The 57,671-nt window shown below is 43.3% G+C and carries 58 protein-coding genes (2 of these 58 running past the window's edge); 48 read left to right on the top strand and 10 right to left on the bottom strand.

What is annotated here, in order from left to right:
• From ACLTWA_RS17920 to ACLTWA_RS17860, 13 genes are all read left to right on the top strand, one after another.
• Window positions 1-417, top strand: partial view of a hypothetical protein gene (locus ACLTWA_RS17920; RefSeq protein ID WP_412329268.1) — the 3' portion only. The gene continues 105 nt to the left of window position 1, outside the view; only the last 417 of its 522 coding nucleotides appear in the window; the start codon falls outside the window, past its left edge; the stop codon is at window positions 415-417.
• Between the two features lie 25 nt (window positions 418-442).
• Window positions 443-1,060, top strand: a complete 618-nt coding sequence (locus ACLTWA_RS17915; RefSeq protein ID WP_412329267.1) for a hypothetical protein — start codon at window positions 443-445, stop codon at window positions 1,058-1,060.
• Entirely contained in the window at window positions 1,047-2,444 is a 1,398-nt protein-coding gene (locus ACLTWA_RS17910; RefSeq protein ID WP_412329266.1) for a contractile injection system protein, VgrG/Pvc8 family, read from the top strand. The genes ACLTWA_RS17915 and ACLTWA_RS17910 overlap by 14 nt, the downstream gene beginning before the upstream one ends.
• Window positions 2,441-3,073 carry a hypothetical protein gene (locus ACLTWA_RS17905; RefSeq protein ID WP_412329265.1) on the top strand — a complete coding sequence of 211 codons (633 nt, stop codon included), beginning with the start codon at window positions 2,441-2,443 and terminating at the stop codon, window positions 3,071-3,073. The genes ACLTWA_RS17910 and ACLTWA_RS17905 overlap by 4 nt, the downstream gene beginning before the upstream one ends.
• Window positions 3,045-3,566, top strand: coding sequence for a hypothetical protein (locus ACLTWA_RS17900; protein ID WP_412329264.1), 522 nt, complete (start codon window positions 3,045-3,047; stop codon window positions 3,564-3,566). The genes ACLTWA_RS17905 and ACLTWA_RS17900 overlap by 29 nt, the downstream gene beginning before the upstream one ends.
• Window positions 3,567-3,579: 13 nt before the next feature.
• Window positions 3,580-4,926 (top strand): PAAR-like protein, encoded by a 1,347-nt coding sequence (locus tag ACLTWA_RS17895; RefSeq protein ID WP_412329263.1) that lies wholly within the window; start codon window positions 3,580-3,582, stop codon window positions 4,924-4,926.
• Window positions 4,926-5,276, top strand: coding sequence for a hypothetical protein (locus ACLTWA_RS17890; protein ID WP_412329262.1), 351 nt, complete (start codon window positions 4,926-4,928; stop codon window positions 5,274-5,276). Before ACLTWA_RS17895 ends, ACLTWA_RS17890 begins: the two co-directional genes overlap by 1 nt.
• Window positions 5,277-6,208: 932 nt before the next feature.
• The gene (locus ACLTWA_RS17885) at window positions 6,209-7,435 is read left to right on the top strand and encodes an IS110 family transposase (RefSeq protein WP_412329261.1); all 1,227 of its coding nucleotides are present in this window, start codon (window positions 6,209-6,211) and stop codon (window positions 7,433-7,435) included.
• 127 nt (window positions 7,436-7,562) lie between these two features.
• A complete protein-coding gene (locus ACLTWA_RS17880; RefSeq protein ID WP_412329260.1) occupies window positions 7,563-7,898 on the top strand; it encodes a hypothetical protein in 336 nt (111 codons plus the stop codon).
• A gap of 1 nt (window position 7,899) precedes the next feature.
• A complete protein-coding gene (locus ACLTWA_RS17875; RefSeq protein WP_412329259.1) occupies window positions 7,900-8,334 on the top strand; it encodes a hypothetical protein in 435 nt (144 codons plus the stop codon).
• A 153-nt stretch (window positions 8,335-8,487) separates the two neighbouring features.
• A complete protein-coding gene (locus ACLTWA_RS17870; RefSeq protein ID WP_412329258.1) occupies window positions 8,488-8,793 on the top strand; it encodes a hypothetical protein in 306 nt (101 codons plus the stop codon).
• Window positions 8,794-8,902: 109 nt separating this feature from the next.
• Entirely contained in the window at window positions 8,903-9,631 is a 729-nt protein-coding gene (locus tag ACLTWA_RS17865; protein ID WP_412329257.1) for a ribonuclease domain-containing protein, read from the top strand.
• Window positions 9,632-9,646: 15 nt separating this feature from the next.
• Window positions 9,647-10,192 carry a hypothetical protein gene (locus tag ACLTWA_RS17860; RefSeq protein ID WP_412329256.1) on the top strand — a complete coding sequence of 182 codons (546 nt, stop codon included), beginning with the start codon at window positions 9,647-9,649 and terminating at the stop codon, window positions 10,190-10,192.
• 232 nt (window positions 10,193-10,424) lie between these two features.
• Here the strand turns inward: ACLTWA_RS17860 and ACLTWA_RS17855 are convergent, their stop codons facing one another.
• Entirely contained in the window at window positions 10,425-12,224 is a 1,800-nt protein-coding gene (locus ACLTWA_RS17855) for a PrpR N-terminal domain-containing protein (RefSeq protein WP_412329255.1), read from the bottom strand.
• 219 nt (window positions 12,225-12,443) lie between these two features.
• On the opposite strand from ACLTWA_RS17855, the gene ACLTWA_RS17850 reads away from it, so the two are divergent.
• The 10 genes from ACLTWA_RS17850 (at window position 12,444) to namA (ending at window position 24,885) form a co-directional block, all read left to right on the top strand.
• Window positions 12,444-13,598 carry an iron-containing alcohol dehydrogenase gene (locus tag ACLTWA_RS17850; protein ID WP_412329254.1) on the top strand — a complete coding sequence of 385 codons (1,155 nt, stop codon included), beginning with the start codon at window positions 12,444-12,446 and terminating at the stop codon, window positions 13,596-13,598.
• Window positions 13,599-13,611: 13 nt separating this feature from the next.
• The gene (pdxA, locus tag ACLTWA_RS17845) at window positions 13,612-14,652 is read left to right on the top strand and encodes a 4-hydroxythreonine-4-phosphate dehydrogenase PdxA (protein WP_412329253.1); all 1,041 of its coding nucleotides are present in this window, start codon (window positions 13,612-13,614) and stop codon (window positions 14,650-14,652) included.
• A 17-nt stretch (window positions 14,653-14,669) separates the two neighbouring features.
• Window positions 14,670-15,923: a four-carbon acid sugar kinase family protein gene (locus ACLTWA_RS17840; RefSeq protein ID WP_412329252.1), complete on the top strand. Its 1,254-nt coding sequence runs from the start codon at window positions 14,670-14,672 to the stop codon at window positions 15,921-15,923.
• An 18-nt stretch (window positions 15,924-15,941) separates the two neighbouring features.
• Complete coding sequence (gene dapA, locus ACLTWA_RS17835) at window positions 15,942-16,850, top strand: 4-hydroxy-tetrahydrodipicolinate synthase (RefSeq protein ID WP_412329251.1); 909 nt, start codon at window positions 15,942-15,944, stop codon at window positions 16,848-16,850.
• Window positions 16,851-16,914: 64 nt separating this feature from the next.
• Window positions 16,915-19,569: a cation-translocating P-type ATPase gene (locus tag ACLTWA_RS17830; protein WP_412329250.1), complete on the top strand. Its 2,655-nt coding sequence runs from the start codon at window positions 16,915-16,917 to the stop codon at window positions 19,567-19,569.
• Between the two features lie 384 nt (window positions 19,570-19,953).
• A complete protein-coding gene (locus tag ACLTWA_RS17825; RefSeq protein WP_412329249.1) occupies window positions 19,954-21,114 on the top strand; it encodes a sialidase family protein in 1,161 nt (386 codons plus the stop codon).
• A gap of 92 nt (window positions 21,115-21,206) precedes the next feature.
• Window positions 21,207-22,484: an SLC13 family permease gene (locus ACLTWA_RS17820; RefSeq protein WP_412329248.1), complete on the top strand. Its 1,278-nt coding sequence runs from the start codon at window positions 21,207-21,209 to the stop codon at window positions 22,482-22,484.
• Window positions 22,485-22,533: 49 nt separating this feature from the next.
• Window positions 22,534-22,881, top strand: coding sequence for a 2-dehydro-3-deoxyphosphogluconate aldolase (locus ACLTWA_RS17815; RefSeq protein ID WP_412329247.1), 348 nt, complete (start codon window positions 22,534-22,536; stop codon window positions 22,879-22,881).
• A 145-nt stretch (window positions 22,882-23,026) separates the two neighbouring features.
• On the top strand, window positions 23,027-23,815 hold the full coding sequence (locus ACLTWA_RS17810) for an SDR family NAD(P)-dependent oxidoreductase (RefSeq protein WP_412329246.1): 789 nt from the start codon (window positions 23,027-23,029) through the stop codon (window positions 23,813-23,815).
• A gap of 41 nt (window positions 23,816-23,856) precedes the next feature.
• A complete protein-coding gene (namA, locus tag ACLTWA_RS17805) occupies window positions 23,857-24,885 on the top strand; it encodes an NADPH dehydrogenase NamA (RefSeq protein ID WP_412329245.1) in 1,029 nt (342 codons plus the stop codon).
• 108 nt (window positions 24,886-24,993) lie between these two features.
• On the opposite strand, the gene pcp is transcribed toward namA, so the two are convergent.
• The 4 genes from pcp to ACLTWA_RS17785 are packed head-to-tail and all read right to left on the bottom strand — an operon-like array spanning window position 24,994 to window position 28,292.
• A complete protein-coding gene (gene pcp / locus ACLTWA_RS17800) occupies window positions 24,994-25,638 on the bottom strand; it encodes a pyroglutamyl-peptidase I (protein WP_412329244.1) in 645 nt (214 codons plus the stop codon).
• Window positions 25,635-26,639 carry a peptidase gene (locus ACLTWA_RS17795; protein WP_412329243.1) on the bottom strand — a complete coding sequence of 335 codons (1,005 nt, stop codon included), beginning with the start codon at window positions 26,637-26,639 and terminating at the stop codon, window positions 25,635-25,637. The genes pcp and ACLTWA_RS17795 overlap by 4 nt, the downstream gene beginning before the upstream one ends.
• A gap of 13 nt (window positions 26,640-26,652) precedes the next feature.
• Window positions 26,653-27,600: a DUF979 domain-containing protein gene (locus tag ACLTWA_RS17790; RefSeq protein WP_412329242.1), complete on the bottom strand. Its 948-nt coding sequence runs from the start codon at window positions 27,598-27,600 to the stop codon at window positions 26,653-26,655.
• An 11-nt stretch (window positions 27,601-27,611) separates the two neighbouring features.
• On the bottom strand, window positions 27,612-28,292 hold the full coding sequence (locus tag ACLTWA_RS17785; RefSeq protein WP_412329241.1) for a 5-oxoproline transporter, DUF969 family subunit: 681 nt from the start codon (window positions 28,290-28,292) through the stop codon (window positions 27,612-27,614).
• A gap of 702 nt (window positions 28,293-28,994) precedes the next feature.
• On the opposite strand from ACLTWA_RS17785, the gene ACLTWA_RS17780 reads away from it, so the two are divergent.
• From ACLTWA_RS17780 to ACLTWA_RS17735, 10 genes are all read left to right on the top strand, one after another.
• The gene (locus ACLTWA_RS17780) at window positions 28,995-29,687 is read left to right on the top strand and encodes an AroM family protein (RefSeq protein WP_412329240.1); all 693 of its coding nucleotides are present in this window, start codon (window positions 28,995-28,997) and stop codon (window positions 29,685-29,687) included.
• A gap of 102 nt (window positions 29,688-29,789) precedes the next feature.
• The gene (locus ACLTWA_RS17775; protein WP_412329239.1) at window positions 29,790-30,959 is read left to right on the top strand and encodes a M20 metallopeptidase family protein; all 1,170 of its coding nucleotides are present in this window, start codon (window positions 29,790-29,792) and stop codon (window positions 30,957-30,959) included.
• A 100-nt stretch (window positions 30,960-31,059) separates the two neighbouring features.
• Window positions 31,060-32,688: an ABC transporter substrate-binding protein gene (locus ACLTWA_RS17770; RefSeq protein ID WP_412329238.1), complete on the top strand. Its 1,629-nt coding sequence runs from the start codon at window positions 31,060-31,062 to the stop codon at window positions 32,686-32,688.
• A 57-nt stretch (window positions 32,689-32,745) separates the two neighbouring features.
• Complete coding sequence (locus ACLTWA_RS17765; RefSeq protein ID WP_412329237.1) at window positions 32,746-33,699, top strand: ABC transporter permease; 954 nt, start codon at window positions 32,746-32,748, stop codon at window positions 33,697-33,699.
• Window positions 33,700-34,596, top strand: a complete 897-nt coding sequence (locus tag ACLTWA_RS17760; RefSeq protein WP_412329236.1) for an ABC transporter permease — start codon at window positions 33,700-33,702, stop codon at window positions 34,594-34,596. It begins immediately after the preceding gene.
• Window positions 34,597-34,605: 9 nt separating this feature from the next.
• A complete protein-coding gene (locus ACLTWA_RS17755; RefSeq protein WP_412329235.1) occupies window positions 34,606-35,793 on the top strand; it encodes a M20 family metallopeptidase in 1,188 nt (395 codons plus the stop codon).
• A complete protein-coding gene (locus tag ACLTWA_RS17750) occupies window positions 35,786-36,811 on the top strand; it encodes an ABC transporter ATP-binding protein (RefSeq protein ID WP_412329234.1) in 1,026 nt (341 codons plus the stop codon). The genes ACLTWA_RS17755 and ACLTWA_RS17750 overlap by 8 nt, the downstream gene beginning before the upstream one ends.
• On the top strand, window positions 36,808-37,800 hold the full coding sequence (locus ACLTWA_RS17745; protein ID WP_412329233.1) for an ABC transporter ATP-binding protein: 993 nt from the start codon (window positions 36,808-36,810) through the stop codon (window positions 37,798-37,800). Before ACLTWA_RS17750 ends, ACLTWA_RS17745 begins: the two co-directional genes overlap by 4 nt.
• 19 nt (window positions 37,801-37,819) lie before the next feature.
• On the top strand, window positions 37,820-39,073 hold the full coding sequence (locus ACLTWA_RS17740; RefSeq protein WP_412329232.1) for a M20 family metallopeptidase: 1,254 nt from the start codon (window positions 37,820-37,822) through the stop codon (window positions 39,071-39,073).
• Between the two features lie 18 nt (window positions 39,074-39,091).
• Window positions 39,092-40,051, top strand: coding sequence for a DUF1177 domain-containing protein (locus ACLTWA_RS17735; RefSeq protein WP_412329231.1), 960 nt, complete (start codon window positions 39,092-39,094; stop codon window positions 40,049-40,051).
• Here ACLTWA_RS17735 and ACLTWA_RS17730 read toward each other — a convergent pair whose 3' ends face one another.
• Window positions 40,052-41,683, bottom strand: coding sequence for a PucR family transcriptional regulator (locus ACLTWA_RS17730; protein ID WP_412329230.1), 1,632 nt, complete (start codon window positions 41,681-41,683; stop codon window positions 40,052-40,054). It lies immediately after the preceding gene.
• Window positions 41,684-41,878: 195 nt separating this feature from the next.
• Here ACLTWA_RS17730 and ACLTWA_RS17725 point away from each other — a divergent pair, with 195 nt between their 5' ends.
• On the top strand, window positions 41,879-42,421 hold the full coding sequence (locus ACLTWA_RS17725; RefSeq protein ID WP_412329229.1) for a hypothetical protein: 543 nt from the start codon (window positions 41,879-41,881) through the stop codon (window positions 42,419-42,421).
• 68 nt (window positions 42,422-42,489) lie between these two features.
• Here ACLTWA_RS17725 and ACLTWA_RS17720 read toward each other — a convergent pair whose 3' ends face one another.
• A complete protein-coding gene (locus ACLTWA_RS17720; RefSeq protein ID WP_412329228.1) occupies window positions 42,490-43,068 on the bottom strand; it encodes a dipicolinate synthase subunit B in 579 nt (192 codons plus the stop codon).
• Complete coding sequence (gene dpsA, locus ACLTWA_RS17715) at window positions 43,065-43,913, bottom strand: dipicolinate synthase subunit DpsA (protein WP_412329227.1); 849 nt, start codon at window positions 43,911-43,913, stop codon at window positions 43,065-43,067. Before dpsA ends, ACLTWA_RS17720 begins: the two co-directional genes overlap by 4 nt.
• 119 nt (window positions 43,914-44,032) lie before the next feature.
• On the opposite strand from dpsA, the gene dapA (ACLTWA_RS17710) reads away from it, so the two are divergent.
• Window positions 44,033-44,926 (top strand): 4-hydroxy-tetrahydrodipicolinate synthase, encoded by an 894-nt coding sequence (gene dapA, locus ACLTWA_RS17710; protein ID WP_412329226.1) that lies wholly within the window; start codon window positions 44,033-44,035, stop codon window positions 44,924-44,926.
• Window positions 44,927-45,179: 253 nt separating this feature from the next.
• Window positions 45,180-47,192, top strand: a complete 2,013-nt coding sequence (locus ACLTWA_RS17705; protein WP_412329225.1) for a methyl-accepting chemotaxis protein — start codon at window positions 45,180-45,182, stop codon at window positions 47,190-47,192.
• A 58-nt stretch (window positions 47,193-47,250) separates the two neighbouring features.
• Here ACLTWA_RS17705 and ACLTWA_RS17700 read toward each other — a convergent pair whose 3' ends face one another.
• Window positions 47,251-47,493 (bottom strand): HPr family phosphocarrier protein, encoded by a 243-nt coding sequence (locus tag ACLTWA_RS17700; RefSeq protein ID WP_412329224.1) that lies wholly within the window; start codon window positions 47,491-47,493, stop codon window positions 47,251-47,253.
• Window positions 47,494-47,678: 185 nt separating this feature from the next.
• Here ACLTWA_RS17700 and ACLTWA_RS17695 point away from each other — a divergent pair, with 185 nt between their 5' ends.
• The 10 genes from ACLTWA_RS17695 (at window position 47,679) to rpsR (ending at window position 54,412) form a co-directional block, all read left to right on the top strand.
• The gene (locus ACLTWA_RS17695; protein ID WP_412329223.1) at window positions 47,679-48,629 is read left to right on the top strand and encodes an AraC family transcriptional regulator; all 951 of its coding nucleotides are present in this window, start codon (window positions 47,679-47,681) and stop codon (window positions 48,627-48,629) included.
• A 90-nt stretch (window positions 48,630-48,719) separates the two neighbouring features.
• Window positions 48,720-49,124, top strand: coding sequence for a hypothetical protein (locus tag ACLTWA_RS17690; RefSeq protein ID WP_412329222.1), 405 nt, complete (start codon window positions 48,720-48,722; stop codon window positions 49,122-49,124).
• A 23-nt stretch (window positions 49,125-49,147) separates the two neighbouring features.
• Window positions 49,148-50,068 carry a DUF2156 domain-containing protein gene (locus tag ACLTWA_RS17685; RefSeq protein ID WP_412329221.1) on the top strand — a complete coding sequence of 307 codons (921 nt, stop codon included), beginning with the start codon at window positions 49,148-49,150 and terminating at the stop codon, window positions 50,066-50,068.
• A 2-nt stretch (window positions 50,069-50,070) separates the two neighbouring features.
• Window positions 50,071-51,120: a GNAT family N-acetyltransferase gene (locus tag ACLTWA_RS17680; RefSeq protein WP_412329220.1), complete on the top strand. Its 1,050-nt coding sequence runs from the start codon at window positions 50,071-50,073 to the stop codon at window positions 51,118-51,120.
• 111 nt (window positions 51,121-51,231) lie between these two features.
• Window positions 51,232-51,963 (top strand): NAD-dependent protein deacylase, encoded by a 732-nt coding sequence (locus ACLTWA_RS17675; protein ID WP_412329219.1) that lies wholly within the window; start codon window positions 51,232-51,234, stop codon window positions 51,961-51,963.
• A gap of 18 nt (window positions 51,964-51,981) precedes the next feature.
• Window positions 51,982-52,971, top strand: a complete 990-nt coding sequence (gene mgrA / locus ACLTWA_RS17670; protein ID WP_412329218.1) for an L-glyceraldehyde 3-phosphate reductase — start codon at window positions 51,982-51,984, stop codon at window positions 52,969-52,971.
• A gap of 42 nt (window positions 52,972-53,013) precedes the next feature.
• Window positions 53,014-53,211, top strand: coding sequence for a DUF951 domain-containing protein (locus ACLTWA_RS17665; protein ID WP_412329217.1), 198 nt, complete (start codon window positions 53,014-53,016; stop codon window positions 53,209-53,211).
• Window positions 53,212-53,361: 150 nt separating this feature from the next.
• Window positions 53,362-53,649 (top strand): 30S ribosomal protein S6, encoded by a 288-nt coding sequence (gene rpsF, locus ACLTWA_RS17660; protein ID WP_412329216.1) that lies wholly within the window; start codon window positions 53,362-53,364, stop codon window positions 53,647-53,649.
• Window positions 53,650-53,671: 22 nt separating this feature from the next.
• Window positions 53,672-54,124 carry a single-stranded DNA-binding protein gene (locus ACLTWA_RS17655; protein WP_412329215.1) on the top strand — a complete coding sequence of 151 codons (453 nt, stop codon included), beginning with the start codon at window positions 53,672-53,674 and terminating at the stop codon, window positions 54,122-54,124.
• Between the two features lie 21 nt (window positions 54,125-54,145).
• Window positions 54,146-54,412 (top strand): 30S ribosomal protein S18, encoded by a 267-nt coding sequence (gene rpsR, locus ACLTWA_RS17650; protein WP_143322008.1) that lies wholly within the window; start codon window positions 54,146-54,148, stop codon window positions 54,410-54,412.
• Window positions 54,413-55,402: 990 nt separating this feature from the next.
• Here the strand turns inward: rpsR and ACLTWA_RS17645 are convergent.
• A complete protein-coding gene (locus ACLTWA_RS17645; protein ID WP_412329214.1) occupies window positions 55,403-56,011 on the bottom strand; it encodes a YHYH domain-containing protein in 609 nt (202 codons plus the stop codon).
• 441 nt (window positions 56,012-56,452) lie between these two features.
• On the opposite strand from ACLTWA_RS17645, the gene ACLTWA_RS17640 reads away from it, so the two are divergent.
• The gene (locus tag ACLTWA_RS17640) at window positions 56,453-56,908 is read left to right on the top strand and encodes a GNAT family N-acetyltransferase (protein ID WP_412329213.1); all 456 of its coding nucleotides are present in this window, start codon (window positions 56,453-56,455) and stop codon (window positions 56,906-56,908) included.
• Window positions 56,909-57,102: 194 nt separating this feature from the next.
• Window positions 57,103-57,671 carry the 5' portion of a class I SAM-dependent methyltransferase gene (locus ACLTWA_RS17635; RefSeq protein ID WP_412329212.1) on the top strand. Its footprint extends 130 nt past the window's final position, so only the first 569 of its 699 coding nucleotides appear in the window; its start codon is at window positions 57,103-57,105; its stop codon lies off the right edge, out of view.

Here is a 57,671-nt window from a genome sequence, read left to right as displayed (position 1 = left end):
CCTTATGAGGACAGGCCCCAGATTATCTTGGAAGATGCTGATACGTGCAGGTTCTGTACGTTTTCTCTGCTCAAAGAGCAGAAACTGGCCGGAATACAGGTGAAGAACGTCATTCAATCCATTACTAAGGCCGTCGTCAGCCTTTATCCGTCCTGCCTGTTAAGCAAACCCCGGCTAGTGAAGAGAGGGGAGGAAACCTGCGGATGGTTTTCCTTCCGCACATCTGGTAAGGAAGGAGAACTGCGAAACTTTATGTATGTCTTTCCGGTAAATAACTGCATGATGCTTGGTACCATGGGATGCTTTATGGAGGACCGGGCAGGAAAGGAGCAGTTGATGAAAATCATGGAGTCTCTGGAGATTCCTGAAAAAAAGTCTGCCTATTCAAGGGTCAGTAGCGGACATTCAGTCAGGTAGAACAGGAAACCTGTAGGGGGAGTGTATGAAAAAGGGAAATTATGTGGATGAAAAAATTATCCGCTTACAAGGCTTTTATCAAAACAGCATAAGCTCGTATGACTTGCTGACGGATGGACCTTCCATACGTGGGAAAAGAGTACAGTTTGTCCCATTTCCGTTATTTGATGGAAAGGTAAATGCGCTGATTCCGGAGAATTTCATAGAAATGCCGGAGAAAATTGCAAAGGTCAGATATATAAGCAGCTATCGCCCGCCGATATTGCTGACCAGCCCGGGTTATGATGAAAATTTTGGATTTCATCTGTTAAGTCGGGATGACATCGGAGAGTATGAAACATTAAAAGAACTCATTCATCAAATGCAGGATGCGGTACGCTTCCATGCGCCCGAAACAGTATTTTATGATAAAGGGAAAGTCTGCCCGGGAGGGGCAGAGGGCAGGTGGTTTGAATATAAGAATTTTACATTGGATGAAGAGACATATAACCTGCAGTTTCTGGTTGATCTTAATATGTATCTGCTGGCAGGGACATTTAATTGCAGAATGCGCTTTTATGATGAATGGAAAGAACCGGTGATAAAGTCACTGGAGTACATAGAAATTGTAGGAAGGAGAGAAAGTACAAATGATAGCAGATAAGATACATATTTCGCATTTTGATTTTCTGACGCTGGACCGGTTTGAGATTGACCAGGCGGTTGGGGAACATGCAACTGCATTTATCAGTGGTTGCATCTGTGATGAGAATAAAGATGATTATAAGTGGAAGCTGCTGGAACCTATATGGGTAACAGTAACCGCAGAAGAGGAAGGTAAGGGGAAAAGAGACCTGATGACAGGAATTATTGCCGGTTTTTCTTTGGAACCTCAGTTCCATGCCACCCGTCTTACGCTGATTCTAAAGAGTGGGACTTTTCTTATGGACTCTTTGGTTCATTTTCGCTCTTTTCAGAATACCGGCATGACTTATCTGGATGTGCTGAATGTCATAAATCAAACTTATGATAAGGCAGGGGGAAAGGAAAAGGGGGAACTGGCTTCTGTATCAGTAGATTTTTTATTGCAGTATAAAGAAACGGATTGGAAGTTTATCAGACGGATCGCCAGCCGCTTCGGACTTACGGTCACACCGGCAATTACTACAGAGGGAGCATTTTATTATGTGGGAAGTGCGAATTATGACACCTATTACCTGCCTGAGACCGTAGGATGCAGTGTCAGCAAGCATGTGGGAAGCTTTATGAAGCAAGGTTCAAATGGACTGGGTTCCCTCATGGAGCAGGATTATCTGGAATACTGCATTCCGTCAAGGGAGGTTTATAACCTGTGGGACCGGCTTACAATCGGGAACGAAGGCGGCTATGTCTGCCGGATCCATAGCGAATACCGGCATGGGGAGCTGACACACACCTATATTCTGCGGCCAATGAATGGGATGCATACTATGCAGATAGTCAATGAAAGTCATGCAGGCCGATCGTTCCTTGGAACTGTAAGAGAAGTGCTGGCTGATATGGTAAGGGTGGAACTGACGGGTGATGAAAATACCGGTCAGGAGATAACCAGGTGGTTTCCTTATTCCACCGGATATTCTTCGCCGGATGGTGCGGGCTGGTATTGTATGCCGGAGCCTGGAGACAAGGTGCGCTTACAGATTCCTGATCATTCAGAGGAACATGGGTATGTGATTAGCTCAGTACATATGGAAACCGGAAATGACAGGAAAAATCCGGATCATAAGTCCTTTAAGACAAAGTATGGAAAAGAACTGCTGTTTACGCCGGACAGTCTGGAATTGACAAACAATCAGGGGATGTCCATCAGAATAAAAGACGGGGAGGGGATACAGATTAAAAGCAGTAAAAACATATCCATCACATCAGGAGGAACTATGACTTTATCCAGCGAGGATGCTTCTCTTGTCATAGCAGGAACTGAACGGGTGGATATCAGACAGGGGGGCGCAGGCCTTTCTATAGATAAGGATATCACCTTCACGGGAGGAAAGTTCAGAATACAATGATAGACAGAAAGAGTGAAATTCTAAAAATAATGAACGAGATTCTGCCGGAACAGTTTTTTAAGAGCAGCGGAAATATAGCCATGTTCTGTGAAGAACACAGCAGGGATACGGTTCATGGATTTTTGAAAGCATTCAGAGAGGCAGTGGAACGAGCTGTGATCCTTCAGAACAGGGGAGAAAAGGGGAAAATGGGGTATATTCTTTTTTCCTATTTGTATAGCAGCATATTTTTAAAACGGTATTTTATCCGGATAGACTTAATGGATTGTGGATTTTACAGTGATACTGCCCAGTCAACCTCTTACTGGGATGCCGGAAGCATATACCATTTATTTGAGGAAGATGTGGAAACAATCAGGAAGGAGATTGGGAAACATATACCGAGAATCCGTGAATACGAGGCAGATTATATCCGTTATGCCTATGCACCTTATTATCATGGGATAGCCAGGGATTTTATACAGTCAATGCTAGAGGAGGTCATTCCGGAGGCCAACTTTTTGCCGAAACGGGTAGACATGGAGGAGCGTGTGCAGATACTGTTCGGGGAATATATGGGCCAGGCGGATGTACTCTTTACTTTGGGAGAGGAGGCGGGAGATGAGGTATTTCAGAATATATGCGGATGACCAGAATCCACAGCCTGGCTTTCTGGACTGGTATACCCAGATGAGGGCAGGCATGTCGGGCAGCCGGATGTATGAAGAACTCTCCGGACAGAACCATTTTCAGGTGAGATTGAACGTGGAAATCCCATTTATGGATCTGGTCTGCTCTCCCTGCTTCATGGTTTCTAAAGAATTTGCGGCGCTTATCCGCCTGTACAGTCCGGAGATCCGGTTTAAATATGCAACCCTTTTCGATATGATAAACAAAAGGACAGCTTTTTACCAGATTCCCAAATTGCCGGAGATTGATTGTCTGGATCAAAAAAGTGAGTTAAGCAGAGACAAGAGCGAGATCATTACCGGAATCCTGAGTGCAAAGAAGATACAGATGTGTCCGATCTTCCGCTTTGGAGGGATAAAAGGACAATACATAGTGGCAGATTTAAGGTTTGTGGAAAGCGCATACCGGAGAGAAGTAGTGGGTATGAGAATCGAAGAGTTTATGGTAGAATGAGAGGAGGTAAGGTATGGGATGGTTATCCTGGCTGTTTGGAGAGAAGGAGGAGGAACCACCGGAGCCGTTGGTGTTAGGGGCAAAGCTGCGCTGTCCATACGGTTCCTATGACAGTTATTTATATGTAGAATCCGGGGATATTGAAGTCAATAACCTGCCGAAAGCCTGTGTGGAAGACTGTAAGGCATTATATAATATTCAGGCATTTGGGGATTGCTATGCGGGAGGCTTTTGTGAAGCCTTAATGAATTTGGATGATACATGGGAGAACCCGGAACCGCAGGGGGAAACGGTAAATGGGAAAGAGATCATAACAACGAAATCCCTTCTTTCCTGCAGAGCATCCGGGATAGAATTAAAAATCATCAATTCAGGACAGGATGGGATCTTTGCAAAGCAGCTCCTGTTGATTCGTGAGATGGATCAGAAATACCCGGGACTGCGTGAAATACTGGATAACCCATATGGAAGCCTGTATCTGAATCAGGGAATGTATGAAACAGCGATTCGGTTTATAGAGGATCGAATGAAGCAAAATGGGGGAAAGATAGAAACGTTTACCCTGTATGGTAAGGACAATCTGGAGGGGGAGTATATAAAGGGAGCGTTGGGCCGGCTGATGCCGTACTGTGATACGAGAACACTGGAGAATCTGGTAAATGGGATAGAAACCGCAGGGTGCAAGAATGGAATGGATGCAGCCACAGGCTGGGAAGCAAATGTAATAAATGCAGAAATGATAAAGATGCTAAGGGCGGATTGTAAAGAAACAGCGGAGAAGATAGAGACAAAACCATTTTATAGGTGGCAGGAAGAAAATAAGCTGTTTTCAAGCGTCTTAGCGGAAGGGGTAACTAATTTTGCATATGGAGCAGTGATGTATTACAGTGCGGTTGGAAGTGGGGGGAAGAAACCTGCGGCTGAGGAGACGTATAATAAAGGGTCTGGTACTAAGGGGGCGGGGAATAAAAAAACAAATTTTGAAGCAGAAAATCCTATGTCCGGAGAAAAATGGAATGCAGATTTCAAGTCAAAGTATGGCAAGGAAAATGTTACTTGGAATACTGCAGCAAATTCAATGGATGATGTTCTTGATATGCCAAGTAATGTAACTAGGCTTACACCGAATCAGCTTGCTGAAATGGCTAAAAGTGAAGGGTGGTCTGTAGGACCATTGGGAAAAGGTGGTAAGGCTGGAATTCCATTTGAACAAGGAGGAGGATTTAGTATGCATTATGAAGATGCATATATTCAGTATCATCCGGGAGGAGGACATCATGGTGCGTTACCATACTTTAAAATCTCCACTGGTAAAGTTGGGACAGTTCGTTACTACATAAATGGTGAGGGGGTTAATTAATGAACAATAATATAGAGACTGAGGAATTGATGTTGTTTTATGATAGACTAATTGAAAATATCAAACAAATTTCTCTGGACGCATCAGAGCAAATTGACAAACTTAAAGGGTTCGCAGTAGCAGACGAAATAGCATCAGACTTTAGTGATATTGCTAAGCCATATGCTTTTAAATTATTTAAAAACGAATGGTTATCATCTGAACAGATAAACCTTGTTAATAAAATTGACGAAAAGCTTGATCAAATGTCTAATAACAAAGATTTATGGACAGACGAAGCGCTTACAAGATCAAATGAATGGAAACAATGTCGAGAGCTGGCAAAAGAATTACTTAAATTGCTTTTATAAGCATATTTAATAATATTAATTTTATTAATTAGTTTTTAGGTTCTTTTTGCAGTAGTCGTTTATAACCTCTTAAGTCTTTCGCATAAATGGGCATTCCCTGCAAGTGCAACCCTGGTTATGACTCCAATGCCCAGAAACTGACCCCAAGGAAAAAGTCCTCTCAGTCCGCACTGCGGGCTGATGTAAGCTGAGCCGGGGAAGTATTAGCCCCCGGCTCTTTAACCTGCATCATTTTCGACCCCATGGTTCAACCCTACTTTTGGAGCAAAATAGGAGGGAATCTTCCGGTTCAGGAATTTATAAATGGTTGCGTTTATACGACTTTAGGGATATGAAAAACTGGCCTATATGCGACTTTTTTCTGATAAAGCAACCGGAAGATGAATAGGAGGCAATAGCAATCCAAACAGTTATCCGGTACAAAGGGAAAATTCTATATTTTTCAAATTTGCCAACCAAAGTGTTATACTGCCTGAATGGCATATATGTTCCACCATCGGTTTTAAAGGTCACACAGGGGCAATATTTTGCGACACTGGGCAAACTAAAAATAGTCTCTTGATTCTGTTTCACCAGAAACTTAGCTTACCCTATGGTTCATGGTGAACCATGAATTTACATCAAACTGGTTCTATGGTAAAATGGTGCTGCCGGGGGGTTACAGGGGGAGAAAAATACTTCTTCTGTAGCTCCCTTTTCTATTCTTTTTTCTGCCGTTCTTTCTCCCGAAAACAAATCCAGAAATGACTTGCAATCCATTCCATACAGAGTTAACATCAACAACCAATAAAAGAAATAACTTGTCCTTTCACCCATTGGTTTGTTGTAGATAGGCTGTCGCCCCCTTGCGGACTCATGAAGAGTTAACGCTGTCATCTGAGGTTGCCGGTGCAGAAACTGATTGGTTGGAAACAAGATCTGGAGGGAGAGAATTGCAGAGAAGAGAAAATCTGCTTTATGTGGGGATTGACCTTCATAAGGAAAGTCATACGGCAGTTATGGTGAACTGTTGGAATGAAAAGTTAGAGGTAGTCGTGATAGAAAACAAGCCCAGTGAATTTAAAAAGCTGGCAGAAAAGGTAAACAGAAAATCCAATCATCTTGGGCTTGAACCCATTTACGGATTGGAAAATGCATACGGCTACGGCAGGAGTTTAGCTGTCTGGCTGATTGAAAAAGGTTACATTGTAAAAGACATTAATCCTGCCCTGGCTTATGACCAGAGGAAAAGCGCACCTATGCTCCGTAAAAATGATGAGCACGATGCGTATTGCGTGGCAACGGTACTCATTAACCAGTTACATACCTTGCCAGATGCAAAACTAAAAGACAACGAGTGGACACTGGCACAACTGGTGAATCGCAGAGATTTACTGGTGAAAGATGGTATCCGGTTTAAGAACGGACTCCATGAGCAGATATCCATGGCCTATCCCAGCTACAGTAAGTTTTTCAGCGAGATAGACGAAAAATGTGCCATGTATTTCTGGAAAACCTACCCATCCCCTGTTTATTTGCAGGGAAAAACGGCAGAAGACCTAACAATCGAATTTAAGGAAATATCCCGTATTGCCAAGAAAGATAAAGCAGAGTTGATTCTGGAATGTGTTCAGAATGATGGAAATACTATACGGGAATATCAGGAATCCAGAGATTTTATCACAACAAGTCTGGTACGGGATTTAGAACACCAGAAAGAAGAATTGGCAGGGCTTGATCAAGAAATCGAGAAAATCCTGCTTAGTTTTGATTATAAACTGACCAATATGCCAGGGATTGGAACTTCTATAGCCAGCAAGCTGATTGCAGAAATCGGTGATATTCGAAGGTTTCCCAGTGCAGACAAGCTGGCAAGATTTGCGGGAGTGGCTCCTGTAAAGTTCAGTTTCGTTGGGAAAGGTAAGGAACAAAGTTCCAGACAGGGAAATCGCCAGTTACATGGACTGTTTTATTTCCTGGCGGTAACAATGGTTTCCAAGCCAAAGAACGGAATACCCAATCATCCGGTATTTTATGAGTATTACATGCGGAAAATCGGCGAAGGAAAGACGAAGTCTCAGGCACTGGTCTGTATCATGCGTCGTTTGGTAAACATTGTGTATGGAATGATGAAAAATAAGACAGAATACCGTGAACCGATTCGAGAAGAAGAACAGTAATTTTTCTATTTAAAAACAGCACAAAGACGTGCTATAATTTTTTTTAATAGAATAAAGATTTTTACCGCCTGTCGGATATGTCAGTACTCCACCTGAGGGGGCGGGAAAGCTTTTTTCCAATGGAAAGTTGGATGTAAATAATACTGAGGCACTAAAACAAACTTTTAAAGGAAAAACGACAAACGAAATAGCTGATATGTTGAGGGCAGAAGGATATGATGTAAATATAAAAAATTCGACACGATCATCATCAGGTGCACAGATTATTACAATTAACAATAAAGGAGAAGGCAGAAATATAATGCAGGTTCAAGTATCACCAGGTGGTGGTCGCCATGGAGAATCGCCATATATCAAGATTAGCACAGACAGTGGTAAGATTAAGATAATTGATGGTCATCCAAGTACATATAAAACAGATGGAACAGAAAAGGCGACTAATATTTTTACAGAGGGAGATTAAGATGGTGGATATTAATAAACCTATTATTCCTTGGGAAGGTATGGGAGGAATATCTTTATATTCTACCATAAAAGAAACAAGGGAACTACTGGAAAATACACAATTGGTATCAGGAATATTATTGAATAATTTATGGGTAAGGTATGAAATTAAGGATACAATGTATCTGTTTTTTCACTTAGTCAATGGAAAGCTTTTTAAAATAACCACATTGGATAATTACAAAGGCAAACTGTTTGGTAATATTGGAGTTGGAACATTAGAATCTGATTTATTAAAGTACGAGCCTACGTTTATCTATGATGATTTTGAAGAGGTTTATGAAACACCCAAAGGTGCTTTTCTGGAGACAGATCCTATCTCAAGAAAAGTCACTCAAATATCTGTTTACATCAAAGAATTAGATAGTAATGACTTTGAAAATGCCAATTGGTAAGAAATTTCCAATTAAGTTGAGAGTTTCAAATTTTGTGTAAACTTTAAAAACTGTTATAAAATATATTGATGTAAGGACAGAACTGACTTTTCAAGTTTCTGTCCTTGTTTATGCCAGAGAGGCTTCTCTTTTGAGATGCGAATTTAAAGAGAAGTGAGTAATTTACCTATCCATATTACAAAAAGGGATAAAGCAGAACTCATTCTGGACTGTGTTCAGAATGATGGAAACACCATACGGGAATACCAGGAATTCAGAGATTTTATCACAAGGAGTCTGGTAAGAAATTTAGAGCATCAGAAAGAAGAACTGGCAGGAGTTGATGAAGAAATTGAAAAAATCCTGCTCACCTTTGATTATAAACTGATCAGTATGCCAGGAATCGGAATAACGGTAGCCAGTAAACTGATTGCAGAAACAGGATGGGATCTTTGCAAAGCAGCTCCTGTTGATTCGTGAGATGGATCAGAAATACCCGGGACTGCGTGAAATACTGGATAACCCATATGGAAGCCTGTATCTGAATCAGGGAATGTATGAAACAGCGATTCGGTTTATAGAGGATCGAATGAAGCAAAATGGGGGAAAGATAGAAACGTTTACCCTGTATGGTAAGGACAATCTGGAGGGGGAGTATATAAAGGGAGCGTTGGGCCGGCTGATGCCGTACTGTGATACGAGAACACTGGAGAATCTGGTAAATGGGATAGAAACCGCAGGGTGCAAGAATGGAATGGATGCAGCCACAGGCTGGGAAGCAAATGTAATAAATGCAGAAATGATAAAGATGCTAAGGGCGGATTGTAAAGAAACAGCGGAGAAGATAGAGACAAAACCATTTTATAGGTGGCAGGAAGAAAGTAAGCTGTTTTCAAGCGTCTTAGCGGAAGGGGTATCTAATTTTGCATATGGAGCAATACTTTATTATGGTGCGGTTGGAAGTGGGGGAAAGAAACCTGCGGCTGATGAGAAGTATAATAAAGGATCTGGTACTAAGGGGGTAGAGAAGAGTATTAAGGGTGGCAGTTCTTCAATACCAGAGAAGGCTAAAAATATAGCGGCCCAAGTAAAGGCAAAGAATGGTGCGCCACCAAAAGGATATAAAGGGGAAGAAATTTACCAAAATATGCCGAAAGAAGGTGCACAAAAGTTACCAGAAGGTATTAATTATAAGGAATATGATATTAATCCTTATGTAAAAGGACAAAATAGAGGAACGGAAAGAATTATAGTTGGCAATGATGGTTCTGTTTGGTATACAAATAATCATTACGATACTTTTACAAAAATAGAATAAAGAGGTAACAGAATTATGTATGAAAAAAGTTTAAACTTATTAAAAGAACAAAAAATTGAATTTGAGAATGGACTCACGGTTGATGAAATGACACAAATAGAGAAAATTTATGAAATCAAATTTCCGGTGTGCTTGCGAGAATTTTTAATGATGGGATTACCAGTATCAAAAAGATTTTATAATTGGAGAAATATGGAAACAAAAAATGTTGAATATATAAGGCAAATTATTGATCAACCAATAAGATATATTAATGATATGCCAGAAGAAGTATACTGGTGTGATGACTGGGGAAAAGAACCAGATGATGAAAAATATTTAAAAGAAGAAGTGAGAAAACGATTGAGTAAAGCACCTAAGCTATTACCTATTTTTTCTCATAGATATATGCCAATGATTTTAGAAAAAAATCCTCCAATAATATCTGTGCATGGTGTGGATATAATATATTTTGGAAAAGATCTTGAGGATTATTTTGAAGTTGAGTTTGGCGATAAAAGCCAGAGTGAAATAGACTTTGATAAAATTAAGCCAATTCAATTTTGGTCGGATATAATATAAAAAGGGGCTCTAGCGAAGAAGAATTTTAACCTCATTTACAGTAAAAAACATAACTCTGCGAAACCGTTTCGTTTGCCTCCGATTTGGGGGTTACAGAGAGGTAAAATCATCCTATCTGTAGCTCCCTCTTCCATTCTTTTTTCTGCCGTTTCTCCTCCCGAAAATAAATCCAGAAATGACTTACAATCCATTCCATACAGAATTAACAACAACAACCAATAAAAGAAATAACTTATGTACTAACACCGCCATTATGACTCTTCAAGATTCTCCATAACGTGCTTCTGCTTATCCCAAGCCTGCTTGCAGTCTTTTCTTTATTTTCATGCTCTTCCGCTAATACGTTTCGTATGATTTGATAGTTGATTTCCTCCAGGGTCTGGGTCAGGTCCAGGTCAGTGGAAGGCAGTGAATGTACTGGGGGTGTCTCCTGTTCCAGGAAATATTTCACATCATTACAGGTTATATAAGGGGTCTTGGTGACTACGGCAAGCTCCTTAAGGACATGCTGCAGCTGGTCTAAATTGTGGGGCCAGGAAAACGCAGTGAACAGATCCATTGCCTCTGCTTCCAAGCCGATGATCTGTTTTCCAAGTGATACATTTAGTTTATGGAGATACAAAGCGGTGATGCTGGGTATATCGTCACTTCGTTCTCTTAACGGCAGCAGGTTTAAGGTTAAACAGGAAAGCTGTTTTTCTAATTGACTTTTTATAGTAAGTGCTTCCTGTGAAAGTTCATTAGTAATCAAAAGAGAAAGGATCAGGCGGTTCCGTTTTGCAAGATCCGTATGGTCCATGTAGTTAAATAATTTTTCAAGCTGCGAATGAGAGAGGGTGCAGACATTTTTAATGTAGATAGTGGAATGTACATCTGCAAGAGGAGAATTCTCATTATTCAGAATATAGTTCCATTTACGCTCGCTGATATATTTACAGTCTATGACATAAAAAGGTGATATGCGGTATGGACCGTTTTCGTATATGAGTGATGCCACCTTATCTTTCCCGGTGCCCTCTTCTCCGGTAATTAGAACGGGAAGGCTGCTTTTGCTGTAATCCTCGATGATATGAGCTGTGATACCGATTTTATTGGAGCTTCCAAAGAAGTTTGAAAAATTTGTGGAATCCGTATCCGGTTTATTATAAATGGTGATACCAATATCATCTTCATCAAAAAGTGCAGGCTTTTGGTTGATGATTATGGCTGTATATTTTTGCTCATCCATATAGAGGTGCCGGCATGTGAAGGTGTAGACCTTATCGCGTATCTGCCTGGCAACACTTTGGTTGGGTACCTTTAAAAAGGCTTTCAGGTATGTTTGGATCACATTCATCAGCGATACATTCATTCCGTCAATGGAAAAGCTTGAAAACCACAGAGAACCTGCAGGATCATAGATCAGGAACTCCCGGTCCTCATCGGTGAGAAGGCTCTGAAATAAATTCTTTTGCTTATGTACATGATGGGAGGAATGTACCAGTTTTTTCGCTTCGTTGATTGCATCGTTAATGCTTTCCGTACCTGAAGTTATGAGAATAGAGTTCATATTTAATATTTTCGCGTAATTTGCTCCCGTCATATCGCAGATTACAAGAGACGCCCCGTCATTTTTTGCTGTGCGAAGAGCAGCAAGAGCCCCTTCTTCACTTGTAAAGGTTATAATATCTATATCATATTGAAGCAAATCACAGAGTACCCGTGCGTGTTTGGTAATTCCGGAAAATCCGGCAATAATAAACTTGCCCGAGTAACTTTCTGCCATTTTGATACTGCGAAGAATGTCGTAGCCGGATATGGATATATCCACAACCGGGATTTCAACAGAGGACCGGATCAGCTCAGCAGTACCGCCTCTTGAAATAATGACATCGTAGTTTTTATGGGCCAGGTTTTCTGCAATTTTCCGCCCGGAATCTAAATCTCCGGTTTGAGTCGTCAATTCTATATCATCACGGTTTTTAGAAATATTCTCAAAGATTTCTGCCATTCCCTCATATGGTGCAATAACAAGTATTTTCGCCTTTTGCATAAACTCTCCTAATATTACGGTTTTATGAATCATCAATTTTGATACTATTATAATACTGTATGTCGCAAAAAGCAACACTTCAAAGATGGTATGTATTAATATAAGACGTATATTAAAAATCATATGGCTTGTATCGCTATATTTTAATAGTATAATATAGATAAATGAGTAATTTGTTTAATATTGAGACGAATAATAAAAGGACTGGGAGGAACGGAAATGAGCTACCAAATCAAAATACCGTCTTGTGTATACGGCGGAGAAGGAAGTATTAAAAATGTAAATGCCATTATTGAGAAAGAGGATTCAAAAAAAGTAATGATATTTACCGATAAAGGCATATGCGAACACGGACTTCTGGATATCCTGACAAGGCTTTTAGACGAAAATAATACGGAGTATAAGGTTTATGATAGTCTGACACCAGAACCTGCATACCAGGATGCCGAAAGAGTGGTGAAAGAAGCCCAGGAATATGATGGAGATCTGATTATTGCCATTGGCGGCGGCAGTGTTATGGACGTTGCAAAACTTTGTTCTGTTTTAAAAGGGGCGCCATATTCCGTAAAGGATTTACTCACTGAGCCGGCTCAGGCAAGAAAGCAGCTGAAAACCGTCATGATTCCTACCACCTGCGGTACTGGTTCGGAGGCAACTTGTAATGCGATTGTTGCAATTCCGGAAGAACAATCAAAAAAAGGGATTGTAAATGATAACATGATACCGGATTACGTGATCCTCGATGCAAATTTTATAAAGAAACTTCCAAAATCCATTGTAGCAGCTACCGGCGTGGATGCGCTGGCTCATGTGGTAGAGTGCTATACGTCTAAAAAAGCAACACCTCTTTCTGACACCTATGCACTTGCAGGAGCAAAACTGATTTTTAATAATATCAGAGAAGCGTATCATGATGCGGACAACTTGGAAGCTAAAAATAATCTGCTCTTAGGTGCTTTTTATGGGGGAGTTGCAATTACCGGAAGCGGTACCACCGCAGTTCATGCCTTGTCTTATCCTCTGGGAGGAAAATACCACATTGCCCACGGGGTCTCCAATGCAATTTTATTTGCCCACGTGATGGAATTTAACAAGGATGCATGTGAAAGCAGACTTGCAAAGCTGTATGACGGGGTTTTCCACGGGCGTCCCGCTGACACTGAGTCTGAAAAGGCACAGTATGTCATTGACCAGATTGCGGACATTGTTAAAGCTACAAATATTCCTACTGATTTAAAAGAATTTGGCGTGAAGATGGAAGATCTGGAATCTTTAGTAGAAGCAGGAAGCAAACAACAGAGATTGCTTGTCAATAACAGAAAGGAATTAAGTCTTGAGGACATTAGAACTATTTATTTAAAGGTTCTTAAATAAGGAAGGTGAGAGAATGAAGAAAAGACCGGTTATCGGAATAACTATGGGTGATCCTGCCGGAAATGGATCCGAGTTATCAGTCAAGGTATTGTTAGATAAAAATACATATGAAAAATGCCGTCCTATCATAATCGGTGATGCGAATTGCATGGAGGAGGCGGTAAAAATACTGAAAAAAGAAAATGAAATAAAAATCCATGCGGTCAAAAAAGTAGAAGATGCCTTTTTTGAATATGGAACCATCGATGTATATGACATGGAAATGGTTGATATGGAAAAACATAGGTATGGGAAAGTATCTAAGATGTGCGGGGAAGCAGCGTTTCAGTATGTTGTCAAAGTGATTGAACTGGCCATGAATGGGTCTGTGGATGCAACGGTAACCAATGCATTAAATAAAGAAGCAATCAATATGGCCGGACATTATTATTCTGGACATACGGAAATCTATGCAGAATATACCCATACAGACCGGTATACGATGATGCTGGCCCATGAAGATTTAAGGGTGGTACATGTATCCACACATGTTTCCCTCCGTCAGGCCTGTGACAAAGTAAAAAAGGCCAGGGTTTTGGAAGTGATCAGAATTGCAAATGAAGGATGCAAGGCCATTGGCATCGAAAAGCCCAGAATTGGTGTGGCCGGACTGAACCCGCACAGCGGCGAAAATGGATTGTTTGGAACAGAGGAGATCGAGGAGATTCAGCCCGCAATTGATGAGGCTATGGCAGAAGGCATATGCATCCCGGAAGGAATACCCACACCTCCGGATACTGTTTTTTCAAAGGCTCTGGGCGGCTGGTATGATGTCGTTGTTGCAATGTATCATGACCAGGGACATATTCCTTTAAAGGTAAAGGGCTTTCATTATAATAAGGAGCTTAAAACATGGGATGCGGTATCCGGTGTCAACATAACGCTTGGGATTCCGGTCATAAGAGTATCCGTCGACCATGGAACGGGCTTTGATTTGGCTGGAAAGGGAGTATCCAGCGAGTTAAGCCTTGCCAATTCCATTGACTATGCGGTTCGCCTGGCATCAAATAAGTAACATATGGAGGGAATCGTATGGTAAAGATCTTGGTCATAGCAGATGACATTACCGGGGCGTTGGATACGGGCATACAATTTGCCAAACGCGGGATCCGTACTCAGATTTTCACGGAAGGGAAACTGATTGAAGGTGATGTAAAAACGGACACAGAAGTGATCGTTGTTGATTCAGAGTCCAGACCTTTGTCAGCGGAGGAATCCTATCAGGTGGTACTTGGCATTGCTGTCTGGGCCCAGAAAAACGGCATTGGTATCATATTTAAAAAAACCGATTCCGCTTTGCGTGGAAATATTGGTGCGGAGCTGCAGGCGGTTGCGGATGCGGTTAAAGGTGTCCCGGTTTATTTTCTTCCGGGCCATCCGGAAATCGGAAGAATTACGAAAGACGGAGTACACTATATATCTGGAGAATTGCTTGAGAACAGTGTGTTTGGAAAGGACCCGTTTGAACCGGTAACTAAGTCGTATATACCAGACATTATAAAGGATCAGAGCGATATCCCTGTTATATGTAAAAGGCCGGAGGAATCGGTTACGGATGAGAGAAAGGCCGTATCGGAAGTTATTGTTTGTGACACTCAGACCGTAAAGGATATTGATGCTATTCTGGACGGATTAGCCAGGGCAAACAAGCTTAAGCTGATAGCGGGCTGTGCAGTGCTTGGAGAGCGGTTGGCGGAAAAGATCTTTCTAAGCCGCAAAGAGATTTCGGCGTATGAAAAGACGGATGGCTTGTACGTGGCATGTGGAAGTCTGAATAAGATTACCCTTCGGCAATTGGAATACGCAGAACGCAATGACAGCTTTATAAGAAGAAAGCTAACCATGGAGCAGAAATACTCTGCGGATTATTATAAGACCCTGAAAGGAAAGAAATTCCTGGAAGAAATGATAGAGTTGTGCAAAAAGAACAAAAAAGTAATTGTGGATTCCTTTGATACGGAAGAAAATATTGTGAATTTCATGTCTGACAAAAGCAAAAATATCGAAGAGCTAAGAGCGCTTATCCCCCAGGCCCATGGATATATCGTAAAAGCACTTGCAGAGGAACCTGTAAATCTGACAGTTCTTATGACCGGCGGGGATACGCTTATGGGGTATATGAAGCTGGTCGGTTGTACGCAGATAGAGCCGGTATGTGAGATAGAACCGGGACTGGTGGTTTCCAGGCTTATCTGGAATGGATATGGCCAACAGATTATCTCTAAGTCTGGCGGGTTTGGAACCGAGGATATACTGTGCAGAATTGCACGAAAAATAATCAAATAGATATTGGAGGGTAATAACATGAAGAAAGTAGAATTAAAAGGTATCATCACACCAATCATCACACCAATGAATGCAGATGAGTCTGTAAATCTTGATGAGCTGCGTAATCAGATCGAACGCCTGATTCAAGGTGGGGTACATGGAATTTTCCCGTTTGGAACCAATGGAGAGGGTTACATATTAAGCGAAACTGAGAAGACCGAAGTTCTGGAAGCTGCCATTGATCAGGTGAAGGGAAGAGTGCCCGTATATGCCGGCTCTGGCTTGATATCCACAAAAGATACAATACGTATGAGTAAGAAAGCAGAGGAGCTTGGGGCAGATGTCTTATCCATTATTACTCCGAGTTTTGCAGTTGCGTCACAGAAAGAATTATATGACCACTATGTTGAAATCGCAAAGCATGTAGATACGCCCATCGTACTTTACAACATTCCTGCCCGTACTGGCAACAGGCTGCTGCCGGAAACCGTTGCCAAACTTGCAAAGGACGTAGACCTGATTGTGGGCGCAAAGGATTCAAGCGGTGACTGGGATAATTTAAAAGCTTATATTACAGAGACACGGGAACTGGAAAAGGACTTCTATGTACTTTCCGGAAATGATTCACTCATACTTCCCTGCCTGAAAGAGGGCGGCTTTGGCGGCATTGCAGGCTGCTCCAATGTATATCCTCACGTATTGTCCTCTATTTATAACTTATTTATGGAAGGAAAATCAGAAGAAGCGGAGGCTGCCCAGGAATCCATTGCAAGTTTCCGTGCTGTATTTAAATATGGCAATCCCAATACGGTTGTTAAGAAAGCAGTGGCTATGTTAGGTTATCCCGTAGGAGACTGCAGAAGACCGTTTAACGACCTCTGTGAGGAGGGAGTTGAAGCTCTTTCAAAAGTGCTTAAGGAAAATGCAGATAAAGGTATGGATTAATTGATTGAAAGACCTGTATTTCCTGGAAACAGCAGCTTTTTGTAAAGAACGCGGGAGAAGAAACATGAAAAAAGAGTATTTGATGGAGTCCTCGGATGTCCTTAAAAATCTTGAAACATCGGTTCATGGGCTTTCGGACGTCCAGGTGGAGGAACGAAAAGCAAACTATGGTTTGAATAAATTAAAAGAAGGTGAGAAGCCCGGTCTGATTCAGAAGTTTTTTAGCGAACTGATCAATTTTATGAATGTTGTACTTATTGTTGCAGCAGTCATTTCGGGAATCACTTCACTCTATGTGGGTGAAAGCATGATAGATACAGCCATTATCCTTCTTGTGGTTACGATCAATGCCGCACTTGGAGTGTACCAGGAATCCAAGGCAGAAGCAGCGATAGAAGCCCTGCAGGATATGGCAGCAGCTACCTCAAATGTAATAAGAAATGATAAGATTAAAGCTGTCCGTTCTGAAGAACTTGTTCCGGGAGATATTATACTTTTAGAGGCAGGTGATGCGGTGCCTGCGGATTCAAGATTAATAGAATGCGCCAGTTTAAAGGTGGAAGAGGCGGCGCTGACTGGAGAATCAACATCTGTATCGAAAACTGAAAAAGTCATAGGAACAGGCTTGGAGGAAGTTACTCTCGGTGATAGAAAGAACATGGTCTATACAGGTTCTACAATCGTTTACGGCCGTGGGAAGGCAGTTGTATGTCATACCGGAATGAATACGGAAATCGGGCGTATTGCGGATGCCATCAACACTGCCAGGGACGAGGAAACTCCATTACAGATGAAGCTCAATCAGCTTTCCAGGGCATTATCAATTATGGTTCTGGCTATATGCGCCTTTATGTTTGTTACAGATATCATCAGAATACTTCTGACCGGAGGGGAACTGCACCTGGATGCTTTTATTGATACGTTTATGATTGCCGTTTCTCTTGCAGTAGCTGCCATTCCGGAAGGCCTTGCAGCAGTTGTTACCATACTCCTCTCCATTGGCGTTACAAAAATGTCAAAGGAACATGCCATCATAAGAAAACTTACTGCGGTGGAAACTCTGGGCTGCACACAAATTATCTGTTCTGATAAAACAGGAACTTTAACACAGAACCGGATGACCGTTGTGGAGCATTCCGGTTCTGATGAGAAACTTCTTATGACTGCCATGGCACTTTGCTCTGATGCAGAGCTGGATTTGAATACGTCTCAGGCAATTGGAGAGCCTACCGAATGTGCGCTTGTCAATGATGCATTTAAAAATGGTCTGTCAAAGCCCGAACTTGCTAAGGAATATGTAAGAGTCGCAGAGGCACCTTTTGATTCTGTCAGAAAGATGATGTCGACCCTTCATAAACGGCCTGATGGCACGGTAATCCAGTTTACCAAGGGTGCACCGGATGAGGTCCTTAAAAGATGCAGCAAGGCTTATATAAATGGCACTATAGTAGAAATGACAGAGAAGCTGCGCAGGGAAATCATGGCTTCTAATAAAAAGATGGCAGAGAAAGCCCTTCGGGTTCTATGTGCTGCCATGAAAGAATGGCCTTCCTTGCCTTATTCCGTTGAGCCGGCAGATATAGAAAATGATTTCATATACCTTGGTTTATCAGGTATGATTGATCCTGTAAGACCTGAGGTAAGACCTGCGATCCTTGCATGTAAGGAAGCCGGGATTCGTCCGATAATGATTACCGGAGATCATAAGGATACGGCAGTAGCAATAGCAAAAGAACTTGGTATTCTTTCCGATGACCGTATGGCTGTTACCGGAGCCGAATTGAATAAACAATCCGATGAAGAACTTGAAAAAAACATACAGAAGTATTCCGTGTATGCCAGAGTACAGCCGGAGCATAAGGTGCGTATCGTAAAAACATGGAAAAGGTTATCTAAGGTAACTGCTATGACCGGAGATGGCGTCAATGATGCTCCCTCCATTAAGGAAGCGGATATCGGCATCGGTATGGGAATTACTGGAACAGATGTTACAAAGGATGTTGCAGATATGGTTCTCGCAGATGATAATTTTGCAACGATCGTAAGTGCGGTTGCTGAGGGAAGACGTATCTATGACAATATTAGAAAAGCAATACAGTTCCTCTTATCGTCTAACCTGGCGGAAGTTATTTCTGTATTTATTGCCAGTTTGCTTGGCTTTACCATATTGAAACCGGTCCATTTGCTATGGATCAATTTAATTACCGACTGTTTCCCGGCCATAGGCATCGGCATGGAAGAACAGGAAGCGGATATTATGAAACGGAATCCAAGGAATGCAAAGGATGGGATTTTTGCTGATGGGGTTGCCGGTGAAACCTTATTTCAGGGTGCAGTGATCGGATTTCTGACTCTCTTGGCATATTTTACGGGTCATTACATGGAAAGCGGATTATGGGAAATTGCTGACAGTGCGGACGGAATGACCATGGCATTTTTATCCCTGTCTCTTCTTGAGATGTTCCACTCATTTAATATGCGTTCGAGACATGAATCCATTGTTCGGCTGAAGACAAAGAATAAGTTCTTGTTCGGATCGCTTCTGGCATCGTTTATTCTTACCACTGCAGTCATCTACGTACCATTTTTAAGGAAAGCATTTGAGTTTGAACATATTTCATTGACTGAGTATTTTACAGCGGTTTTAATTGCCGTTTCAATCATTCCGATCATGGAAGTCATGAAACTGGTAAGACGAAACCAGCTGAAAAATAAGTAAGTGAAGCAATCTGCAATTGTAATACTTATATAATGAATAACAAAACGGAAACAGATAATCATCTGGTTTCCGTTTTTTGTGCTTTTCAAATAAAAAAGTTTCTTTTCAAATAAAAAAATATGGTGTTATTATTATCATATTTCAATTTTAAACATATACTCTATCAATATTGTTACAAAATGCAACGATTTTGAATTTATTTTTGATGTAAATTACTAACTGATATGTCATAATGTCATAAAGAATCATACTTTTCTTCTCAAACAGCGATCTGTCTGGTAATAGAAGAACGGGAGAGGGGGATTGGGACAGCTTGCAAACCTGCTGGCGGTATGCTGTTTGATCGCTAATCATTTTGTATTCATTAGTAAAAGGAGGAAAATCATGCAATATCCGAAACTTCCAGGTCTCACCTGGGATGGCAATATCTATGAGAATGAAGAAATGAATGTATATGAGGCCCTTTTGCCTACGGGCGGCTTTCCTACTGCCCACGCACCGGCAATGCTGGAACTTCCTGATGGCAATCTGCTTTGCTGCTGGTTTGCCGGCAGCTATGAAGGAAGCGCAGATGTACATATCGTCTGCTCAATTCTTCCAAACGGAACCACCAGATGGCTGCCTCCGGTAGATATTTCTAACGATCCGGCCCGCAGCGAACAGAATCCTTCTCTGTTCTACGGTCCTGACCATAAGGTATGGGCAATGTATACGGCACAGCTTGAACGTAAGGAAGGAAAAGATAACATGCAGTATACGGCAGTGGTTCGCTGCCAGAAAAGCAGTGACGGAGGGAAAACCTGGGGGCCATACGAAACCTTCTTTCCTGAGGAGGGGACGTTCTGCCGCCAGCCAATCCAGGTCCTTTCAAATGGTGCCTGGATATTCTCAAACTGGCTTTGTTCGGATTCTGCGGAAGGATTATCCGGGGATCCAACGGCATTCCGTATCTCCTATGACCAGGGGAAAACCTGGAAGATGGTAATGATGCCCAAAAGCAACGGACACGTCCATGCCAACGTTGTGGAGCTTGAACCGGGACACTTGGTGGCATTTATGCGAAACCGTGAAGCCTATCGCATTCATAGAAGCGAATCCTTTGACTATGGAGAGACCTGGAGCGAACCAAAACCAACACCGCTGCCCAACAATAACTCCAGTATAAGTGCCATTAAGCTTCAGAGCGGGCGTATCGCGATTGCATACAATCCGACCTGCACGCCGTTTTTGCAGCCTGGAAAGGCTTCCTGGCCGGGGCTGCGCTGCCCTGTAGCAGTGGCTCTATCCGAAGATGGAGGTCTTACTTTCCCCATGATCCGCTGGCTGGAGCGTGGCGAAGGCTTTATGGGGGAGGAGAATAAGACAAACAATAAGCAGTATGAATATCCGTATATCATGCAGAGCAGAGATGGAAAAATACATCTTGCATATGCGGCACGTACCCGCAAAGGGGTGAAGTATATACAATTCAGTGAGAAGGATATTATGGGGGATAAACGGGAGCAGGTCGGCCTGTACAATCCCACCGCTGCAAAGAGCCGCTGATACAAAAAAATATAATGAAATGTGTCATGAATGTACATTACATAGAGTTTAGTGTGCATGATGACACCAGGAAAGGCTGGAGGGAGAACACTATGACACCTCAGATGATGATTGCTTTGGGAATCACCGTATTTATGATTATACTGATAATGGCAGATAAACTGCCATTTGGAGCGCCTCCAATACTGGCATGCCTGCTGCTTGTCATTTTTGGAATTACTGATATTAAGGGCGCATTTGCAGGATTTTCAAATTCTACTATTATTATGCTTGCTGAATTTATGGCGATTATTGCAGCCCTTCAAAAAACAAGTTTTATCACTGCTTTTAAAAAGTCCATGTTCAACATAGCAAATAAGGGGAAATTCAAAGCATTTTTGTTTATCATTTTAATTGTTATGCTGGGCTGCAGCCTGTTTGGAACCGGCTCAACGGCATATTACGTTTTGACCATCGGCTTACTTTCCACCTTGCCGGAAAATAAACAGCTGCCGCCGTCAAAGGTCATTATGACTGCCGGATTTGCAGCCAACCACCCGTTACTGCCGTTTAACACTGCATTGCAGTATGGAATCGTGCTTGCTGTTCTCAATAGTGCAGGTGTTATCGCTCAGGTATCCGTAGTCAAGTTTGCAATTATTAACTTAATACTGTCTCTCGGTTTTCTGCTCAACTGTGTGATCCAGTACAAATTCCTTCCAAATCACCCCATTGCTGAGGCTACCGATGCAGCAAGAACTCAGGGAGAAGCTGTCAGTACCCTGCCTAAGTGGAAAGAGCAGGTAACCTATGTGGCTTTCGTTGCGGCAGTAATAGGAATGATACTCCAGAGCTTTATCGGCGATGCCGGATATGCAATTCCCGGTCTGTCGGTGGCAGTAATTCTTATTATTGGAGTAATGGATTTTAAAGAGATACGTGATGCCATATGTGCACCGATCATACTGATGTCAGCAGGCGTAATCGGTATTGCCGATGCACTTGGAAGTACCGGATTAACCAATCTTGTTGGCTCAGCAGTAGCGGGTATGCTTGGAGCAAGCATTAATCCTTTCCTTATGATCCTTGCATTCTGTATCCTTACCAGTGTGCTTGCAACAATGACCGGATCCACCATTGGCACTGTTTACGTATTTACCCCTCTTGCAATTGCCACATGTACGAATCTTGGACTTGATCCGACTGCCGCCGCATGTGCAATCGTAATATCCGGCTGGTGCGGACATTTCCTTCCTATCGATGGAATGCCTGCAATGGTCATGGGGGTTGGAAATTATAAGATTTCGGAATTCTGGAAATTTACGATTCCGCAATACTTTATCCGTCTGATTGCCTTGACAGCCGGTTCGCTCCTGATGTTTCCCATGTAGGGGCAAAGAAAGAATATGACAGAGCCTATACATAGAAGGAGGTATAATCGTGATAAATAAGTTTGAATTGGAACATATCGGTATTAACACGCCTAATGCGGAGGAAGCAGAGAAGCTGGCACAGCTTTTAGCCATGATGTTTCATCTGGAACCCCGTCATGGGCAGAAGTCTGAGTTTGCAGGCCCATACTTTGAGTGTATGAAAGCGCCATTCCTTGGTACCAATGGTCATATTGCCATGGGTACACCTGATTTAACTGCTGCGGTAGAGGAGCTGAAAGAAAAGGGGTTTTCCTTCAATATGGAAACCGCTGCCTATAGGGAGGATGGCGTATTAAAAAATATTTACCTGGCTGGAGAATATGGTGGCTTTGCAATTCATATCATGCAGAAATAATGGAAGACCTTTCCTTATAAAAACCATAGTAAATGCAAACTATGGTTTTTTTTTGATTTTTCATGCTATAATAAGATGTGAAATAAAAAGTAACCAGTAAACGTTTGTTAATCAGATTCTGAAAAGGAAAGGACAGGGGATTAAGATGAATTTAGAATTAAAAGACAAGGTGGTTATGATTACCGGTTCAACCGGAGGCGTGGGAGAGGCTTTAACGAAAGCATTTGCTGCGGAAGGCTGCAAGCTGGCTATTTCTTCGACGAAACAGGAAAAGTTGGATAAACTTGTTCCCTCACTGAACCTTCCGGAAGATCATCTGCTCACATTTGTGGTAGATGTTACGCAGGAAGAACAGGTTCAGGCAATGGTAGAGAAAACGATTCAAACCTTTGGAAGTCTGGATGTTCAGGTGAATAATGCTGGATTTGAGGGACGCAATGCCCCTGTTACCGAGCAAACGTATGAAGATTTCATGAAAGTTTACAATATTAATATATTCGGTCCCATGTATGGAATGAAATATGCTGTGCGCCAGATGATGAAGCAGAAAAGCGGTTCCATTGTAAATATCGCTTCGAACGGAAGCTTTGTAGGAGCGGCAGGCATGTCTCCATATGTCTCCTCCAAGCATGCTGTGGCAGGGCTTTCCAAATGTGTCGCCTTAGAGACTGCAGCAAGCAATATTCGTGTAAATTGTATTTGCCCAGGGGCAATTGATACTCCCATGATGCGTTCGATTGAGAAACAGTTTTTAGGAGAGAACGTTTCCGTTGAAGAGGCAAAAAAGGCATTCAGCGGAGCTTATCCGGATGGACGGTATGCGGCTCCGGAAGAGGTTGCCAACCTTGCCCTATACCTTGCTTCATCCTGCGCAGGGCATATTACAGGCGCTTGTATCCGTCAGGATGGGGGCCTTGAGGCGACCTCAAGATAACCGTGCTGACCGTACATTTATAATTGAAGGGAGAATGTCATATGTACCTATTGAATCCATTTACAGCAAAAAGCATGACCTTACGAAACCGTATCGTTATGCCTCCCATGTGCATGTACAGTGCAGGAACCGACGGTATGCCAAATGAATTTCATTTTACCCATTATACCTCCCGTGCCGTTGGCGGAGCAGGGCTGATCATCATGGAAGCCACCGGTGTCCTGCCCTGGGGGCGTATTTCCGACCATTGTCTGGGACTTTGGAATGATGACCAGGCAAAGGCCCTTAAGCCAGTGGTTGCCGCCTGCCAGAAACAGGGAGCAAAGATGGCAATCCAGCTCAACCATGCAGGACGCAAATGCGGAGCCAGGGAAAAGGCAATTTACGCGCCCAGCGCCATTGCCTTTAGCCAGGAGTATCCCATGCCCCATGAGATGACGGAAGAGGATATTAAAGATACGGTCCATGCGTTCAGAAACTCTGCTGCACGTGCGGCTGAAATCGGCTTTGACGCGCTTGAGATTCATGGTGCCCATGGATATTTGATCAGTGAATTTTTGTCGCCTCTGGCCAACCACCGTACCGATGGTTATGGCGGATCAACGGAAAACCGGTGTCGCATCCTGATTGAAATACTAAAGGCGGTCCATGAGGTCTGGCCGGCTGAGAAACCGGTTTTATTGCGTGTATCCGCAGAGGATTATGAACCGGAGGGCATGCATAAAGAGGAGATGGCACGAATTGTAGAGTTGGTGAAGCCCTATATCGATGTGCTTGATGTGAGCACAGGCGGAGTTGTACCCACACCGCCGCCGGCGATTTATCCGGGCTATCAGGTAAAGGCTGCCGAGTGGCTGAAACAGAAAACCGGTCTGCCTGTAATTGCCGTCGGACTGATTATGGAACCTCATCAGGTGGAGGAAATCCTGGGAGAAGAACGGGCAGATCTGGTTGCTTTGGGCAGGGAGCTGCTTCGTGACCCTTACTGGGTACTTCATGCGGCCCGGGATATGGAAGTGGAATATCCGTGGCCGGAACAGTATCTGCGTGGTTTTCAGGCGAGAAAATGATGCTTGAAGCAATAATGAGGCCAATCCCCGGGGATTGGCCTCATTATAAAATCAGTTTCTTCCTATAAAATGCTGCATATAGTGTCCTGTTAATGCCGGCATGTTTGTTTACATGATTGTTCCTGCGGACTCTTCAATATCTGTTTCATAGTCAATTGCCGTCGCAACTGCGCATTTTAGCGCTTCTGTTATGGTTTCCACGGACATGCTTGGAGTACCAGCCGGTAAATTAACAACCTGCTCGGTCAGATATGGTACGTGGATAAAACCGCCGCGCATGGTTGGAAACTCATTCCTGATCATATGCAAAAGACGATACATGACATCATTGCAGACAAAGGTTCCTGCTGTGTAGGATACACTGGCCGGAATACCCTGTTCTTTGATTTTTTTTACAATAGTTTTTACGGGTAGGGTTGAAAAGTAAGCATTCTCTCCATCTTCGCAGACAGGAAGTCCGATGGGCTTTTGTCCTTCGTTATCTGCGATTCTTGCTTCCATAAGGTTAATGGCTACTTTTTCTACGGTTATTTGAGAACGGCCTCCGGCCTGTCCAATGCAGATTGTCACATCTGGCTTGTGTTTCTGAATGCAGTCCCGTAATACTTCTCCTTCCTTAATAAAAACGGTAGGAATTTCCATCTTAATAATTTCAGTGCCGTTGATCTGGTCTGGAAGTCTTTTAACAGCTTCAAAAGCCGGATTGATTTTATCTCCGCCAAATGGATCAAATCCTGTAATTAATATTTTCAAAATATACCTCCTTCATATACCTGTGGTTCCGGTATAATGATCTTTCCTGCCTCCATGATCTGGCGGTTATCCACATAAATATCTGGTTCATGTATTACCAGGTCAAAGTGTCCGCTGGCTTCATGAACCCCGCCAAGTGCAAGATTTCTGCCCAGTCCTATGTGAAAGGTACCGTAGGCAGATTCATCCTCAATATAACATTTTCCCCTGCATTTTGCAATGGAATTTAAACCAAGTCCGAATTCAGAAGCGACATACATACCGGAATCATGAAAGTCTTCCATATATTCCTTTAGTTTCCTGCCGCTGATTGTCTCTTCAATTTCCGTAATTCTTCCATTATCAAATCTGATGAAAAAGGGAGCTTCTACCTTGCCGATATATCCAAGAGAACCGTCAACTAGTACGACCCCTTCTGTTTTATCTTCTTCGACCGGTACATAGACCTCAATGCTGGCAGATGAAAATCCCCGTCCGTCTTTGACGGTACCGTTAAAAAATCCGGCTTTCCGGTTACGCTTGTACATTTTCAGTTCTGATCCCTTTTTTGTTTTTATATCAATGACAGACGATGACTGGATGTACTTTATAATGATATTGGCCATCAATTTGCTTTTTTTTGTATCCATGGTCATGAAGGAGAAAGAAAGCATAGATCTGCCATCATTGGTAGATAAAGGAAGAGAGAGGAATTTACTTCCTCTCCTGATTGCATATTTAGCCGCACGTGTGGTAATCAGGGAGTAATCCGCGGCAGCAATGATTGCCTCATAACCCTCAAATATTTTTTCGGATTCGTCGAACAAAATTCCTGCCTGCTTGCCTCCTTCTTCAATAATCAACAAATCAACTGATTTCGTGCGTGTAAGCGCGCATTCTTTAAGGATTTCAGCTTCCGTTCTATGGCTTTCATTTGTTACGATCAGAAGATGCTCCCCTGATTTTAAGTTAAGCCAGTGATTTGTTACAATATTGGCTCCGCGCTTTATGGTTTGCTTCATCGCTTTAATCCTTTTATTTAAAAATAATCATGTACACAATTTGAAATACTAAAAGAATGGCTGCCGGAATTATCTGATTCTTGATTACTCCGAACCGCTGTTTCATATCCAGCATCGCAACTGGAACAACGTTAAAATTGGCAGCCATTGGCGTGCACAGGGTTCCACAGAAACCGCATGTCAAAGCCAGCATTCCAATCAGTGCAGGATTGGCCCCGTAGCTTAATACGAACGGAGCACCGACTCCGACAGTCATGACTGTAATGGCTGCAAAAGCATTTCCCATAATCATTGTAAACAGAGCCATTCCAATTGCAAAGACAATAATTCCCGCATTGACATTTCCTTCCGGAATGATTTTTCCCACAAGAGCTGCAATTACATCGCCCACACCAGCCTGCGTAAAGATTGCCCCAAGGCTTGCAAGAAGCATGGGAAGCATGCTGAGAGGTCCGACGGTAGATATTAATCGTTCGGAATCATTTAAAAATACCTTCGGAGTATTTGATTTATCAAAGATCATCAGTAAGATAATTGAAACCAGAATACCGGCACCGATTCCGACCATGGCTCCAAGATCTGGGAGCAGTACTGCAAATAAGACCGCAAATACGCCGATGGACAATGCCGGAATAAAAACCTTCATACCCAGTTTTTGGTATTTAACGTAAACTTCTTCTGCTGCAGGTACAATTTGAGTACCAATTTTAACTTTATGAAAAATGGCCGGTATTACCATAATGAGAATGAGGAAACCGTTCCACGAAGCCGGGATCCATCGGCCAAATCCAAGAATGACACCAAGCAGGCACCAGAAAACAGCCGTTCCGAATCTGGAAGGATTCGTTTTATCAAGTGCATTTTTGATTCCGGTATTTATGGTAACAAGACCCATAATAATATATATAATTTCAAGTAATTTTTTTCCTAATGCTACATCAGTACTTATAAAAAATGACATCCGTTCTCTCCCTATTTTTCTTCGCCGTAATATTTTTTATACAATCTTCTATCTTTCAGATAATAATATACAATGCCAACCAAAACAGCAAATACGCTGACGGGGATTTCTACCTTTGCCAGATCAATCAGATTTACCTGATATCCCAGCTGGTCCAGTGTGGATTGCACCAGCAAAGCACCTGCACCTCCTACAAACAGCACCTGACAGAAAAACCATGAGATGTTTTCCATTCCTGATGCCATCCCCTTTAGCTCTTCTACGTACTCCTCTTTGATCTTTTTGCCTTTTGCTGTAACTGCACCGGTTGCCATGGGCATGATGATAGGACGGACGAATCCGGCTACCCCGCCAAAACTTACATTAAAGGCACCGAATATACCTCTCATAATTCCGTATACACCAATTACAACTCCGGAAGAGGCATTCTTGACTTTACCAATCAATTTTGCTGCGGCCTCTTTCAGGCCATTTCTTTCAAGGGTGCCGGTCACCAGCATGATGAGAATAAAAATAGCCATGCTCCTGTTGTTCACAAAGCTGCTGCCTAGTGTTTCCAGCAAGCCGTTTATTCCCAAATTACCCACTGCTGCGGTTGCAATCGCAGCTATCACAATAATGAGAATTGAGTCCAGCTTTAATGCAAATCCAGCAACTACGATAATAATTCCTAATAATTTAATTAATTCCATATACTTTGTCATTCCTTTCGTTTAAGACATAAACCTGATAGGATCAAGGTTATCTGCCTTCGTTTTTTATTAATACTTTTTTTCTGAAACAGCAATCCCTTACAGCCTGTGCAGGAGATACGGATTGCTCCTGTAATGTTCCGGCATGGGGCCGGGTTAATATTAAAAATAATTTAGCCTTATAATAACGCCCCCTTTTAAGGAAAAATAAGGTGTACAAAATGATGAATCTTATTCTTCCGGGACTTTTTGTCCGTTTTCATTTATCTGTTAATACAGGTTTTCGTACGGTATCAGGTAACAGGTTCTGTTTGAACCAGTTGGTAACTCATATAATTTGTACTTGCTTTTTAAACGTTGCAAGATAATTATGTGAATTTTGTACCGTATCTATTACAACCTTTTAAGTCTATACGATATAAAAACAGCTGTCAATACTGTTTCACCTTGTATATATGCATATTTATCCATAAGAAACGGTATTTTACTATTCATACAGTTTCAGGTATTTGCCTTCATATAGGATTCAAGCGGGCAATAAACGCTTGAAATATTTCCCATTCATGCAGATCATGCCTTGAAATTAAAAAGCAGGTTGACATCATGGCTCAGTGCTGATAAAATCATAAAAAATTCATGATGGTGTATAAATATTCGGACATGGCAAAAAGGAATCATAACGTACGAAAGGAGAATTCAAAAATGAAGATAGGTGCTATTACGGTTGGACAGAGTCCCCGTATTGATGTTACAGCTGATATTATGGGTATTTTTGATGGAAAGGCAGAGCTGCTTGAAAGGGGGGCACTGGATGGACTGACCTTAGAGCAAATTGCAGAATTCAAGCCGGAAGAAGGGGATTATGTATTAGTATCCAGACTAAAGGATGGGACTTCGGTTACTTTTGCGGAGCGGTACATTATCCCAAGGCTGGCATGTGCCATAAAGGAACTGGAGAGTCAGGGCGTGGATCTAATCATGATGTTTTGCACAGGGAAATTCCCGGACACGCTGGCATCGAAGGTTCCCCTGATCTATCCCTGTGAGGTCCTTGACCGAATGGTACCCCTTTTGACCGCAAAGTCCTCAATCGCTGTTGTGACTCCTTCTCCGCTGCAGATAGAGCAGAGTAAGGAAAAGTGGTCAAAGATAGTAAAGGAGGTCAAAGTAGTATCTGGTACCCCTTATGGAGATTGGGAGGAGCTGAAAGAAGCGGTAAGGCAGCTCAAAGACACAGAGGCGGACTTAATCGTTTTGGACTGTATTGGCTTTAGCAGAGAAATGAAGGCACTATTTACGAGCGGGACAAAGAAACCGGTCCTTCTGCCAAGAACCCTGCTGGCCCGTCTGGTTTCAGAATTGACAGATCCGGGGATTCCTGTGCGTGATGCTTAAATTGTACTGAAATAATTGTGCGTACTGTCATTTACAAAGAAAAATGTAATTGATAATATATTCAGCATATATTCAAAAATGTGAATTGTGAGGATAAACCGGATGAATCAAATCGTATCCAGAGCAAAAGAAATGGAAGCCTATGGAATTGAAATCAGACGAAGGATACACAAGAATCCTGAGCTGGGTTTTGAACTGCCAAAGACCGTAGCGCTTGTAAAGAAAGAACTTGAAGCCTTTGGCTATTCGCCTGAACAATGCGGAACCGCAGGTATTACAGCAGTGGCTGGAAAGCCCGGGAAAACGTTTCTGCTGAGAGCGGACATGGATGCACTCCCCATGAAGGAGGAGACATGCCTGCCCTTTGCCTCAGAAAATGGTTTTATGCATGCCTGTGGACATGATATACATACAACCGCTCTTCTTATGGCCGCCCGTATCTTAAAAGAAAGAGAAACGGAGCTGGAAGGAACTGTAAAGTTCATGTTCCAGCCATGCGAGGAGGCCGTGGGAGGAGCCGCTGATATGGTAAGAGCAGGAGTCCTTGAAAATCCTGCCGTGGACGGGGCAATGGCCCTGCATGTCGTCCAGGCAAAGAGCGGAAGTGTTGGATTCTCCAGAAATACGGCTTGTGCCTCAAGCGATATATTTACCATTACGGTCAAAGGAAAGGGCGGACATGGAGCAGCACCGCACCGTTGTGTTGACCCGATTAATATTGCGGTTCACATCCATCTGGCCCTGCAGGCATTAAACAGCCGGGAGGTCCATCCGGATGAAATGCTGGTGTGCAGCATCTGTCAGATCAGCGGAGGCACTGCCTCTAATATTTTTCCGGAAACGGCCGTATTAAAAGGAACCATCCGTACCATGAATGGACAGGTCAGAAGCTTTGCAAAAGAACGTCTGAAGCAGATTGCCGACCAGACAGCCAAGGTGTTCCGGGGAGAAGCTGTGGTGGAATTTCTCCATGAGGGAGTTCCTCCGTTGGAGAACAACGAAGATTTACTCAGGGCCTCCACCCGCTATATTGATGAACTTTTTGGGGAAGGGACCTGCTATGAAATGCCCCGAATGACCGGTTCCGAGGACTTCTCCGTAATATCCCAGCTCGTGCCTTCTGTTCTATACTGGGTCGGAACCGGATCCGAAGAAGAGGGATATCCTTATGGGGTCCACGATCCCAGAGTGACGTTTAACGAGGAAAGCATTCATAAAATGGCTGCGATTTATGCAGGCACGGCAATGAAGTGGCTAAAAGAACATTCTTAAATGTATAAAAAATACAATATTTGGAAGATTACGATAGTTAAAGGCGACTAGGTTTCCTTTTGCTGTCGTTTTTTATTATATCAAGGAAAAGAGGAAAATTATGAAAAAGAGAATCTTAACAGCAATCTTATGCTTAACAGTCTCTGCTGGTCTAAGTGCATGCGGCTCCAATTCGTCAGCACCGCAAACTCCCCCCTCCGGCGAGACGCAGAATGCCAATGCAGCAGAAACAACACAACCAGCCGGAGATCCGGTGTCTGGAGGAGTGATGACGATCTCCCTTCCGGCTTCCCCTAAGAATCTGGACCCTGTAAAGTATACGGGAACTTATGAATCACAGATTATTGATACGATTGGTGACACTCTTGTTGAGTATAATTCGGAGCTTACGGAGATCAAGCCTTCTCTTGCCAAATCATGGACTGTAAGCGAGGATGGCCTTACCTATACGTTTTCTCTGCGGGATGATGTTTATTTTCAGCCGGGAAAGTTTCAGGATGGAAGAAAGATGACGGCGGAAGATGTGAAATATTCTCTGGAGCGTTCCAAAGAAAAATCTGCCATGAACAGGCTGGATATGCTTGACCACTGTGAGGTGATCAGTGATACAGAGATTAAATGTTATCTGGCTGAGCCAAATGCTGTATTCTTAACTGCATTAACGGATGCCGGAAATATAATCATTCCAAAAGAAGAGGCCGAGGGCTGGGGAGATGATTTTGGTGCCCACCTTGTAGGGACAGGCCCCTTTGCTCTGGAAACATTTGAACTGGATCAGCAGGCGACCTTAGTCCGCAATGATAAATACTGGGCGGCTTCCCCATACCTTGACGGAGTGATCTATAAGCCGGTCAGTGACGGAAACCAGGCGGTAAATGCCCTCAGAACCGGGGAAATCAACCTGGCTACCAGCCTTAGCGGAGAAGCAGTAAAGATTGCAAGAGATGACAGCTCCGTGAAGCTGATGGAGATGCCGGGACTTCATATCGCCTATATCTATTTTAATCAGGTAAACGGTCCTACGGCTGATATAAAGGTAAGAGAAGCGATCATAAAAGCGGTGAATGTGGAAGAACTTACGGCAGGTGTCTACCAGTACCAGGAAGCAAAGCCGGCAAGTCTGCCGCTGCCGCCAGGTTCCTGGGGATATGATTCCAGTCTGGAAGCGGAAACACTGGCTTATGATCCGGAGGGAGCGAAAAAACTTCTTGCAGAAGCCGGATATCCGGATGGGTTTGATATGGATATCTATATTTCCAATACGGAATCCAGAGTGAAGATGGCCACCCTGTTCCAGGCGTATTTAAAACAGAATTTAAACATCAATGTAAATATCAACACCAGTGAATGGGGAACCTTCAGCGAAATCGGGGCCTCAGGAAAAGCCGATGTATTTGCAATGTCCTGGACCTGGTATCCGGATCCTTACTTCTTCCTGAATAAGATTTTCCATTCAGATGCCATTGGTTCTCTTGGAAACGGCCAGGGCTTTAACAATCCGGAAGTGGACAAATATCTGGATGACGCATTATTAACCACAGATCAGGCAAAACGGGCAGAGTTATATAAAAAGGCCCTTGCAGTAATCGTAAAGCAGTATCCGGGTATTTTCTATGCCAATGAAAATGTAAACTGGGGAGTAAGTCCAAATGTCCAGGGATTAGTCCAAAGGGCAGATGGAAAGGTTAAAATCTGTACCTCAGACATTAACGTATGGTTATCCAAGTAACTGAAAGGGGATATTGCATTGCAATATCCCTGATTTTTAAAACACGAGAGGAGATATATGTTAAAAACAATATTAATCAGATGTTTGCAGATCATTCCGTCTCTTTTTGTGGTTGTCACGCTGACTTTTGTACTGACCAGAATGATACCGGGTGATCCTGCAAGAGCTGTTTTGGGACCGCAGGCATCTGTTGAGGATGTGGCAAAAATGCGGGAAACCATGGGGCTTGACCAGCCGCTTGCGGCTCAATATAAGGATTATATATTAAGCGCAGCAAAAGGAGATTTTGGAATGTCCTATTCCTATAATCAGCCGGTGCTTACTCTGATAATTAACCGTATTCCAAACACACTGCTGATCGCGCTGCCTGCAGTTTTTATTGCGTTAATCGCAGGGCTTTTGATAGGAGTCACCTCTGCAGTGCATCAGGGGACCCTGTTTGATTATATTTTCATGGTAGTGGCACTGATCGGTGTTTCCATGCCCATCTTCTGGCTGGGGCTTATGCTGGTTCTGGTTTTCAGCGTAAACCTTGGATGGCTTCCGGTTCTGGGAATCGGCAGCATGTCCAATGGCATCGGTGATGTGATCCGTCATATGGTACTTCCCTGTTTTTGCCTTGCAACCATACCCACCGCAACATTTTCAAGGATTTCCCGTTCCAGCATTCTGGAATCCATTCATGGAGATTCGATTCGTGCCCTTCGTGCAAGAGGAATGAAAGAATCTGTGGTTATCTGGAAGTATGCCTTAAAAAGTGCACTTCCTCCGCTGATAACGGTTCTGGGGCTTCAGCTGGCAGGCTGTTTTGCAGGAGCCATTCTTACGGAGACCATATTTTCGTGGCCTGGTATGGGAACCCTGATCGTGGGGGCGATTGATAACAGAGATTATGCTTTGATACAGGGAGCAGTTCTTGTTATTGCACTGGCCTTCGTAATTATCAATTTAATCGTGGATGTGATTTATATGATGATCAACCCCAATATTAATTATGAAGGAGGGAATTAAATGGCAAAGGCGCTTGGACTGGATACCCAGTCCCAGGAAGAATTATTAAAAGTAGAGAGAAGAGCCAACAATGCCTGGAGTAAATTAAAGAGGAATAAAACGGCTCTTCTTGGATTGATCGCAGTATCCATTATGATCGCAATGGCGGTACTGGCTCCTGTGATTACAGACGGCAAGCCCAACGAGATTCATCCCATCGACGCCTACCTTACATTTTTTGAAAAGGGGCATCTGTTAGGTACGGATGAATATGGAAGAGATCTGTTTACCAGAATATGCTATGGCGCCAGAGTTTCTCTGCTTGTAGCCGTAGGAGCTACCCTGGTGGGAGGAATCACAGGTGTTTTACTGGGCCTTCTGGCAGGATATATGGGTGGAATCACAGATGCTGTCTTGATGAGAATCATGGATGGCGTTCTTGCATTTCCATTCATATTGTTGTCCATCGTCCTTATGACTGTGCTGGGCTCGGGGGTCATCAATGTAATACTGGCCATAGGTATTGCGGAGATCCCCAGGTTTGCCAGAGTGGTAAGAGGGCAGGTGCTGATTATTAAAAAGGAAGAGTACTGCAATGCCGGAAGAGTCATAGGAATCTCTCATTTCCGTATGCTTAAGCATCATATCCTTCCGAATACGGTTTCCGAGGTAATCGTATATGCGACTCTCAATATTGCCAGTGCTATCATATCAGAGGCTGCTTTAAGCTTTTTAGGGCTTGGAATTGAACTGCCGACAGCTTCCTGGGGAAGTATCCTGCGTGCAGGAAGAAACTGTTTAAATACGGCACCTCATATTGCTGCCGTGTCAGGTACATTTATCCTGATTACCGTAATCGGCTTTAATCTGCTGGGAGACGGAATCCGGGATGTGCTTGATCCCAAAATGAAAAAGTAGGGTAAGAGCATGGAGATAAACACAATAAAAAAAGAAGCGGAAAACTGCATCGAAGAGAAAAAAGAAGAATTATGGAGACTGGCAAGATATCTCTGGGAAAATCCTGAGTATAATTTTGAAGAATATAAATCCAGCAGAGCCGTATGGGAGCTTTTGGAAGCCTTTGGTTTTGAAGTGGAAAAAGGCATCTGCGGACTGGATACGGCATTTCGTGCAGAATATGACAGCAAAAAGCCGGGCCCTCATATTGGATTTCTGGCAGAATTTGATGCGGTTCCCGGCATGGGACATTCCTGCGGCCATAATCTGATGGCAGCCATGTCCGTAGGGGCAGGAGCAGGAATCAAAGCGGTCATAGACCGTCTGGGAGGAAAGGTCTCGGTTCTTGGAACTCCTGGAGAAGAAGGCGGAGGCGGAAAGGTTATTATGCTGGAACGGGGAGCATTTAAGAACCTTGATGCGGCTATGATTATCCATTCAGCCAATGAGACTGTGGTAAATGATATTTCCTATTCAAAAACCGATTTGATTGTAGAATATTACGGGAAAAGTGCCCACGGTGCCACCTGGCCGGAAGAAGGACGGAGTGCCCTGTCGCCTTTGCTTCATTTGTTTCAGTACATGAATGACCAGCGGTTAAGCTGGAATGGCAAAGGAACCATTTTAGGTGTGATTACAGATGGCGGCAAAGAACCGATATATATACCGGATTACTGCCAGGCAAAATTTACGGTCCGTTCTTTTGACCAGAAGTTTAAGGAGAAGATATTGCAGGAATTTCTGGAAGCGGGCCTGTCCATCGCCACTATGACAGGAACCAGATTCCGCTATAACTGGGATGGGCATACCTATGAAGATATCCGGAATAATAAGGTTCTGGAAGAATTGCTTGAAAAAAACTTTACAGACCTTGGGGAGACTGTCATGCCCAGGAGAAAAGAACTTGGCATCGGCTGTACGGATGTAGGAAATGTTACTCATGTAATCCCTGCCCTGCAGTCTTATGTACAGGTGGTGCCGCAGCTGAGAGGCCATACAAAGGAATTTGAGGATGCATGCGGAAGCCTGGAAGGGAAAAAGGCCATGCTTACCGGAGCAAAAGCACTGGCATTTACGGCTATTGATTTACTGTCCTCTCCGGAAACTATGGACAGAGTGAAACAGAGCTTTGCGGAAATGAGACGGAACTATGAGTAAAGGAGGTGCTGCTGTGAGTGATGCAATGTTGACCGTAAAGGATCTAAAAACGTACTTTTATACGGCAGGCGGTGTGAGTAAAGCGGTGGACGGAGTGAGCTTTCAAATAAGCCGGGGGGAGATTCTGGGAATCGTAGGAGAATCCGGGTCTGGGAAAAGTGTTGCGTCTTCTTCTATTATCCGCCTGTTACCGGCAAAAACCGGGAAAATTGTAAGCGGCAGCATAGACTTTGACGGGAAAGACGTTCTTCAGATGGAAAAGAAGGAGCTGCTGGCGTTTCGGGGACGCGACGTTTCCATGATCTTTCAAAATCCAATGACCTCCCTGTCGCCGGTATTCAAGGTAGGACATCAGATGGTGGAGATGATCTGTGCCCACCAGAAGGTCAGTAAAGAAGAGGCTTATCAAATGGGGGAGGAGGCTTTGAAAAAAGTAGGAATCCCTGATGCCAGGCGCCGTATGGACTCCTATCCCTATGAACTGTCCGGCGGAATGTGCCAGCGCGTAATTATCGCAATGTCCATATGCAGCAATCCAAAGATGATCATTGCCGATGAACCGACCACTGCTCTTGATGTGACCGTTCAGGCGCAGGTGCTGGGGCTGTTAAAAGAAATGAGAGATAAAAATGGAACCGCCATACTTTTGATCACTCATAATCTGGGAGTTGTGTGGCAGATGTGTGACAGTGTCATGGTCATGTATGCGGGAAAGACGGTTGAGTATGCCTCCTGCCGGGAGCTTTACCATAATCCGCTCCATCCCTATACCTGGGGACTTTTGGATTCCATGCCAAAGCTTAGCAGTGATTCGGAAGAAGAACTGAAGACCATTCCAGGAACTCCCCCGGATCTTAGACTGACGGGAACCGGCTGCAATTTTTCAAACCGGTGTCCATATGCAGAGGAACGGTGCAGAAACCAGGTGCCGGAATTAAAGGAGATTGTACCGGGACATTTTGTTGCCTGTCACAGACAGGGTGAAAACCAGGGGCTTGTCCGGGGAGGTGCTTTATGACGAGTGAAAAAAAGGTACTGATGGAGATTAAAAACCTGAAAAAGGATTTTAAGGTAAAAGGAAAGACGAAAGGAGGAAAAAAAGCGGTCCTTCATGCACTGCAGGAAATCAATTTGGAAATCTATGAAGGCGAGATCCTTGGTGTCATAGGAGAATCCGGATGCGGAAAGTCTACGCTGGGAAGATGCCTGGTGGGCCTTCATAAACCGACGGCAGGAGATATCCTGTTTGAAGGGAAAAGCATTCGTAATATTTCCTCCAGAGAAAAGCTGTCTCTCTGCAAAAATATCCAGATGATTTTTCAGGATCCCTATTCTTCTCTTGACCCAAGGCATACAGCGGCTGATTCTGTTTCCGAGCCGATGATCGTGCATAAAACGGTGAAGGGGAAAAAAGAGCTGGAAAAACGGGTCTTAGAGCTTTTTAAGCAGGTCGGCCTTGACGTGCAGCATATGAACCGGTATCCTCACGAGTTTTCAGGAGGACAGAGGCAGCGCTTAAATGTTGCCCGTGCCATATCCATAAATCCAAAGCTGATCATCTGCGATGAACCGGTGTCTGCACTGGATGTATCCATACAGGCACAGATAATCAATCTCTTAAAGACGCTGCAGAAGAAATATAACCTTACCTATGTATTTATTTCCCATGATTTAAGCGTGGTGAAATACGTCAGTGACCGGATCGTAATTATGTATCTGGGAAAAATTGTGGAAATATGCAGGGGAGGAGACATCTATAAAAATCCCCTTCATCCCTATACCCAGGCCCTCTTATCCGCAATTCCTCCGGAAAGCCCTGAGGAAGAAAAGGAAAGGATCGTGCTTTCGGGAGAGGTTCCAAGTCCCATTGGAGAACGGGAAGGCTGTCCCATGTCCGGCCGGTGCACCCGGTGTATGGAGAGGTGCAAAAAGGAAGTACCCGAATTGAGAAATCATGGAGAAGAAGGGCATCAGGTGGCCTGCTTCTTATACGAAAAAGAGTCATAGGGAAAAGGAGAATAAAAAGATGACGAAAAGTGAACTGCTACAATATGCAGACAGCAACAGCGAGGAGCTGATCGGATTAGTCTCCCGTCTGATTCAGATAAAGAGTGAAAACCCTACTGGAACACAGAGGGAAGTCATTGATTTTGTAAAGAATTTCCTGAAGGAATCGGGAATTGAATATAAAGAGACCGGATGCAATCCGGACCATCCTTGTGTGGTGGCGGAAATTGGCTGTAAAGACGGATTTTCCATGATTATTAACGGACATGTGGATGTGGTGCCTGCGGGAGATTTGCAGCAATGGGATTTTGACCCATTCTCCGGAGAGATCACAGATACTCAGATTTTAGGAAGAGGAACCTCTGATATGAAAGCAGGTGTGGCCGGTGCCCTGTTTGCCCTTGCCCTGTTTGCAAAGAAACAGGTTCCCTTAAAGGGAAATGTCAGGCTTCATATCGTCTCCGATGAGGAAAGCGGAGGGGAATTCGGAAGCCAGTGGCTGTGTGCCAACGGATATGCCGCCAAAGCCGATGCCTGTCTGGTGGCGGAGCCTACAACCATGAACACCATAGAGATCGGACAGAAGGGGGGATTGCTTCTTGTCTTAAAGTCTTATGGAAAATCAGCCCATGGAAGTCTGGGGGATTTTAAGGGAGAAAATGCCATTTTAAAATTATCCAGAGTGCTTGAGCATATCTCCATGCTTACGGAAATCAAAGGCCATTTTACGGACAGACAGCAAAAGCCGCTGATGGATTCTAAAATGCTTGCAGAAAGAGAAAACAATATTCCCGGACTTGGAAAGGTAATCGACCATGTCAGTACCAACGTAGGACTCATAAAGGGAGGAACCAGACATAATATGGTCCCGGATTATTGTGAGGCAACGGTAGATGTGCGCCTTCCCATCGGTGTCTGCAGAGAAGAGATCGAGGCCATGTTAAAACGTATTTTGGAAGTCAGCCAGGTGGAGGGAGTGGAATATGAGCTTCATTATAAAAGTGAAGCGAATTTTACAGACCATGAGGCGCCGGTCGTGCTTGCATTTAAGAAAAATGCCGAAGCGCTGCTTGGCAGAGAAGTGATCCCGGCTTACCAGTGGGCATCAAGTGATGCAAGGGATTACAGAAATCTTGGAATTCCTACCATACAGTTTGGACCTTCCAATACGGTGGGAATCCATTCCTATAATGAGACGGTTCAGATTGAAGATGTGATTGTTGCAGCAAAAACCTATATAGGTGCTATTTGTGACCTTATGGAAGTAAAATAAATATCTGGAGGATTCGTAATGTTAATGAAACAATTGATAGAGGTCCATGACCTTCTTGACAGCAGTTATGCAAGCGGCAAAGTGGTTGAGGATTATTTAAAGGGCTTAAGGCCGGATGCAGATGTGGAAGTATATGCGTTAGAAGGCCCCAAGGGAAAGACGGATATGATAAAGGTCAGGATTCCGGGAGCAAAAGGAAAAAGCAAAGGCCTTGATGCCCCTACCATTGGCCTGCTTGGAAGACTGGGAGGTCTTGGTGCCAGACCGGAGCGGATTGGCTTTGTCTCTGACGGAGATGGGGCCCTGATTGCGCTGGCCCTGGCGGCAAAGCTGCTGGATATGCAGAATAAGGGGGATTATCTGGACGGAGATGTTTTTATTTCCACGCATATCTGCCCCAATGCACCAACAAGAGAGCATAAGCCGGTTCCATTTATGGATTCTCCGGTCAACATGGCCCAGGTGAATAAAGAAGAGGTTACAGATGAGCTTGATGCCATCTTATCGGTTGATACCACTAAGGGAAACCGGATTATTAACAACCGGGGCTTTGCCATCTCTCCTACGGTGAAAGAAGGGTATATCCTGCGGGTATCTGAAAGCATTCTGGATCTGATGCAGACCACAACAGGAAAACTTCCTTATGTGTACGCCCTTTCCCAGCAGGATATTACGCCATACGGCAACGGACTGTATCACTTAAACAGTATCTTACAGCCGGCAACGGCAGCGAAGGTACCTGTAATAGGAGTTGCCATTACAACAGAAGCACCCGTTGCAGGCTGTGCAACTGGTGCGACCCATATTACAGATTGTGAAGAAGCCGCAAGGTTCATGCTGGAGGTTGCGAAAGCCTACGGACGGAAGGAATGCAGCTTCTATGATGAAAAGGAGTATGAGCGGATTCTGTACCTGTATGGAGATATGAAGCATTTTCAGACACTTGGCACTGGAAATGAATGCGATGACGATGCGTAATTACATATTATTCAGCAGCTGGGCCGCACACACTCCCATATATAAGTGAAAGATTTCCTCCATGGAGGTCAGCTCGGTACAAAGAAGTTTTTTGATGGTGGTAAGGCGGGAGGTCAAGGTGTTTCTGTGTATAAATAGCTTTTGGGCAGTATCGGTTAAGCTCAGGGATTGTTCCAGATAAGCCTTAAGGGTCACGAAAAGCTCGCTTTTGTTCTCCTCATCATGAGCCACCAGAATACTCACCGTATCTTCATATATTTTCCTTACTTCATAGGAAGTGAGCTGTGTCAAAAGATGATATGCAAACTGCCTGGTATAGGAACTGATCAATGGAGGCGGTCCGGAAGAAGTCTGCAGATGTAAGGTCTGCAGGCTTTCTTCATAGGCTCTTGCAATCGAGGCATAGGAGGTGTGGCACCGGCTGATTCCCAGTCTGAAAAAGGAATGATAGTCTTTCATGGAATCAGAAAGCTGAATAACCGTCTGATTGGCCAGGGAAATCGCTTCGACATTTGGCGTCTGCCTGGAATACAGAAGAAAGATCACAATATGGTTTTCATTGTGGCATAGAAAATACTTCTGGTTCAGCTGGATAAGCTTCTGGTTTATGGCATTATACAGGCTGCGGAATAGCTTGTTCTCCTTTGATTCGCATTCCAGAGTGATGCATACTCTTTTTAAATGGCAGGGAAAGGAATAGGTATCACAGATCAATTGTATCTCTTCAATGGATTTGTTTTTTATGTCCGTAAGCATGTAAAAAAAGGAATCATAGTAATTTTTCTGTGCAAAGGCTTTTGCGTGGAGCTGCATGGAGGAAAGCTCCAGAGCAATCACAGACAGCACCTGCTTTAGGATTTCCATAATGGTTTCGTTTAGTTCTTTTTTTGTAACATCAATACATAGATAATGTCTTTTATCAGGAAGCAGAAAGGTCTGAAAGGTCAAACGCGTGTCATTGCAGTAAAAGATACGCATCCCTCTGTCTTCATTTGCCCCGTCGTCGTTGGAAACCTTGGAGGGGTTGACATGAATCTTATGAAGCTGGAAAAGCTCTCCGTATTTGCTGGTTGGAATGTGATAATAAATGGGCACGTGAGCGGTTGTTGTGACCATCGCAATGGAGTCCGTATAGCCGGATATCCGCTCCAGGATCTTCATGATCCCTTCCTTTTTTAAGAATAATTCATGGAATTTTTCTGCTTCATTTAATATATACTGCTGCTTTGAAATGTTTTGTTCCATGAAGCTTTGGTTGATGACACTTATAATGCTTGAGTACCCGTGATAGAAGGGTACAGAAACCAGAGGAAGCCTGTATTTGGCTGCTTCCTCAATGATGGTTTCGGGAATCTTATCAAAAAAACGTTTGACTTTAATGCAGAAGGCGGTACAGTCAATGGCATGCAGGTCTGCAATTATTTTTTTCTGGACTTCCGCATTATTATAGAAGATATAGCCGGTCGTAAGTATGATTTCATTCTTTTTAATCCAGTTTACTCCATCTGGGTTGTCCAGCACGCTTATTCCGGAAATTGTTTTATTAAGAGCCTCTTTTTCTCCTATAAATTCAAGGTTGTCAATAGGAGTCTGGTATAAAAACCAGCCAAGAGTCAAAGGGGGGTATTTCATGGGTTCCTCCTTTTTAAGAGCACAGGATTCATGAGTTTTTTTGTTCTGACCATCATAACACTGATTTTATTACTTTACAAGATTGGGATTGAGGAAAATATATTTTGCAAATATTTACTTAACCAGGTGTTATCCTATGATTCCCGGAATATATTTAAAGTATTAAGATTGGATATATGACAGTCAGGAGGGAATATGATATTACCGGATGATTTTATAAATCAGGGTTTCTCCTTGCAGGAAGTCCGTACCGATGATTTGGGAATATACATCGATATTCGGAGAGCCTGCTGGAAAAATTATGCAGATCAATATTACGGTGGCTGGAATGATGAAATCCAGACGATTATAAGCACAGACAGCTTCCACCGGATGCTGAACGCCACGTGCTTTTATAAAATAATAAAGGACGACCAGCCAATCGGTTTTTTCTCTTACACAGAGCAAGAGGATCAAATAGGGAATGTTGCCATATATATCTTGCCCAATTCCTGTAAAACCCAGCTGGAGAGTTTCTTTATCGGTCAGCTTACCGCCCGTTCGGAAGAAACCGGTAAGCCGGTGAATGTTACGGTATTTCGTTCCAGTCCGCAAAAAGCGCTGTATGAACGCTTTGGTTTTAAAATATATGACAAATCAAGAACCCATTATTTAATGAGCTATAATCAAAAGGATGCAGAGGAAACAGCCAATTACATGAACCGGATTTATTATAAACCACAGAAACAGGGAGAATAGGGGATTTAAGAAGAACAAGGAGAACCTCAGAAGCAGCGGCTGCTGCTTCTGAGGTTCTCCTTGTGATATTAAAAGATTACCGGCTGAATCTGCTTTCCTTCCAAAGCCTGTTCCAGGGTATCTGCAATAAGCTCCGTATGAGCAATGAGGGAAGTCGGTTTCTTGACCGGATTATCCTGCCCGAAGGGAACAAAATAAATATTTTTTACATTAAATAATTCCCCTACATTTTTAAAATTGATTCCCATGGCATCGTTGGTGGAAATGGAGATGACCAGGGGCTTTGAATTCCTTAAATGGGCCTTGGCAGCCATGAGGACAGGGGAATCGGTGATGCCGTTTGCAAGCTTTGCCAGGGTATTGCCGGTGCATGGGGCGATCAGCAGCACATCCAGATACCCTTTGGGTCCGATGGGCTCCGCCTCCTCTATGGTTAAGATAGGGTGGTTGCCCGTCATTCCGGCGATCCGTTCCATGTATTCCCCTGTATCTCCAAATCTTGAGTTGGTAGTTTGAACCTTGGTGGAAAAGATGGGGTAAATGTCTGCGCCCTGCTCCACCAGGACCTTTACCACTTCTTCGATCTTATCAAACGTACAAAAAGAGCCGGTAACCGCCAGCCCCACTTTCAAACCTTTCAGTTTCATAGGCCGCTCCTTTCCGCCAGACATTTTACAATTGCTTCAAATAAGATTTCACCGGAAGTTTCCGGTGCATAGATTCCGGGAAGTCCGGGGCACAATTTGGCCCGGATATTTTGTTTTTTGCAGAAATTAAAATCCACACCGCCGGGGGCGGATGCGATATCAATGATGGTTACGCCGGGATTCATGAGACGAATCAGGTATTCCGTTAGAACCGGAGCAGGGATGGTATTGAAAATATACGTAAACTCCCCTATTTTCTGAGACAAATCAGAAAGCGGGATGGTATCAAAGCCCATGGTGGAAGCCAAAGTGAGTTTGTCATCCTTCCGGTCTGCAACGGTAACGGCTCCGTCTAACCCCTTCAGCTTTTGTGCCAGAGGTTTTGCGCATCTTCCAAAGCCCGTTACCAGACAGCGGTTTTTGTGAAGACAGCCGGGGCTTGTGCGCAGAGCCTCTGCAATGGCACCTTCTGCAGTTGCAATGGTGTTTTTCACCGTTATTTCCTCTATCTCCATATAGTCAAAATATGGAATGCCATTTGCTTTCGTGTAATCCTTGACGTAATCCGGGATATTACCGCCGAAAAGGATATGGTCAGGGGTCAGAAGGCTTAAAATATTTCCAATACCCAGATCCTCCATCTTGTTGATGGAATGCAGATTTAATTTGTCTCTGGTAAATGGGATGGGACAAAGTATGATCTGATTGCTTTTTATGGCCTCCTCAATGGAAAATAAGGGGTCTTCCATATCATAGTGGACCGTTACGGAAAAGCCATGACTGGTTAAAAGCCGGCTTAAATAAAGCTGTCTTGAATCGCCGCCTAAAAGAAGAAAATTGTACATACGCGAATCACTCCTTATAATGGTTTATATGATGGAAAATTTGATTTGTGTATGGTACCAATGGGGGATGTTTGTCATACTTTTCTAGTATGAACCTCTGATTGGGGGAATGATTGTTTATGAAAGATGTTATTTTTAAAGGCTCTGCGGCAGCCATCGTTACGCCTATGGATGACCATGGAAACCTGGATTTAAAGACCATGGAAAAATTGCTGAAATTTCAGCTGGAACATGGTACCGATGCCATCGTAGTCAATGGGACTACCGGAGAATCTTCCACGCTTGAGGAAAAAGAAAAGCTGGAATTGTTTGAATTTGTGGTGCATGATGTGAACCACCGGGTGCCCGTCATTATGGGCACCGGGAGCAATTGCACCGCTCATGCTGTCCGTATGTCCCGTAAGGCCCAGTCTCTTGGGGCATCGGCACTTTTAGTGGTAACTCCCTATTATAATAAGGCATCTCAACAGGGACTTGTGGAGCATTTTCATACAGTTGCAGACAGTGTGGAAATACCGGTTATCATCTATAACGTACCGACCCGGACGGGAGTCAATGTGGAGCCGGAAACGTATTTGACCCTTTCCAGGCACCCGAACATCCGGGCGGTCAAGGAAGCGAACGCCAGCATCTCCCACATTGCCAAAGTTGCCGCTCTCTGCGGAGACCGTTTGGATATCTACTCCGGAAATGACGATATGACGGTGCCGGTCATGGCATTGGGCGGAAAGGGTGTCATTTCCGTTCTGGCTAACATCATGCCATTTGAAATGCATATGATGTGCCAGCATTTCCTTGATGGAGAGATTGGGAAAAGTAAGGATATGCAGCTGGAACTGTTAAAGATCATGAATGCCATGTTTATGGATGTGAACCCCTTGCCGGTCAAGGCAGCAATGGCAATGCTGGGCCTGTGCGGAGAAAATTACAGGCTGCCCATGACCCGGCTTGATGAAACAAAGAGAGAAAAGCTCAGGGAAATCATGGAACATTATTTTGTAAAGCTGCATTAAGGGCGGCTGGCAGGAATAAAAAAGCCGGGCCGGATAGCCAAAAGAGATAATATCCTGGCTGTCCGGCTTAAGGCGGAAGCGCTGTATTTTTACACTTTATAGCAATTTAATTTATAATTTAATCTCAATTAAGAAAAGATGCTTAATATTATGCAATTTTTTTGTAAATATTGGGTAATTTCTTTGTCTTGCAGTCCTTTTTTTCTCATGATATATTTAATAATATTTTAAGGGGATGGTGAGGAGACGAAAGATGAAAAAAACAAAAACACAGATTTTTACAAAAATGCTTCTGGGTATATCGATCCCCGTAGTGCTGACGTTTATTGTGTCGGGGGTAATTATTTCAAATCGGGTAGGAGAAAGCATGAAGGCCCAGGCAGCAAAGACACTGGATGCCACTTCTCTGGCAGCAGCGAACCAGGTGGATTCTTTTTTAAGTTATTATCTGGCAGAGATGAAAAGTGCAGCTGCCAGTCAGCAGGCAGAAGAATTTTTAGCCAGCTCCAAAGGCAATATGAAGCTGACAGACAGTGAATATTATCCGGGGATGAAAACCACTCTCGATAAGATCCAGGCCACCGATAAGGACAATATTCTGGCTTCCTGGATCGCAGATATTGATTTGAGCCAGGCCACCATGTCCGATGGCTATACCACGGAGCCGGGCTGGGATATCCTAACAAGACCCTGGTTTCGTGCCACACAAACGGACCAGCCCATACTTACAGAGCCTTATGTGGATACCAACACCGGCCAGATTGTCATAACAGCGGCCTGCGCCGTGTATGAAAGCGGGACAGGCAAACCACTGGGAGTCGTGGGAATCGACATTCAGCTTTCCCAGTTGAGCACCATCATGAGTTCCTATAAGACCGAAGCCTCCGGGTCGCTGATTCTTACCACGGACAGCGGACTGATCGTATATCATAAAAATCCCGATATGATCCAGAAGAATATTTCGGAAATTGATATTTCCCAGAATGTTAAGGAGGCATTTGCATCTCAGACCGCCGGAAGCTTTGATTACACCATGGATAAGGTGGAGTACTCCGGGTCCGTTAAAAAGGCAGGCAATACCGGCTGGCTGGTGCTGACCAATATTCCCCGTTCAGAGATACTTATGGAACGCAATCAGGTCACGTCGGCAGTCGGGGCAATTTTTGTTCTGGCTACTGCTGTTCTGGTCCTTCTTATTCTCGCGGTGGCCAGGGGCATATCAAAGCCATTGAGAAAGCTGTCAGTGATTGCCGAGCGGATTGCTGGCGGAGAGCTTGATGTAGAGGTTGACGTATCCAGCAACGATGAAATCGGCATGGTGGCAGAATCTATGGGCAATATGGTAAAACAGCTGAAAAATTATGGAAACTATATTGATGAGATTGCTTCGGTATTGGATCAGATCGCGGATAAAAATCTGGTTTTCCAGCTCCGGCATGATTACATAGGAGAGTTTGAAAAGATCAAGAGTGCCATGTTAAAGATCAGAAGCACTCTGACAGCTACCATGGAACAGATCACCTCCACAGCAGATCAGGTGGCTTATGGCTCCCGGAATATTTCTGAAAGTTCAAAATCACTGGCAGACGGTGCTTCTGAACAGGCTGCCTCTGTAGAGGAACTGGCCTCCGTCATCAATGAGATATCCCGCAAGATCGAGCAGAATGCAAAGGATTCTGCCGATGCCAGCCAGCAGGCAAAGGCAGCCGAAGAAGAATTGGAAGCCGGAAACCGTCATATGGAAGAACTGGTTCAGGCGATGGAAGAAATCAACCAGAGTTCCGGTGAGATTGGTAAGATCATTAAGGCCATTGAGGAAATCGCATTCCAGACCAATATCCTGGCCCTGAATGCGGCGGTAGAGGCCGCCCGTGCAGGAGAATCGGGAAAAGGCTTTGCGGTCGTGGCAGATGAAGTGAGAAGTCTGGCTTCCAGAAGTGCAGAAGCAGCAAAGGGAACCAATGTGCTGATCGAAGGTTCTGTAAATGCTGTGGCAAAGGGCACAAGGCTTGCCGGGGAGGCCGCAAGGTCTGTTACAAGTGCGGTAAACAGCACCCGCGTGGTGACGGCTATGATCGGCAGGATCTCCGATGCATCGATGGAGCAGTCTGAGGCCATCCATCAGGTGACCACAGGCGTTGACCAGATTTCCGGTGTGGTACAGATGAACTCCGCCAATGCAGAAGAAGGTGCTGCATCCAGCGGAGAGCTATATGAGCATGCCGCTCAGTTAAAGCGGCTGGTAGATGAATTCAAGGTCGATTAAAATAAAAAAAGATGTCCGGGAAACAAAATTCCACGGACATCTTTTTTATATGTATTCGTTATGCAGTTTTTTCTTCCAGCAGAAAGTCAGAAAGGGATTCCAGAATATCATCATGCTCGTTGCTGTAAATGATCATTTCAAGTTTCGGATCAGGACAGATCGTCATAATGCCCAGGATGGACTTGGCGTCAATGACAACGCTTCCTTTGCATAAATCCACATCATAATGGTACTTGGTCACGGTTTTGACAAATGTGGTAATGTCTTCCATGTTCTTGATTTGAATAGAATATTTTTTCATATGCTCACCTCACATAAATGATACTGGTTACATTTTTATACTGTTTCGACATGATTATATGACATATTGTGACAATTTGTTATGTCTAAATTTGTATAAAAACCGTCTTTTCTTGCAAATGGATGGGTAAGGATGGTATAATGGCCTGGGGGAAGAGCATGTGAATCTGTTGTTTGGAGGGGAGAATGAAGAAAGAACTTCTGAAACTTTTAAGAAATTCATCGCATGCAACTTCAATTTTGCAGCATTATGATAACGTATGTGGCGATAAAGTGGTGGATAAAAATATTGTGATCAGACCGGGAAAGTTAATGGATATGTATTGTCAGCCCTGCCACATTGCAATACCGGATCACAGCCACAATTATGTGGAACTGGTATATATGTACAGCGGATCTACGGATCACGTCATTAACGGAAACAAAAAGCTGAAGCTGGAAACCAATGATCTGCTTCTTTTAAGAGAAGGAACCAGTCATGCCATTGACCCGGCAGGAGAAGAGGATATTGCCATCCATTTCTTCCTGATGCCGGAATTTTTCAGCCATCCTGCTTTTATGGGAGAAAGTGGGAACGTGCTCAGGCAGTTTATTTCAGCGACGGCAAAAAGGAATGCATCTGTGGCAGAATATCTGCATTTCCACCTGCGGGAGATACTGCCGGCCAGGAATCTGCTTGAGAACATGATCTGGTCTCATGCGGAGGGAAAAGAAGGCAGACAGGAGATTAATCAGGCGACAATGGGAATACTGATTATGGAACTGCTTCACGATGTGGATAAAGTGGAATATCATGATATGCTGCAGTATGAAGAACAGATCGTACTGACTGCATACCAGTATTTAGAAAATAATTACTCATGTGCGACCCTGGAAGAGTTTTCCTGCATTTCCATGCAGCCGCCTTATTATATCAGCCGCCTGTTCAAACGGTATTATAAGATGACGTTCACCGAGTGTCTGCAGCTTATAAGACTTGGCAGGGCGGCCAATTATCTGTCAACTACCACAAAGCCTGTCGAGGAGATCATTGTGGCAGTCGGGTATGAGAACAGCAGCTATTTTCACCGTCTGTTCAAGCAGAGATATGGATTAACGCCAAAACAGTTCCGGGATAATTCCAGGGGCAAATTCTGAAAAGATTATGAAATATGACCCTGTAACATTGACTTTCCAACCACAGGTTATTATAGTTAAGTCAAAATGAAAAGGGGAGAGGAATACAGAATGAGCCGGTTTAGAGAACGATTTGCGCGGTTTATGGTCGGCAGATATGGTGCGGATAAGCTGAGCCAGTGTTTGATTGGAATTTCTCTTGTTTTAGTGTTTGCAGGTCTGTTTGCCCGGAATCCGTGGGTAGATATCCTTGCATTTATTTTCATGGCACTATGCTATTTCCGTATGTTTTCAAAAAACATTGGGAAGCGTTTTGAGGAAAATCAGAAATTTGAACGACTTTTTTTCCGTATAACGGAAGTTTTTAGAAAGTGGCGTTTTAAGATTCAGCAGATGAGGCAATACCATATCTATAAGTGCCCAAGTTGCAGTCAGAAAATCAGGATTCCAAGAGGCAAGGGAAAGGTGAGTATTCATTGTCCCAAATGCGGTGCTGATTTTATAAAGAAAAGTTAGTTATATAGTAGAAGGGAACAATTATGAATTTACAATTTAAGCCGCTTCAGGCATCGGATGTCGATAAAATTTCTCCATTTTATGCCTTACGGCCCAATAAGACATGTGACAGCGTATATTTAGACAGTTTTATCTGGAGAGAATATTATCAGGTAAGATACGCGGTCAGTGATGAAAAGGCACTGCTGTTTTTGATGGAAAAGGACGGAGAACCTTTCTCCGCCATGCCGATTTGCAGGGAAGAGGATCTGCCCCATTATTTTCAGGAATTGGTGGATTATTTTAACCAGGTTTTAAAAAGACCTTTAAAGATCTATCTTGCAGATGAGGCGGCCGTCAATTATCTAAAGCTGGATCCTGAAAAGTTTCTTGTCAAGGAGGAGGAGGATCTAAAGGATTACCTTTATGATGCCCAATCCCTTAAGACACTGGCAGGAAAAAAGCTTCATAAAAAGAAGAATCACTTAAATTCCTTTTTACGGGAATATGAAGGACGCTATGAGTTCCGGCCTCTGGTCTGCTCCGACCGGGATGATGTGCTTTCCTTCCTTGATGAATGGTGGGAAAACAAGGTGGAAGCCGCCGAGTTTGTACGTCAGCTGGATTATGAAGTCATGGGAATCCATGATATCTTAAAGAACTGTCACGTTCTCAACGTAAGAATGGCAGGGGTATATATTGATGGACAGTTAAAGGCATTTACCATCGGCACTTACAATCCTTACGAAAAGATGGCAGTCATCCACATCGAAAAGGCAGACCCAGGCATTAAGGGACTTTACCAGTTTATCAATCAGCAGTTCTTGATTCACTGTTTTCCGGAGGAACTGATCCTTGTAAACCGGGAAGACGATGTGGGAATGGAAGGATTAAGAAAAGCAAAAATGTCCTACTATCCCATTGATTTTGCAAGAAAATACGGAGTGATCCAGAAGGGTTTTTAACGATGATACGGTATTTGAAGCAGGAAGAGAAAATTGAAAGCAGGAAGCTGTGGGAAAAAGTCTTTTCAGAAGATTCTGAAAGCTTTCTGGATTATTACTTTTCGGACAGGGTACGAAAAAACAGGGTTTTGACAGCATGGAAGGAAGGAACTATGGCTGCGATGCTCCATCGCAATCCTTACGAAGTGGTGATGAAAGACCGTATATGGAAGATTGATTACATTGCAGGGGTTGCAACTCACCCGGACTGCCGTCATCAGGGCTTCATGAGCCGGCTTTTGAGCCGCTGTTTTATGGATATGTACTTGGAGCGGTTGGGCTTTTGCTTTCTTGTTCCTGTGGATCCTGCCATTTATCAGCCTTTTGGCTTTACCTATATCAGTGACCTGGCTGCAAAATCATTGAACGAAAAGGGGCAGCAGCAGTTGAGCCGCCGTGCCTTTTTGGAGCATTCTGATGAATGCAGGGAGGTGGCCAGATTCGTTGGCAGGCAGCTGGAACGGGAGTATGAGGTCTATGCCTTAAGAAACGAAGAATACTACCGGGACCTTTGCAGGGAAGTAAGAAGCGACCGGGGTGATTTGATCCTTTTATCTACCAGAGAAGAAAAAGAACGTCTGGCAGGTGTATGGGCCTATTATGGGGAGTCGGCAGGGAATTTAAGAGAACTTATCTGCCTGCCGGAGTATCTAAAAAAAGATGGTTCTTCAAAGCCTTATGCAATGGGAAGAATCATTCATTTGGAACAGTTTGTCTCCGTCATAAGCTTAAAAGAAGACAGTCCGGCCAGTGAGATGGAGTTGCTCCTTGAGGTAGAGGATCCATGGATTCATCAAAATAACGGTCTGTTCCGGTGGACCATTGACCGGAAGGGATCGGCCTTAAGCCCCATCGGGGCTGAGGAGGAGCTGAAACCTCATATCTCTCTTGAAATCGGTGAGCTGACTTCCTGGCTGTTTGGATACAGCCAGCCCTCTGTTCCCGATGAATGGAAAGCGATGGTTGCGTACATCCGCCCGTTAAAAGGTGTGTTTTTTGACGAAGTAACTTAAATATGTTCGCCGGCATCGGAGTTCGACTGGTGAGAACGGGCGGATTCTTAAGAATCCGCCCTGCGTTTTTCTATTACAGAACATTTTTCTATTACAGGAAAGGGTGGAGATATGGAAGGTACAGGCCAGTTAAAAGAATGGATCGGAAAAAGTGAAAATATTGTTTTTTTCGGAGGTGCGGGAGTCTCAACAGAAAGTAATATTCCGGATTTCAGAGGGGTGGATGGTCTCTATCATGAACAATATAAGTACCCTCCGGAAACCATCATCAGCCACAGCTTTTATAGAAAGAACCCGGAAGAATTTTTTCGCTTTTACTGCAATAAGATGTTATTTCCTCATGCAAAGCCCAATAAAGCCCATGAGGCTCTTGCAAGACTTGAAGCTGCCGGGAAATTAAAAGCAGTCATTACTCAGAACATTGACGGCCTCCATCAGGCAGCAGGAAGCCGGAATGTATTGGAGCTGCATGGTTCTGTTAAGAGAAATTACTGTACAAGGTGTATGAAGTTTTATGACCTGGAGGAAATGCTTGCCGCCAAGGGGGATAAAGCGGTACCAAGATGCAGCTGCGGAGGAATCATAAAGCCGGATGTGGTACTTTATGAGGAAAGCCTTGACGAAAGCGTTCTGAGCCGTGCGGTGTCCTATATATCCGGTGCGGATCTACTGATCGTAGGAGGTACTTCCCTGACGGTTTATCCGGCAGCCGGTCTTATTGATTATTATAAAGGCCATCAGATGGTTCTGATCAATAAAACTGTTACGCCGATGGATGAAAAGGCTGACCTGGTCATCAGCGGCAGCATTGGAGAAGTGCTTCACGATGCAGTATCAATGTAGAGGAGGAAGAGCAAAGGGATGTATGAAGCAGCAAAAGAAAGATATGAGAAAATGGAATATAAACGCTGTGGAAGAAGCGGGGTCTTGCTTCCCAGAGTCTCTCTGGGATTATGGCAGAATTTCGGACTGGAAAAATCTCTTTCCAGCCAAAGGGAAATTCTTTTAAGGGCCTTTGATATGGGAATCACCCATTTTGACCTGGCCAACAATTACGGAGCTCCGGCGGTGGGAAAAGCAGAGGAGAATTTTGGAAGTGTGCTAAAGAGTGATTTGGGCAGATACCGGGATGAGCTGATGATTTCCACCAAGGCCGGATTTGATATGTGGCCGGGACCTTATGGGAACTGGGGTTCAAGAAAGTATTTAATGGCCAGCTTAGACCAGAGCTTAAAGCGTATGGGCCTTGAATATGTGGATATATTCTATCATCACAGGCCGGATCCCAATACGCCTCTTGAAGAGACCATGGGAGCCCTTGCTGACATCGTGAGACAGGGAAAGGCGCTTTATGTGGGAATCTCCAATTACAGTGACAAAGAAGCTAGAGAGGCCATCCTGATGCTAAAGGATATGAAGGTGCCATGCCTTATTGAACAGCCAAGATATAACATGTTCGAGCGTGTGCCGGAAGAAGGCCTTTTTGATACATTGCTGGAAACGGGAACCGGCTGCATCTGCTACAGTCCCCTGGCACAGGGCGCGCTGACAGACCGCTATTTAAGTGGGATTCCAAAGGACTCCAGAGCGGCAAGAGCCGGCAGCACTGTGGGCGGCCGTTATCTCACGGAGGAGAATTTATCCTGCATCCGCAAGTTAAATGACCTTGCAGTAAAAAGAGGCCAGACGCTTGCCCAGATGGCTCTTGCCTGGGTACTTCAAAAAGAGGCAGTAACCTCGGTTCTCATCGGAGCCAGCAGCGTGAAGCAGTTGGAGGATAACGCAGCTTGTCTGAAGAACATGGTATTTACCATGGAAGAACTGGAAGAGATCGACAGAATTTTAAAATAATCGGATATAAGGGCAGCCCGTGACGGGCAGGCAGGTATTTTTATGACTTACGAAGTTGGAGATATTGTAAAGCTGAAAAAACAGCATCCCTGCGGAAGCCGGGAGTGGGAGATATTAAGAGTTGGTGCGGATTTTCGATTAAAATGCATGGGCTGCGGCCATCAGATCATGGTGCCAAGAAAGCTGGTGGAAAAAAATACCAGAGGTTTAAAAGGAAACGATGGAACTCCAAAGGCATAAAAGGACGAAAACCGCAGTAAAATGCACTTAAAATTGAGAAAAGGACTTGCTTTTATCAAATGTTTCCGTTATAATAATGTTTTGTGACATATAGAATCCTTGCTCCTGAAACTGAAAGCAGGGGCCAGAGACCACAAGGAGGTAAAAAGCATGAACAAATATGAGTTAGCCGTTGTTATTAACGCAAAGCTCGAAGATGAAGAGAGAGCGGCAGCGATTGAAAAAGTTACGGGTTATATTACTCGTTTCGGCGGAGCTGTTACTGGCATTGATGAATGGGGTAAGAAAAGATTAGCTTACGAAATTCAGAAAATGAAAGAAGGATACTACTACTTCATCAAATTTGATGGCGAGTCCACAACTCCGAACGAGTTAGAAGAGCACGTTCGTATTATGGAGCCGGTTATCAGATACTTATGCGTTAGACAAGAGGCATAATCGATAAAGAAAGCGTGATCGTATGAACAAAGTAATCCTTATGGGCAGATTGACCCGTGATCCAGAAGTAAGATATTCCCAAGGTGAGCGTTCTATGGCAATCGCAAGATACAGTCTTGCTGTTGACCGCAGAGGCCGGAGAAACCAGGACGGTAATGAGCAGACTGCAGATTTTATCAACTGTGTTGCATTTGACAAGGCAGGAGAGTTTGCAGAAAAGTATTTCCGTCAGGGCATGAGAGTATTGATTTCCGGAAGGATCCAAACTGGAAGTTATACGAATAAAGACGGCATCAAAGTTTATACAACAGAAGTTATCATAGAAGAACAGGAATTCGCTGACAGCAAGGGCGGAGCTTCTGGAGAAGGCGGCGGTTATCAGCCGACTTCCAGACCGGCACCCTCCAGTGCGATCGGTGATGGTTTTATGAATATTCCGGATGGAGTCGAAGACGAAGGACTTCCATTCAACTAAATCGAATAGGAGGTAGCACCAATGGCATTTAATAAGAATGATAAAGCTGATGGCGCGAAGTTCAGAAGAGGCGGAATGCGCAGAAGAAAAAAAGTTTGCGTATTCTGTGGAGAGAAGAACGGCGTTATTGATTTTAAAGATGCAAATAAATTAAAAAGATATGTATCTGAGAGAGGAAAAATCCTTCCCAGACGTATCACAGGCAACTGCGCAAAGCATCAGAGAGCGCTTACTGTTGCTATTAAGAGAGCAAGACATATCGCTCTTATGCCTTATACAATGGAATAAATCCTTATTTGATAAGGGTTTGTCAGCTGGGTAAGGGAGTTTTACTCAAAATTTACTCAGAGCGGGATGATTTTCTCAGCGAGGTGTTGGCTGGGAAGATAGTTTCGGGAGATGGAAAGACTTCACATGAGAGTGTGGGGTCTTTTTTTAGTGGAAATACAAGTGAAAAGGTGATGATAATATGTTTATGCAAAGCCCGGTTTGAAACGTTTAGAAAGCATCATGTCAGAAAGTCTGAGATAATAGGCGAAAGTTTAAGTGGAACTCTCTGGACTTTTGTAACATCAATGTCTGATTAAAATGCAACGATTAGAAGCATAATATATGCTTAAACAAAGAAGATATAATAGGCTGAAGACGATGACTATGTGAGTTGTCATAGCTGAAAGAATATAGTCAAATATTGTTATGGAACAGTCGTGTTACAGGGTATATGCCTAACATCATAAACATAAGGAATCTTTCTACCGATAGGAAAAAATCTCTCAAACGAAAAATGTACGGTTGATTCATAAAATTTAAGATGAGGTTTTTTATGAATAAAAAAATATTTTTTACCGGATAAGCACTTTTTCCCCTTGTTTATTTGAAATATTTATATTTCAGTGCTTTCGGTTTGCGGATTGGAAAAATGATTTAGACTCAGAGATTTAAACTCGCATATTGTTTGGCTCTTTGGCAATTGCTGTCTTTTTTGCGTTATTTTACATTATCCTTTTTATATGGGTCAAGAAATTTTATATTGGCAGTGACAAAATTATACAACTTCTAAAAATAGGTCTATTTGCACTGTTGGGTTTTATGTCTTGTATAGTAGGATATTTTCTGTGAAGGTGGTTACGTGTTCTTAAGACCGGCTGTTTCCGGAACAAATATGTTTCAGATAGGATTGAAATGTATTTTTATTTTTAACATAATAACAGGCTCTGCATGATATTGTTGAATCATATCATACAGAGCCTGTTTGCTATGCATAAAAACTAATTTACTTTAATTATGTATACGATTTTCGTTATATCCGCTGCTCATATAATGTTCATAATATTTTTTTAAATCATCCCCATAGGCTGCTGCCAAATCCGGGTTATTGTCCTTATACTTCATGACATCGAAGGTACTGCATCCCTTACGTCCTTCTGCCATTCCACTTGAGACAAAATGTTCCAGGAGTTTCTGTTCGTTATTTCCTATGGCAGCCTGCAGGTCCGCATGATTATTATAATAGTAGGCAGAATCAAATACCAGCTTATAATCTGCAGCATTCAGAGCTGGTTGTGTTTTCTGAACGGGTGCTGAGCTGGAGTTTTGGTTGGCGGTAGATGAAGCATTCGCATTTTCATAAGGGCATACACCGTTTGGGTGCAGGTGGGCCGGATAGCCGTGATGGTAATGATAGCTGCCCAAACCGCTTTTGTTCTTATAATCATGATGACCGCCCTGGGAGTCTGTGCGCCCTGAATGGGCCTGTGCGATTATGATGCCATCGGCATATCTTGCATCTGCGTATCCGATTGTCAAAATTGCAGCAAGCAGCATAATAACTTTTTTAATTCTTTTTGTGCCTCCCTTTTGCTTTTTGTTCGTTACTTTCTTTTCCATATACAAATTCCCCCTGTATCAATTTTTTTAAATCATATCACATGAAAGCATGTTTTACAAATAAAATAATAGAAGATGGTATGAAAGAACGGTTCTGGATTGCAGCCTGATATTTTGTAATATCAATCCTGTTTTTTTTGCTTGATTTATGTTATGTTAGAAATAACATAACATTGTGGGGGCTGGCAGTTGTCATGTAGTTGGAAATGGAACATTTCGTTATACATAGTTTTCCATCAGGAGACAAAGAGACTTTTATGGAAATGACTGTACACCGAAAGCGGCAAATGCTTATTAAAAGATTTTTATGCAGTTATGATTTTTTGAATTGATTGCAGCTATAAGGAATGAAAATACAGCCTCTTTCAGAGTCAGTGAAATGTCAGGTTATAAATTGTTAGAGACGAATAATTGAAAATTCACTAAAAGGGGGGATTAAATATGTTTATAAACACAGACTTTCTGAAAAATGATGAAATTTTTTTGAAATTGGAAGAAACTGTTGAAGGCAATGCAGATAAGGATTGGCTTCCGGCATATCATTTTGCCATTTGTGACAAAAGCGGAACTGAAATGGGAAAATGTGATCTGCGTATTGGTCACAATGAGAAGGTGTACTATGGGGGCAATATTGGTTATTGTATAGAGAAGAAATACAGGGGGCATCATTTCGCGGGAAAGGCTTGTATGCTTCTGTTTGAACTTGCAGGAAAACACAAAATGGAGTATTTGAACATCACCTGTAATCCGGATAACCATGCTTCCAGGAAGACCTGTGAGTATGCAGGCGGTATGTTAAAAGAAATAGTTCCAGTACCGGAAGATAGTGATATGAGAAAGAACGGAGAAACAGAAAAGTGTATCTACCGGTTTGATCTGGGTAAATATTTGAACTGATTATAAATCATGGAAATTATATAGAATATCATTATAATTTAATTATAGAGATAAGATTTCCGGGGGACTAAATAAGCATGTAGAGACAACTGCCTGTTGATATCCATGATTGCTTACATGGCGGTGAATACATATGATCATAGGCAGTGTTTCCAGAAAATTCTATAATCCATAGAATGAGGGGGAGTATTATATTGAAAAATCAATTAGAACTGGTTTCCAAATCTTACGATAAAACCATTGAGTTGGGGCGAAAAGGTATCGACTTGTACAAAGAATTACCGGAGTTTATTACGAATCATCCAAATTATCCTTTGTTTCAAAAGATGCAAATGGAAGGAACCCTATCCGATAGCAGCCGGCAGGAAATTATGGATTATTTGGCGCCGGCAAAAGGTATGGAATTTGTTGATCTTGGCTGTTGCCTGAACCTGATGTTTGGAGGATATGATCATTGGCCGTCAAGATATCATGGTGTAGATATAAGCGGCAAAACAATTGAGCTGCTTCGTGAATTTGTAGCCAAAAATCAATTGGTCATTGGTTCTCTGTATTGCGGGAGCATGCATGATACCCTATATGAGGCAGACTTTTTTGACATTGGGGCATGCATTGGTTCTTTGGAATACTTTGAAAAGGATTTTGTTAAAGAAGCAATTAGGGAAGCCCATCGGATTATAAAGCCATGGGGAAGGTTTGTTCTTGATATTCCCCATATCGGCAGTCCGGAATGTGAGATTTCAATGATAATAGAAGATTATAT

The sequence above is a fragment of the Lacrimispora sp. genome (assembly GCF_046972725.1).
Taxonomy (GTDB): Bacteria; Bacillota; Clostridia; order Lachnospirales; family Lachnospiraceae; genus Lacrimispora.
This window is presented reverse-complemented; position numbering and strand designations above follow the sequence as displayed.

What these genes read in the sequence shown, in the direction of transcription:
- ACLTWA_RS17915 (WP_412329267.1), top strand. Translation starts at nt 443, where the DNA reads ATGAAAAAGGGAAATTATGTGGATGAAAAAATTATCCGCTTACAAGGC.
- ACLTWA_RS17910 (WP_412329266.1), top strand. Translation starts at nt 1,047, where the DNA reads ATGATAGCAGATAAGATACATATTTCGCATTTTGATTTTCTGACGCTG.
- ACLTWA_RS17905 (WP_412329265.1), top strand. Translation starts at nt 2,441, where the DNA reads ATGATAGACAGAAAGAGTGAAATTCTAAAAATAATGAACGAGATTCTG.
- ACLTWA_RS17900 (WP_412329264.1), top strand. Translation starts at nt 3,045, where the DNA reads ATGAGGTATTTCAGAATATATGCGGATGACCAGAATCCACAGCCTGGC.
- ACLTWA_RS17895 (WP_412329263.1), top strand. Translation starts at nt 3,580, where the DNA reads ATGGGATGGTTATCCTGGCTGTTTGGAGAGAAGGAGGAGGAACCACCG.
- ACLTWA_RS17890 (WP_412329262.1), top strand. Translation starts at nt 4,926, where the DNA reads ATGAACAATAATATAGAGACTGAGGAATTGATGTTGTTTTATGATAGA.
- ACLTWA_RS17875 (WP_412329259.1), top strand. Translation starts at nt 7,900, where the DNA reads ATGGTGGATATTAATAAACCTATTATTCCTTGGGAAGGTATGGGAGGA.
- ACLTWA_RS17865 (WP_412329257.1), top strand. Translation starts at nt 8,903, where the DNA reads ATGAAGCAAAATGGGGGAAAGATAGAAACGTTTACCCTGTATGGTAAG.
- ACLTWA_RS17860 (WP_412329256.1), top strand. Translation starts at nt 9,647, where the DNA reads ATGTATGAAAAAAGTTTAAACTTATTAAAAGAACAAAAAATTGAATTT.
- ACLTWA_RS17855 (WP_412329255.1), bottom strand. Translation starts at nt 12,224, where the DNA reads ATGCAAAAGGCGAAAATACTTGTTATTGCACCATATGAGGGAATGGCA.
- ACLTWA_RS17850 (WP_412329254.1), top strand. Translation starts at nt 12,444, where the DNA reads ATGAGCTACCAAATCAAAATACCGTCTTGTGTATACGGCGGAGAAGGA.
- pdxA (WP_412329253.1), top strand. Translation starts at nt 13,612, where the DNA reads ATGAAGAAAAGACCGGTTATCGGAATAACTATGGGTGATCCTGCCGGA.
- ACLTWA_RS17840 (WP_412329252.1), top strand. Translation starts at nt 14,670, where the DNA reads ATGGTAAAGATCTTGGTCATAGCAGATGACATTACCGGGGCGTTGGAT.
- dapA (WP_412329251.1), top strand. Translation starts at nt 15,942, where the DNA reads ATGAAGAAAGTAGAATTAAAAGGTATCATCACACCAATCATCACACCA.
- ACLTWA_RS17830 (WP_412329250.1), top strand. Translation starts at nt 16,915, where the DNA reads ATGAAAAAAGAGTATTTGATGGAGTCCTCGGATGTCCTTAAAAATCTT.
- ACLTWA_RS17825 (WP_412329249.1), top strand. Translation starts at nt 19,954, where the DNA reads ATGCAATATCCGAAACTTCCAGGTCTCACCTGGGATGGCAATATCTAT.
- ACLTWA_RS17820 (WP_412329248.1), top strand. Translation starts at nt 21,207, where the DNA reads ATGACACCTCAGATGATGATTGCTTTGGGAATCACCGTATTTATGATT.
- ACLTWA_RS17810 (WP_412329246.1), top strand. Translation starts at nt 23,027, where the DNA reads ATGAATTTAGAATTAAAAGACAAGGTGGTTATGATTACCGGTTCAACC.
- namA (WP_412329245.1), top strand. Translation starts at nt 23,857, where the DNA reads ATGTACCTATTGAATCCATTTACAGCAAAAAGCATGACCTTACGAAAC.
- ACLTWA_RS17795 (WP_412329243.1), bottom strand. Translation starts at nt 26,639, where the DNA reads ATGAAGCAAACCATAAAGCGCGGAGCCAATATTGTAACAAATCACTGG.
- ACLTWA_RS17790 (WP_412329242.1), bottom strand. Translation starts at nt 27,600, where the DNA reads ATGTCATTTTTTATAAGTACTGATGTAGCATTAGGAAAAAAATTACTT.
- ACLTWA_RS17785 (WP_412329241.1), bottom strand. Translation starts at nt 28,292, where the DNA reads ATGGAATTAATTAAATTATTAGGAATTATTATCGTAGTTGCTGGATTT.
- ACLTWA_RS17780 (WP_412329240.1), top strand. Translation starts at nt 28,995, where the DNA reads ATGAAGATAGGTGCTATTACGGTTGGACAGAGTCCCCGTATTGATGTT.
- ACLTWA_RS17775 (WP_412329239.1), top strand. Translation starts at nt 29,790, where the DNA reads ATGAATCAAATCGTATCCAGAGCAAAAGAAATGGAAGCCTATGGAATT.
- ACLTWA_RS17770 (WP_412329238.1), top strand. Translation starts at nt 31,060, where the DNA reads ATGAAAAAGAGAATCTTAACAGCAATCTTATGCTTAACAGTCTCTGCT.
- ACLTWA_RS17765 (WP_412329237.1), top strand. Translation starts at nt 32,746, where the DNA reads ATGTTAAAAACAATATTAATCAGATGTTTGCAGATCATTCCGTCTCTT.
- ACLTWA_RS17760 (WP_412329236.1), top strand. Translation starts at nt 33,700, where the DNA reads ATGGCAAAGGCGCTTGGACTGGATACCCAGTCCCAGGAAGAATTATTA.
- ACLTWA_RS17755 (WP_412329235.1), top strand. Translation starts at nt 34,606, where the DNA reads ATGGAGATAAACACAATAAAAAAAGAAGCGGAAAACTGCATCGAAGAG.
- ACLTWA_RS17750 (WP_412329234.1), top strand. Translation starts at nt 35,786, where the DNA reads ATGAGTAAAGGAGGTGCTGCTGTGAGTGATGCAATGTTGACCGTAAAG.
- ACLTWA_RS17745 (WP_412329233.1), top strand. Translation starts at nt 36,808, where the DNA reads ATGACGAGTGAAAAAAAGGTACTGATGGAGATTAAAAACCTGAAAAAG.
- ACLTWA_RS17740 (WP_412329232.1), top strand. Translation starts at nt 37,820, where the DNA reads ATGACGAAAAGTGAACTGCTACAATATGCAGACAGCAACAGCGAGGAG.
- ACLTWA_RS17735 (WP_412329231.1), top strand. Translation starts at nt 39,092, where the DNA reads ATGTTAATGAAACAATTGATAGAGGTCCATGACCTTCTTGACAGCAGT.
- ACLTWA_RS17730 (WP_412329230.1), bottom strand. Translation starts at nt 41,683, where the DNA reads ATGAAATACCCCCCTTTGACTCTTGGCTGGTTTTTATACCAGACTCCT.
- ACLTWA_RS17725 (WP_412329229.1), top strand. Translation starts at nt 41,879, where the DNA reads ATGATATTACCGGATGATTTTATAAATCAGGGTTTCTCCTTGCAGGAA.
- ACLTWA_RS17720 (WP_412329228.1), bottom strand. Translation starts at nt 43,068, where the DNA reads ATGAAACTGAAAGGTTTGAAAGTGGGGCTGGCGGTTACCGGCTCTTTT.
- dpsA (WP_412329227.1), bottom strand. Translation starts at nt 43,913, where the DNA reads ATGTACAATTTTCTTCTTTTAGGCGGCGATTCAAGACAGCTTTATTTA.
- dapA (WP_412329226.1), top strand. Translation starts at nt 44,033, where the DNA reads ATGAAAGATGTTATTTTTAAAGGCTCTGCGGCAGCCATCGTTACGCCT.
- ACLTWA_RS17705 (WP_412329225.1), top strand. Translation starts at nt 45,180, where the DNA reads ATGAAAAAAACAAAAACACAGATTTTTACAAAAATGCTTCTGGGTATA.
- ACLTWA_RS17700 (WP_412329224.1), bottom strand. Translation starts at nt 47,493, where the DNA reads ATGAAAAAATATTCTATTCAAATCAAGAACATGGAAGACATTACCACA.
- ACLTWA_RS17695 (WP_412329223.1), top strand. Translation starts at nt 47,679, where the DNA reads ATGAAGAAAGAACTTCTGAAACTTTTAAGAAATTCATCGCATGCAACT.
- ACLTWA_RS17690 (WP_412329222.1), top strand. Translation starts at nt 48,720, where the DNA reads ATGAGCCGGTTTAGAGAACGATTTGCGCGGTTTATGGTCGGCAGATAT.
- ACLTWA_RS17685 (WP_412329221.1), top strand. Translation starts at nt 49,148, where the DNA reads ATGAATTTACAATTTAAGCCGCTTCAGGCATCGGATGTCGATAAAATT.
- ACLTWA_RS17680 (WP_412329220.1), top strand. Translation starts at nt 50,071, where the DNA reads ATGATACGGTATTTGAAGCAGGAAGAGAAAATTGAAAGCAGGAAGCTG.
- ACLTWA_RS17675 (WP_412329219.1), top strand. Translation starts at nt 51,232, where the DNA reads ATGGAAGGTACAGGCCAGTTAAAAGAATGGATCGGAAAAAGTGAAAAT.
- mgrA (WP_412329218.1), top strand. Translation starts at nt 51,982, where the DNA reads ATGTATGAAGCAGCAAAAGAAAGATATGAGAAAATGGAATATAAACGC.
- ACLTWA_RS17665 (WP_412329217.1), top strand. Translation starts at nt 53,014, where the DNA reads ATGACTTACGAAGTTGGAGATATTGTAAAGCTGAAAAAACAGCATCCC.
- rpsF (WP_412329216.1), top strand. Translation starts at nt 53,362, where the DNA reads ATGAACAAATATGAGTTAGCCGTTGTTATTAACGCAAAGCTCGAAGAT.
- ACLTWA_RS17655 (WP_412329215.1), top strand. Translation starts at nt 53,672, where the DNA reads ATGAACAAAGTAATCCTTATGGGCAGATTGACCCGTGATCCAGAAGTA.
- rpsR (WP_143322008.1), top strand. Translation starts at nt 54,146, where the DNA reads ATGGCATTTAATAAGAATGATAAAGCTGATGGCGCGAAGTTCAGAAGA.
- ACLTWA_RS17645 (WP_412329214.1), bottom strand. Translation starts at nt 56,011, where the DNA reads ATGGAAAAGAAAGTAACGAACAAAAAGCAAAAGGGAGGCACAAAAAGA.
- ACLTWA_RS17640 (WP_412329213.1), top strand. Translation starts at nt 56,453, where the DNA reads ATGTTTATAAACACAGACTTTCTGAAAAATGATGAAATTTTTTTGAAA.